The following is a 54,567-nucleotide window of genomic DNA, read 5'->3' as shown; positions in this document are numbered from 1 at the left end:
GGTCTCGCGCCGCGTGCCGTGGCGACCATCGCGATCGTGGCCGTCGGCCTCGGGTTCGCGCTGGGGCGGTTCTGGCTCTTCGCGCCCGACGCGCTGCCGCAGTCGCCCGGTCTCGCCCCGGCCTCGCCGAGCGCCTCCGCGACCGCGACGCCCTCGCCAGACGCCCTGGCCCCCTACGACGGGCCCGTCGCGGCGGTCCGGGCGGTCGCCGCCGAGGGGCGGTGCGTCGAGGGCGGAATCGACGCGGACGCCCAGGCGCTCATCGACGGCGACGACGAGACCATCTGGCGCTGCCGCGGCCGGGGCGTCGACGAGGCGGCCACGTTCACGTTCCCCGGGCCGCGCCCACTGGTCGGGCTCCGGCTGGTCAACGGCAACACGGTGTGGACCGACCGCTACCTGGCGGAGCGGCGCATCGTCGGGATCCGGTGGACGTTCGCCGACGGCTCCTACTTCGACCAGGGGCTGGTCGCCAACGACCGCAACCCGCAGGAGGTGCGCTTCCCGGAGGTGACGACGGACCAGGTGACGTTCCAGATCCTCGAGGCGACCGTGCCGGGGTCCGGAGCGCCGTCGGCCGACGCGGTCTCCATCAGTTCCCTGGAGTTCCTGGGCCCGGCCCGATAGTCAGTCCCAGTCCTTGGTGTCGATGAGGATCGTCACCGGCCCGTCGTTGACCGACGCCACGCGCATGTGTGCGCCGAAGCGCCCCCGCTCGACGTGCGCGCCCAGCGCCTCGAGGTCGCGGCAGAGCTGCTCGACCAGTGGCTCGCCCACATGCCCGGGCGCGGCCCTGCTCCACGACGGGCGGCGCCCCTTCCTCGTCGAGGCGTGCAGCGTGAACTGGCTGACGACCAGCAGCGGGGCCCCGACGTCCGAGGCCGAGAGCTCGCCGTCGAGGATCCGCAGGCCCCAGATCTTGCGGGCCAGCGCGGCGGCGTCGTCGGCCGTGTCGTCGTGTCCTACGCCGGCCAGCACGAGCAGCCCGGGCCGCCCGAGCCGGCCGACCACCTCGCCGTCGACCTCCACCGACGCCTCCGCCACCCTCGTCACCACCACGCGCATGGGCCCATTGTGGCCGGTTCGTATACTGGCCCGCATGGCCGCGGTCCTGGTGTGGGTGCTGATCGTCGCCTCCGCGGCAGTGTGCGTGGGGGTGCTGGTGGCGCTGTGGTCCACCTTGGCGGGCCTGTGGCGACAGCTTCGAGGAGACACGCGTGAACATTGACATCGAGGTGCCCGAGGGCCTGAACCCCGCGCTGACCGCGCTCGGCTGGCTGGTCGGCCGGTGGGAGGGCACCGGCAACGGGACGGACCACGAGGGCAAAGCCTTCGAGTTCGAGCAGCGCATCGAGTTCAGCCACAACGGTGGGGACTACCTCTACTACGCCTCGCAGACCTTCCTGCTGGAGACCGACGGCGCCGGACAGGTGCCGCTCAGCATGGAGACGGGCTTCTGGCGGCCCAAGCCGGACGCGTCGCTCGAGGTCGTGCTGACCAGCGCCGAGGGCTGGACCGAGGTGCTGATCGGCAAGATCCAGGTGACCCGGATCGACCTGCTGAGCGACGCCGTCGTCCGGACGGAGACCGCCGCGGTCGGGCACTCGGCCGGGCAGCGCCTCTACGGCAAGGTCGAGGGCGACCTCATGTACGCCCTGGACCGCGCCACCACCGAGCACGAGCTCCGGCCCCACATGTGGGCCCGCCTCAAGCGGATCTGACGTGGCGGTCGCGGTGGAGTCCGGTGTGGATGCCGGCCTCACCTGGCACTTCGGCAATCCGGTGACCGAGGCACGCGCCCTGGCGGCGGGCGACGGGGTGGTAGCGCTCGGCAACCGTGAGGTCGTCGAGGTCACGGGCCCGGAGCGCCTCACGTGGCTGCACGCGCTGACGACGCAGCACCTCTCCGGCCTGCGGCCGGGGGAGTCCACCACGGCGCTCATCCTGTCCCCGACCGGCCACATCGAGCATGTGTTGCACGGCGTCGACGACGGCACGTCCTTCCTCGCCTGGACCGAGCCGGGGCGGGCCGCGGAGCTGGTCGACTTCCTGGGGCGGATGCGGTTCGCGACGCGGGTCGACGTGCAGATCCGCACCGACCTGACGATGGTCTGGGCCGGCCACCGGGTGGAACTGGACCCGGCCTGGCGCGTGCGGGACTCCGAGCTGGGCGGGCTCGACGTGTTCCTGCCCGCGCAGGCGGAGCTGGCCGACACCGTCGGGACGTGGGCGTTCGAGGCGATGCGCATCGCCGCGGGCGTGCCGCGGATCTTCGTCGACACCGACCACAGGACCATCCCGAACGAGATCGGCCTCGTGGGGACACACCTCGACAAGGGCTGCTACCGCGGACAGGAGACGGTGGCCCGGGTGCACACCCTCGGCCGCCCGCCGCGCCGTCTGGTGCAGCTGCATCTCGACGGCTCGATGTCGGCGCTGCCGGCGCCTGGCGACGCGCTCGAGCTCGACGGCCGGACCGTCGGATTCGTCGGGTCGGCGGCCCGGCACCATGAACTCGGCCCCATCGCGCTGGGCCTGGTGAAGAGGTCGGTCCCCGTGACCGCGCAGCTGCTGGCCGGCGGCATCCCGGCCACCCAGGAGGCCCTCGTGGATCCGGACGTCGGGCTGCACGTGCGCCCGCTGCTCGGCTGACCCGGCCCCCGGGTGGCATCATCTCCCACGTGCACATCGAGGAGGGGCGCAACCACACGGTCGACGTGGTGCGCGTGCTGTCGGTCGCGGTGGTCGTGGTCTTCCACGGCTTCATCTTCCAGGCGTCGCTGACGCCGGAGGGATCGCTCCGCGCCGAGATGTGGGCGCCGCCGATCTGGGTGTGGGGGCTGTCCTGGCTGCTGATGTCCATGCCGGCGTTCTTCGCCTGCGGCGGGTTCGCCAACGCGCTCATCGTCGACAAGATGGTCTCGCGCGGCACCGGCTTCTCGCACTACCTCGCCAATCGCGGCCGCCGGTTGACCGGGGGGCTGACGCTCTTCGTCACGTTCTTCGCCGTCATCGCCACGGCGATCGCCTGGACGGGATACCCCGACGTCGCGGCTGAGCTCAGCCGCACCCTGATGTTCCTGCTGTGGTTCATCTCCGTCTACCTGGTGATCGTCCTGGTGGCCCCCTTCATGGTGCGGCTGCACGACCGCTTCGGGGCGTGGGTCGTGGTCGCGATGCTGCTCGCCATCGTCGTCGTCGACCGGTTCCACCTCGGGTTCGGCCGGCACGACATCGGGCAGCTGAACATGTTCCTCGTGTGGCCGCTGTGCCATCAGGTCGGCATCGGCTACCAGCGCGGCTGGTTCCGGCGGGGCCGGGTCTGGGGCGCGTGGACGGTCCTCTTCGGCTCGGCGGCCGCGATCGGCGCGCTCATCGCGTGGTTCGGCTACCCGGCGTCCGCCGTCGGATTCGCCAACGCGCCGTCGGCCAACCACCTGCCGCCGACGCTGGCCATGGCGCTGCTGGGAGTCGCGCAGGTGGCGGCGATGGGCCTCGTGGAACGCTCCCGGATCTTCGCCCGGCCGGGCGAACGTGCCCAGGCGGTGCTGTCGCGGATCAGCGCGCTCATGATGACGGTGTACCTGTGGCACGTCCCCTGCCTCCTCGTGGGGGGCGGTGGGTTGCTGCTGCTGGCGCGGATGGTGCCGGACGCGGCCCCGGTGCTGCTGTCGCAGCCGGTGGTGCTCCTGGTGGGCATCGTCCTCATCGTCACGCTGGTGCCGCTGATCGGGCTGCTCGAGTACCGGCTCATCCCGCCGCTGGGAACCACTCAGGACCGGTATCTGGCGCTGCTGTCGTTCATGCTCATGATCGCCGGCTCCATGCTGGTGTGGCACCACGGCACCGCGCTGCACTGGCGCTACCCGTTGTCGACGGTGGGCGTCGTCGCGATCTGGGCCGGAGCGTCGACCATGGTCAGGGCGTCCCGGCCCGCCGGCGTCGAGCGGGTGGCCGCCGATCCCCTCAAGCAGGGACGATCCCCGAAGGCGTCGGCCTCCGGGGATCGTGGGGTCGGTCGGGTCAGCTGAGGGCCGCGAGCGCCGCGTCGTAGTCCGGCTCCTCGGACGACTCAGCGACCTGCTCGGTGTAGACCACGCGGCCCTCGGCGTCCACGACGACCACGGCGCGCGAAAGGAGCCCGCGGATAGGGCCATCGGTGTAGGTGACGCCGTAGCGCTGCCCGAAGTCCGAGCGGAAGTCCGAGGCGACGTCGACGTTGTCGATGCCCTCGGCGCCGCAGAACCGCTTCTGCGCGAACGGCAGGTCCTTGGACACGTTGAGCACCGTGACTCCGTCGAGGCCCGCCGCCTTCTGGTTGAAGGCCCGCACGCTGTTGGCGCAGGTCCCGGTGTCCAGGGAGTGGAAGATGTTGAGCACGAGCGTGCGTCCGGCGTAGTCCGCCAGGGTCACGGGGGAGAGGTCCGGGCCCGTGAGCTCGAAGTCCGGGGCGGGCGAGCCCACGGAGGGCAGCTCGCCGACGGTGTGGATGGGGTTGCCTTTGAAGGTGATCTCAGCCATGGAACCGATCTTTGCCGATGGACCCAAATCCCGCCAGGGTCCCGTCGTCCCGTTCGCCGTGGGCGCACCCGCGTTGAGCCTGACACGCGGCGTGCGGGGGTCGGTTGAGCCTGACTCGCGGTTCGTCGGGGCTCGACGAGCCTGCAGCTGGCCTCGACCCCGGAATCCAGCCTGTCAGCGTTGCCATCGGCGTCGAGCCTTGGCGCAGGCTCATTCGGCGGGCCGGTTCCGGCCGCGTTCAACTCCCGTTCACCGCGACGTGGTGAACTTGGCACATGAGTCAGAACCTCCGCGAGTACATCGACCATCTGCGCGCCGAAGGATACGCAGTGGCCGACGTGCACGGCGAGGATCCGTACCTCATCGACCCGATGGGCAACGCCGTCGAGACCTGGCGCGACCGCTACCCGTACGAAGAACTCCTCGACCGCACCGAATACGAGGTGGAGAAACGGCAGCTGCAGATCGAGCTGCTGAAGTTCCAGTACTCGGCCCAGGACCACGGCACCAAGCACGTCATCCTGTTCGAGGGCCGCGACGCCGCCGGCAAGGGCGGCGCCATCAAGCGATTCACCGAGCACCTCAACCCGCGCACCGCCCGCGTGGTGGCGCTCGCCGCGCCGACCGAGCGCGAGCGCGGCCAATGGTACTTCCAGCGCTACGTCCAGCACCTGCCGACGGCGGGGGAGATCGTGCTGTTCGACCGCTCCTGGTACAACCGCGCCGGCGTCGAGCGCGTCATGGGCTTCTGCACCGACGAGGAGTACGAGACGTTCGTGCGTCAGGCGCCGGTGTTCGAGGAGATGCTCATCGAGTCCGGCATCACCGTGACCAAGCTGTGGTTCTCCGTGACGCAGCGCGAGCAGCGGACCCGCTTCGCGATCCGGCAGATCGACCCGGTGCGGCGGTGGAAACTCTCGCCGATGGACCTGGAGTCGCTGGGCCGGTGGGAGGACTACACCGCTGCGAAGACCGCGATGCTCAAGCACACCGACACCGGCAGCGCGCCCTGGTACCGCATCAAGTCCAACGACAAGAAGCGGGCCCGGCTCAACGCCATGCGGCTCTTTCTGGACCTGCACGACTACGACGGCAAGGATCCGGCGGTCATCAAGCCGACGGACCCGCTCATCGTGCAGCGTGGCCGCAAGAAGTGGGCCCGGGCCGACGAAGTGACCGACCGGGCCGCGAACGCGGCGCTGGAGCTCGACGACGAGGGAGACGACGAATGACCGACACCGACCGCAGGCCCAGCGTCCTGTTCGTCTGCGTCAAGAACGGCGGCAAGAGCCAGATGGCAGCGGCGCTGGCCAAGCTGCACTCGCAGGGCGCCGTCGATGTCTACTCCGCCGGAACAAAGCCCGGGTCGGCGCTGAACGAGGAGTCGCGGGCGAGCGTCGAGGAGGTCGGTGCCACGTTCGACGGCGAGTACCCCAAGCCGCTCGACGAGGATCTGCTGCGCTCCGTGGACCGCGTGGTGCTGGTTGGCGGGGAGGCCGAGGTGGCGCCCGTGGAGGGCATGCGCGGCACGATCGAGACGTGGATCACCGACGAGCCGTCGCTGCGCGGCATCGACGGCGGGGAGCGCATGCGACTGGTCCGCGACGACATCGACCGCCGCGTCCGCGCCCTGGTGGCGGAGCTCGTCGGCGCCTGATCAGGGCAGCTCGCCCAGCGCCCTCATGGTGTCGACGAGCGGGCGCAGCTGGTTCGTGCGGATCCGCTGCGAGTTCGCCGAGGGGCTGATGCCCTCGCGCTCCGCCGCCGCGGCGTTGTCGAGGCCCTCCCACAGCCCCCGCAGCGTGCCGACCACGGCGGGCCGCAACCGGGCGATGTGGGCGTCGACCAGCCGCGCCGTCGGATCGGCCAGGGGGTCGGCCGCAGGCCGCTCGTCGCGGATGGCGGTGCGGACCGCCTCGTACCCGGGCCGGGTGGACCGTTCCGCGACCCAGTCGATCGCCTCTCTCGCGAGCCACCACGCCGAGCCGTCCTGGATCCGGCGCGCCGCGTCCACGACGATCACCTCGCCTCCGCCCAGCCCGCAGCGCACGTCCCAGCCGGGGGCGAGGGTGAGCCGCAGTGTGAACGCCGCGCTCAGCGCGTCGCCCAGGGAGCGGTAGACGCCCTGGAGCTCGTCGCCGACGGTGGGGTACAGGGGATCGACGGCGGGGACGGCCGCGTTCGCCGCGTCGGCGGCGGCCAGGATGGCGGCATGGAGGGCCGAGCGGTCGGCGGCCCGGGAAGCGACGACGTCGATCAGCAGGGCAACACGAGGGGCGACGTCCATGTGTAGACAATACCTGAATCTAGAATGAATGTAGCTTAAACCTGAACCGAGTCTGTCAGGGCAGCCGTGTAGCGTGCGGGGCATGGACTGGATGTTGTTCGGCCGGGCCGCGACGGTCGTCGTCGCGGGGGTCCTGGCGACGTTCGGCAATCCCGTGGTCCGGGGCCTGCTGCGGCGCATGGATCGCCCGCCGCGCGTGGACGACGCCGACGTCGCAGTCGCCCGGGCCAACCTGGGGCTGGCGGCCGCGCAGCGGGAGCTCCCGGGGGGCCGGTGGATCGGCATGCTCGAGCGGCTCGCGGTGTACGCCTGCATCGTGACGGGATTCCCGGCGGGCATCGCCATGGTGCTGGCGGTCAAGGGCCTCGGCCGCTACGCGGACCTCGCCACCTCCGACACTCCCCGGACGGGCGAGCTCTTCATCGTGGGCACGTTCGCGAGCCTGCTGTGGGCGGCGCTGTGGTCCGGCGTCGGCTGGCTCGCGGTCTGGTGGTTCTAGGGGGCCGACGCGTCGGCCCGTCACCATTCAGTTGCGCTTGGCGCGGTTGCGTTCCTTCGCGCGGTCGTTGCCGTTGAGCGTGACCTTGCGGATGCGGACGGCAGACGGGGTCACCTCGAGGCACTCGTCGCCGGCGCAGAACTCCAACGCCTGCTCCATGGACATCTGCTTGGCGGGGATCAGCCGCTCGAGCTCGTCGCCGGTGGAGGAGCGCACGTTGGTGAGCTTCTTCTCCTTGGCCGGGTTGACGTCCATGTCCTCGGCGCGCGGGTTCTCGCCGACGATCATGCCCTCGTACACCTCCATGCCGGGCGAGACGAACATCGTGCCGCGCTCCTGCAGGTTGAACAGGGCGTAGGCGGTGACGACGCCCTGCCGGTCCGCGACCAGCGAGCCCGTGGGCCGGGTCCGGAAGTCGCCGGCCCACGGCTCGTAGCCCTCGCCGACGTGGTGCATGATTCCGGTGCCGCGGGTCTCGGTGAGGAATTCGGTGCGGAACCCGATGAGTCCGCGGGCGGGGATGATGAACTCCATGCGCACCCAGCCGGTGCCGTGGTTGACCATCATCTCCATGCGCCCGCGGCGCAGCCCCATGAGCTGGGTCACCACGCCCACGAACTCCTCGGGGATGTCGATGGTGAGGCGCTCGATGGGCTCGTGGACCTTGCCGTCGACGAGCTTGGTCACGACCTGCGGCTTGCCGACCGTCAGCTCGAAGCTCTCGCGCCGCATCATCTCCACCAGGATGGCCAGCTGCAGCTCGCCGCGACCCTGCACCTCCCAGGTGTCCGGCCGCTCCGTGGGGTTGACCCGGATGGACACGTTGCCGACCAGCTCCTGATCGAGGCGGGCCTTGACCAGCCGGGCCGTGAGGTTCTTCCCGGACTGGCCCGCCAGCGGCGAGGTGTTGATGCCGATCGTCATCGAGATCGACGGCTCGTCGACGTGGATGAGCGGCAGCGGCTTCGGGTTCTCCGGGTCCGACAGCGTCTCGCCGATCATGATCTCGGGGATGCCGGCGATGGCGACGATGTCGCCCGGCCCTGCCTTCTCGGCCGGCACCCGGTCCAGGGCCTCGGTCATCAGGAGCTCGGTGAGCTTGACGTTCTGGATGCTGCCGTCGCCCTTGCACCACGCCACCTGCTGCCCACGGCGGAGCTCGCCGGAGACGATGCGGCAGAGCGCCAGACGCCCGAGGTACGGGGAGGCGTCGAGGTTGGTCACGTGCGCCTGCAGGACCTCGCCCTCCTCGTAGACCGGGGCGGGGATGTGCTCCATGAGCGCGTCGAACAGCGGTTCGAGGTTGGGGCTGTCGGGCATGCCGCCGTCGTCGGGCTGCGTCATCGAGGCGCGGCCGGCCTTCGCCGAGGCGTAGACGATGGGGAAGTCGAGGACGTGCGCTGCGTCGTCGTCGATGAGGTCCATGAACAGGTCGTAGGTCTCCTCGACGACCGCGGAGATCCGCGCGTCCGGCCGGTCCACCTTGTTGACCACCACGATGATGGGGAGGTTCTTGGCCAGCGCCTTGCGCAGCACGAACCGGGTCTGGGGGAGGGGGCCTTCGGACGCGTCGATCAGCAGGACCACGCCGTCGACCATCTCGAGGCCGCGCTCCACCTCGCCGCCGAAGTCGGCGTGGCCGGGGGTGTCGATGATGTTGATCGTGACGCCGGTGCCGTCGGGGCGGATGTGCCGGACGCCGGTGTTCTTCGCGAGGATCGTGATGCCCTTCTCGCGCTCGAGGTCCATCGAGTCCATGACACGGTTGTTGACGTCGGACCCCTCGCGGAAGGCGCCGGACTGCCACAGCATGGCGTCGACGAGCGTCGTCTTTCCATGGTCGACGTGGGCGACGATGGCGACGTTTCGCAGGTCTTCGCGTGTGGGCATGGGTGATCTCCCGGGGGATCGACGGTGGAGGGCCGCGGACGAGTCTACGGCCAGCGGGGCGCCTGCCACGATTCCTGGCCAGCTGCAACGAGACTGGAGCGCATCGCGTTGAGGGAGGGTGTGAGCGTGTCCACGTCGTTCGACGCCTGGGTGGTGTCGTCGCAGCCGAAGCTCCTGGCCTACGCGTATCTGCTGTGCGCGGACCGGGAGGAGGCCCGCGACGTCGTCCAGGACGTCTACAGCCGCCTGGTTCGGCGGTACGACCGCCTAGCTGACGACGGCGGGATCGACGCCTACGCGCGGCGGTCCGTCACGAACGAGGTTGCCTCGCGGCGTCGCCGACGCCGTCCGGTGACGGTCCCACTGATCAGCGAGCCCGCTGTCGCGGCGGTGGCCGACCGGGTCCCCGATCGGATGCTGGCCTGGCGTCTGTGTCAGGAGCTGCCCACGGCCCAGCGGGCTGCCGTCGTGCTGCGGTTCTTCGACGACGCCAGCTACGCCGAGATCGGCAGGATCCTCGGCATGCCAGAGGCCACCGCGCGCTCACACGTCCACCGCGCCCTCGCCGCGTTGCGGGAGCGCCTGACCGAGGAGGATTCCCGATGAGTGACCGCGCCGAACAGGCCTTCCGCGACGCCTTCGCCGAGCAGGCGCGGGTGCCGCTGGGCAGGGTGGCGCCCAAGCCGCCGCACCGGCCGCACCGCGCGTGGGCCGTCGCTGCGGCGGTCGCGGCCGTGGCCCTCGCAATCCCCCTGGCGGTCGTGCTCGGCACCCGTCCCGTCCAGGTCGCGACTCCCGCGGTTCCCGCGACCGTCAGCGGGCTGCCTGCGCCGGAGGAGGGCCGGCGGTGGGTGTCGCGGGGCGATGTCGCCGTCCAGGTCCCGGACGAGTGGGGGTGGAGTGACTACGCGTGGTCACCGTGGTGCCTGGGCAAGACTCAGGAGCCTCAGCCCCCCGCTACTCCGTTCGTCTCCACGCCCGCCGGCCCCGTCGCCGCGATCGCCTGCCCCGAGTGGCAGCCCGAGTGGGTCCAGACCTACCTGGACTTCGCCGATCCTGCCGCCGAGCCGCCGAGCCTCACACCGGTGCTGAGCCGAACCGTCGGAACCACCGACGTGCGGGTGGTGCTGCGGGCGGACGCGACCGCCGCCGACGAGGCGGTCGCCCAAGGGATCCTGGACTCGGCGACGGTGTTCGAGCGGGACGCCGCGGGATGCGCCCCGGTCGCGCCCTTCGCCGACCTCGAGGCGCGCCCGGAGGCGTGGGACGTGACCGGCGCAGAGGGCGTCGTGGAGGTGGGGCTGTGCCGGTATCTGGACTACGCGCTCGAGGCCGACCGCCCCAATCTGACGGCGTCGCGGGTCCTCGGTGGTGAGGAGGCCGGGGCGCTCATCGCCGCGGTCGCCGCCGCACCCGAGGGCGTCAGCGGGAACCCCGCCGACTGCCTGTCTGACTACGACCAGCGCTCCGGGCTCGTCCTGAGGGTGCTTGACGCCACGGGGGTCCACGACGTCTACCTCCGCGTCGACGGGTGCCGCAACCTCGGCTTCGACGACGGCACCACCCGCAGGGAACTCACCCGTGACGGGTGCACCCCCGTCTTCGCGGCACCGCCCCTCAGATTCGACGGGGGGCAGCCGGAGGCGGTGTCGGCCTGTTTCGCGGGCGAGTGAGCCTCAGCCGATCCGGAGTTCGCCCATCTCGTCCCAGCCGGCGCCGTCGATGGTGCGGGAGATGATCTTCGGCGTGGCCACCAGGTGGGGGCGCATCGCCTCAAGGCCCTGCGGGAAATGAGCGGAGTTGACGTGGGCCGCGCCGGCGTCGCCGTCGCGGAACGCCTCCACCAGCACATACTCGTTCGGGTCCTCGACGCTGCGCGACCACTCGAACCAGAGGTTGCCCTCCTCAGCGCGGGTGGCCTGCGTGAACGGCGCGACGATGTCCATCCACCGCTCGGCGGACTCGGGCTTGACCTGGTACTTGACGACGATGAAGATCATGGGCCAAGCCTAGCCAGCTGGCTGGGCGAGCACCTGGTACGCGGTCTCCGACGAGTCCCGCAGGAATTGGGCGCAGCGCTCCTGCTCCTCGGCCTCCCCGATCCGGCCCGCCGCGACGCTGAGCGCCCACAGCGCGCGCAGGAAGCCGCGGTTCGGCTCGTGTTCCCACGGGATCTGGCCCGACCCCTTCCAGCCGTTGCGGCGCAGCGTGTCCAGGCCGCGGTGGTAGCCGGTCCGGGCGTACGCGTAGGCAGCGACCGCGCTGCCGAGGTCGTCCTCGGTGAGGCAGGTCTCGGCCAGCAGCGCCCAGCACAGCGACGACGCCGGGTGGTGAGCGACCACGTCCAGGAACCGCTCCTTGCCGTGTTCGGCGATGGCGGCCAACGCCGGGTCCTCCGGCAGGCGCACGACGACGTCGGAGGCCATGAGGTTGGGATGCGTGTCGCTCATGGCGCTCAGCCTAGCGACGCTGGTTCAGAGCTCGCCGAAACCCGCCGAGATGAGCGCCACGAGGGTGTCGACGGCCTCGCGGGCCTGCGGGCCCGTCGCGGTCAGCCGGAGGGTGTCGCCCTTGCGGGCGTTGAGCGTGGCGAGCCCGATGCTGCTGGTGGCCTTCACGGGGCCGGCGTCCCCGTTGCGCAGCTGGATGTCCGCGTCGAAGCGACGGGCCTCGGCCACGAACAGAGCCGCTGGACGCGCGTGCAGCCCCGTCTCGTTGACGAGCACGGCCTCGCCCGACACGTCCCCGTCGCCGCTGGGCGGGGGTTCGGCGGGGGCGTCGCCGCCGGTGGTCATGCCGAGGGCGGCGAGTTTCGGCGACAGCGCCGCCTCGGCCTCCTCCGCGACCTCGGCGAGCGTGGCCCCGCCGACGGCGCGGACCACGGCCGCCGTCAGCCCCTCGACGAAGGGCGCGGCCAGGATCCGTACGGTGCCCTCCGCCAGACCGGCGAACTCGACGCCCATCTCGGCGCTCATCAGCGCCGAGCCCATGTCGACCAGCACCGCGACCCCGGCGCCCCGGTCCACCTCGGTGATGGCCGCGGCGACCGCCGCGGCGTCCGTGCCGAGCCCGCCGTCGGGCATACCGGCCGCGACCGCCACCGGCGGCGGGTCCTCGTGCACCATCTGCATGGCGAGATCGACGGCGGCATCGGCGAGCGCGCGACTGTGCGACACGACGACGATCCCGACGGCCATCAGGCGCCGATCACATCGGCCAGGGCATCGAACAGGTACGTCGACGACGTGGCCCCCGGATCCTGGTGGCCGGCGGATCGCTCGCCCAGGTAGCTGGCGCGCCCCTTCTTCGCGACCATCGGCGTGGTGGCGTCGCGACCGGCGGCTGCCGCCTGCGCGGCCGCCGCGACGGCGTCGTGCAGGTCCGATCCGTCGGCCAGGGCGGCGTCGTACGCGTCCAGTGCCGGCGCGAGCGCGTCGACCATCGTCTTGTCCCCGAGCTCGGTCTTGCCGCGCGCGACGAGCCCCTCGAGCCCGGCGCGCAGCGCCTTGCCGAAGTCCTCCGCGCTGAGCTCGACGACGCTGCCGGTGGCCATGCCCATCTTCATGAGCAGGGTCCCGTACAGCGGCCCTGAGGTGCCGCCGACGGTGCTCACCAGCGTCATGCCCGCCTTCTTCAGCAGGGCGTCGATCGTGGTGGCGTCGTCGACGTGCGTGAGGACCGCCGCGGTGCCGCGGGCCATGTTGGCGCCATGGTCCGCGTCACCGATGGCCGAGTCGAGCTCGGTGAGGTAGGTCTTGTGCTCGTCGACGATGGCGGCATACCGGCGCAGCCAGTCGGCGAGCAGGTCCAGAGTCAGTAGTTGTTCGCTCACAGACCCCACCGTAGACCTGCGGTCTTGACCGGGGCGTCCCAGAGGCGAATCATCTCCTCGTCCGCCTTGACCAGGGTGAGCGAGCAACCGGCCATGTCCAGGCTGGTGATGTAGTTGCCCACCAGGTTGCGGCTGATCTCGACGCCCGCCTCCTTGAGCAGCGCCACGACCTCGCCGTACATGAGGTACAGCTCGATGAGCGGCGTGCCGCCCATGCCGTTGAGCATGGCGATCACCGGCGAGCCGGTGAAGTCGAGGTCCTGCAGGATCGGGTCGACGAGTTGCTTGGCGATCGACTTCGCGTCGCCGATCGGCTCGCGGTGCCGGCCGGGCTCGCCGTGGATGCCGATGCCGATCTCCATCTGGTCCTCGGGCAGGTCGAACGTGGGCTTCCCGGCCGACGGGACGGTGCACGAGGTGAGCGCCATGCCCATGGAGCGGCCGTTGTCGGCCACCTTCTGCGCGAGTACCTTCACCGCGCCGAGGTCCTGGCCCTCCTCCGCGGCCGCGCCGACGATCTTCTCCAGCAGCACCGTGGTGCCGACGCCGCGGCGGCCGGCCGTGTAGAGGGAGTCCTGCACCGCGACATCGTCCGCGACGACGACCGTCTCGACGGGGATGCCCGCGTCGGCGGCCATCTCGGCGGCCATCTCGAAGTTCATGATGTCGCCGGTGTAGTTCTTGACGATGTGGAGGACGCCGGCGCCGGTGTCGACGGTGGTGGTGGCCTCGAGCATCTGGTCCGGCGTGGGGGAGGTGAACACCTGCCCGGCGCACGCGGCGTCGAGCATGCCGATCCCGACGAAGCCGCCGTGCATCGGCTCATGTCCCGAACCACCACCGGAGATGATGGCGACCTTGCCCGCCTCCTTGGGCGTGGCGCGGTAGATGACCCGGTTCGCGTGGTCCACGCGGACGTTGTCGTCCGACGCCTCGACGCCCTTGAGTGCGTCGGCGATCACGTCGTCGGGGGAATTGATGAGCTTCTTCACGGTCCCTGACCTCCTGCGTCGTTGCGGGGATGCATCGATCCTGATTCCCCACAGTGATGCTAGGCAAGAGGACTGACCTTTCGTGCAGATTCCCGCCAGGCCATGCCACCGATGTGCGCGCGGGCGCGCCCCTCGCGTGCCGCCGCGGGCCAGAATGGGGGCATGAGCATCGTCAGCTGCGTCTCGTGTGGTGCCAAGAACCGGGTCCCCACCGCCGCCTCCGGGCTGCCCCGGTGTGCGAAGTGCAAGGCGGACCTGCCCTGGCTCGTCGAGGGCACCGACCGCGACTTCGACGCCGTCGCGGCGGCCAAGGTTCCCGTCGTCGTGGACCTCTGGGCGCCGTGGTGCGGGCCCTGCCACATGGTGGCGCCGGTCCTGGAGAAGCTGTCGCGGGAGCGCGCCGGGCGGCTCAAGGTCGTCAAGGTCAACGTCGACGACAACCGCGAGGTCCAGGCCCGGTTCGGGGCCATGAGCATCCCCACGCTCGTGCTGCTGCGTGACGGGCGGGAGGTGTCGCGGCAGGTGGGCGCCCTCCCGGCGCGGGAGCTGGAACGCTGGGTGGACCAGCACAGCGCCTGAGCGTCCGGCAGCGCCCCGCGGCCCCGCCGGCGACACGAGGGTCCGTTAGACTGCCCCGGTCAGGCCCCCGCGGAGAGCAGGGGCTTCATCCATGTGTGTGGAGGTGGCGAGATGCCGAGCGTTGTCGTGGTCGGTGCTCAATGGGGAGACGAAGGCAAGGGCAAGGCGACGGACCAGCTGGGGGACCGCGTCGACGTCTGCGTGCGCTACTCCGGCGGTAACAACGCCGGCCACACGCTGGTGGTCGGCGGCGAGAAGTTCATCCTCCACCTGCTGCCGTCGGGCATCCTCAACCCCGGCACCACGACGGTGATCGGCAACGGCGTGGTCGTGGACCTCGACGTCCTGGCCGAGGAGCTCCACGTGCTCGCGTCGCGCGGCGTCGACGTGCCGCATCCGCTGATCTCCGCCAACGCCCACATCATCACCGAGTACCACAAGGTCCTCGACAAGGTCACCGAGCGCTTCCTCGGGAAGCGGCGCATCGGCACCACCGGCCGCGGCGTCGGGCCCTGCTACTCGGACAAGGTCAACCGGCTCGGCATCCGGGTCCAGGACATCCTCGACGAGTCGATCCTCCGGCAGAAGGTCGAGGCCGCGCTGGACCAGAAGAACCAACTGCTGGTGAAGGTGTACAACCGGCGCGAGATCATCGCCGAGGAGGTCGTGCAGGCACTGCTCAAGCACGCGGACACCATCCGGCCCCACATCGTCGACTCCGGCCGCTACGTCAACGACGCCCTCGACGCCGGAAAGGTCGTCCTGTTCGAGGGGGCGCAGGCGCACCACCTCGACGTCGACCAGGGCACCTACCCGTACGTGACGTCGTCGAACCCGACGGCGGCCGGCGCGACCACCGGCGGCGGCGTCGGCCCCACGCGCATCGACCGCACCATCGGCATCGCCAAGGCCTACACCACGCGCGTCGGCGAGGGGCCGTTCCCCACCGAGCTGTTCGACGAGGACGGCGAGAAGCTGCGCACCATCGGCGCCGAGTTCGGCGCCACCACGGGCCGCCCCCGCCGCTGCGGATGGTTCGACGCCGTGCTGGTCGAGCAGGCCGTGAAGATCAACGGCTTCACCGACATCTTCCTCACCAAGCTCGACATCCTCAGCGGCTGGGACAAGATCCCCGTGTGCGTGGCCTACGACGTCGACGGCGTCCGGCACGACGTCATGCCCATGACGCAGTCGGAGTTCCACCACGCCAAGCCCGTCTACGAATACCTCGACGGCTGGACCGAGGACATCAGCGGCTGCCGCAGCTTCGACGAGCTGCCCCCGACCTGCCAGGCGTACGTGCGCCGCCTCGAGGAGCTCATCGGGTGCCGGATCAGCGGCATCGGGGTGGGCCCCGGCCGCGAGCAGTCGGTCGCCATCCACGACCTCATCTAGGAGACGCCCGTGAAGATCCTCCTGCTCGGCTCGGGCGGACGCGAGCACGCGCTCGCCCGCTCCCTGGCCGCCGACCCGTCCGTGACCGAGCTGCACGCCGCCCCCGGCAACCCGGGCATCGGGCGCCTCGCGACCCTGCACGCCGTCGACCCGGCGTCGCCCGAGGCCGTCGTCGACGCCGCCCGCGCGCTGGGCGTCGACCTCGTCGTCATCGGGCCCGAGGCACCTCTCGTGGCCGGGGTCGCGGACGCGCTGCGCGCCGCGGGGATCGACACGTTCGGACCGGACCGCGCCGCCGCCGAGCTCGAGGGATCGAAGGCATTCGCCAAGGACGTCATGCTCGCCGCGGGAGTCCCGACGGCGGACGCCCGCGTCTGCACGACGCCGGAGGAGGCCGCGGCCGCGCTCGACGAGTTCGGCGCGCCCTACGTGGTCAAGAACGACGGGCTGGCTGCCGGCAAGGGCGTCGTCGTCACCGAGGACCGCGAGGCGGCCCTCGCGCACGCCGCGGCGTGCGGGCGCGTCGTCATCGAGGACTACCTCGACGGACCCGAGGTGTCGCTGTTCGCGATCTGCGACGGCGAGCGCGCGCTTCCGCTGCTGCCCGCGCAGGACTACAAGCGCGTCGGCGACGGCGACGCCGGCCCCAATACGGGCGGCATGGGCGCGTACAGCCCGCTGGCCTGGGCGGATCCCGGGCTCACCGGGCAGATCATGCGCGAGGTCGTCGAGCCGACGCTGGCCGAGATGAACCGGCGCGGCACGCCCTTCGTCGGGCTGCTCTACGCGGGGCTGGCGCTGACGTCGCGCGGGCTGCGGGTGGTCGAGTTCAACGTCCGCTTCGGTGACCCGGAGACCCAGGCCGTGCTCGCGCTGCTCGAGACCCCGCTGGCGGGCGTGCTCCGCGCGGCGGCGCGCGGCGAGTTGGACACGGTCGACGGTCTCGCCTGGCGCGACGGGGCGGCGGTCGTCGTCGTGTCCGCCGCCGCCGGATACCCCGGGACGCCGGTCACAGGCGGCCGCATCACCCTGCCGGACGACGAGGACGACGCCTACATCCTGCACGCCGGGACCCGCCTCGACGGGGACACGCTCGTCGCGGCGGGCGGCCGCGTGCTCGGCACCGTCGGGCGGGGCGCCGACGTCGAGGAGGCCCGGACCCGCGCCTACGCGCTGGCGGCCCGGATCGACTTCCCCGACGGGTTCCACCGCACCGACATCGGCGTCGCCCACTGACCCCGGTCAGGGCAGCAGCGGCGGCACCGCCTCGCGGGGGTGCTTGAGCCACTCCTCGGGGACGCCCAGGCCCTCGGCCAGTTCGCGGGCCTTGGGTCGCAGCTCGCCGCACAGGTCGTCGACGGTGGCCGTGATCGACTTGCTCCGCTTGGCGTCGAACACCTCGTGCTCGAGGAACCAGGCGCGGTTCGCCTCGACGGTGCTGAGCGCGTAGAGGTCGCACACCTTGACCAGGATGGCCTTGATGTAGTCGTCCTCGCACTCCTCGATGCCCTCGATGAACGCCTCGAGCACCACGCGGTCCACGTGAGCCTTCGCGGCCTCGAGCATGTGCGGCTGACAGGCCATGATGGCCGCCTGCTGCTCGGCGCCCTGCAACTTCCCGGCCGCGCGCATGCGCTTGGCCAGGCCCTCGACCGTGTGCTTCTCGCGGAACTCGAACAGCTGCACGTGCCAGCCGCGCGCCCGGATCCGCTCGGACTCGGGCTTGCGGTCCGCCACCGCCACCAGTCGCTCGATGACGGAGCGCGCCGTCGTGCGCTCCAGGACCGTCTGGCCCAGCATCGCGGCGGTCTTCTGGGCGGTGCCTCGGAGATCCATGTCGCCCCACGTCGACTTGTACTCCAGCAGCAGCGCCTTCGCCACCAGCTGCAGCAACACGGTGTTGTCGCCCTCGAACGTGGCGAAGATGTCGGCGTCCTGCCGGGCCATCGTGATGCCGTTGTCCGACATGTATCCCGCGCCGCCGCACGCCTCGCGGGCCTCCTGCATGGAGTCCAGCGCCCAGCGGGTCAGGAGGGCCTTCATGCCGGCGGCCCGGGTCTCGAGCTCGCGGGAGTCGCGGACGTCGCCGTCGCCGTCGGACACCCGCTGCAGCTGCAGCGCCAGCTCGTTCTGCGCGAAGCCGTACGCATAGGCCCGCGCCACGTGGGGGAGGAGGCGGCGCTGGTGCGTGAGGTAGTCGAGCAGGAGGATCTCCTCGCCCAGGCCGGGGCTGCGGAACTGGCGCCGCCGGTCGCCGTAGCGCACCGCGATACTCAGCGCCTTCCGGGCCGCCGAGGCGGCGCCGCCGCCGACGCAGATCCGGCCCCGGACCAGCGTGCCCAGCATGGTGAAGAACCGCGCGTTCTTGCTCTCGATCGGCGAGTGGTACCGGCCCTCCTCGTCGACGCCGCCGTAGCGGTCGAGCAGCATCTCCCGCGGGACGCGGACGTGGTCGAACCGGATCGTGCCGTTGTCGATGCCGAGCAGGCCACCCTTGTGGCCGTGGTCGCCCGTGGTGACGCCGGGCAGGTCAGCGCCCGCCTCGTCGCGGATCGGCACCAGCACCACGTGCACGCCCTGGTGCTCGCCGTCGACGATGAGCTGGCCGAACACGGCGGCCATCCGGCCGTCGCGGGCGGCGTTGCCGATGTAGGCCTTGGTGGCCGATGGCGTCGGTGAGTGCACCTCGAACTCTCCGGTGTCGGGCAGCCAGGTGATGGTGGTCTCGAGCGACTGGACGTCTGAGCCGTGCCCCAACTCGGTCATCGCGAAGCAGCCGAGCAGCTCGGTGCTGATGGCGCCGGGAAGGAACGTGCGGTGGTGGTAGTCGGTGCCCAGGTTGGTGATGGCGCCGCCGAACAACCCGTGCTGGACGCCGGTCTTGATCGTCAGGGACAGGTCGCCCATCGCGACCATCTCGAAGTTCGCCACGGACGCCGCGACGTTCCCGGTCCCGCCGACCTCCGCGGGGAAGCCCGCGGTGACGAGGTCGCGGTGGGCGAGCCGGACGACGCGGTCCAGGGTCCACTCGCGGGCCTCCTCGACGCTGAGGGCGGTGTCGCGGACGATGTCGTCGGCGGTCACCTCGTCGCGCCAGCGCTGCTTAAGGTCGTGGAACGGTCCGTCCAGGGCTCGGCGGAGGCCTTCACCGGTGGGGGAGAGGGTCATCAGGGTCAACTCCTTCGTTGTGCGTCGAACGCGGGCGTGAACAGTCGGTCGATGTAGTCGACGACCTCGGCGCGGGGTCGTCTGAGGTTGGTGAGGATCCAGCGGTCGGCGACCGCCCAGATGAAGCCGACGGCGCCGTGGCCCCACGTGTTGGCGGGCTCCTCGTCGAGGCCCTCGCGGTGCAGCCAGGCGCGGAACGCGGCCGACACCTCGTTGCCGATGCGGGTGGTGATGGTGAAGACCGGGTCGTCGACGGGGGTCTCGCCGGCCGGCCGGGACGCGACGAACAGGTAGAGGTTGCGGTCCCGTTCGACGACGGCGAGGTAGGCGTCGGCGAGGTTGCGCACCAGCTCGCGCGGCTCGAACGACTCGGCGTCGGCAAGGGGCAGCTTGCGCAGGATGAAGTCGTGCACGGACTCGACGACGGCCTGGTACAGGCCGGCCTTGTCCCCGAAGTGCCGGTACAGCACGGTCTTGGATGTGCCGCTCTGGGCGGCGATCTCGTCCATCCCGATGGCCGGTCCGTGGGCGCGGATCGCGCGGACGGCCTCCTCGACGAGCGCGCGGCGGCGCTGGATGTTGTGTTCCTCCCAGCGGGCTGCGCGGCCGTCGGGCGTCGGGGCGACGCCGGTGTCGATCTTCATGACACCAAGAGTATCGGAAACTTTGCGTACCTGCTACTGTGGGTACCGAATAACCCGACTGGGAGGACTCAACGATGACGTCACGCACAGCTGTGGTGGTGGGCGGCAACCGCACACCCTTCGTCAAGGCCGGCGGCCGCTACGCGGACGCCTCCGCGCAGGACCTGCTCACCGCCGCACTCGACGGGCTCGTCGCCCGCTTCGGCCTGGCCGGACAGGAGGTCGGCGAGGTGGTCGCCGGCGCCGTGCTCAAGCACACGCGGGACTTCAACCTCACCCGCGAGGCGGTCCTCGGGTCGGCGCTGTCTCCGCACACGCCCGCGTGCGACCTGCAACAGGCCTGCGGCACCGGGCTCGAGGCCGTCGTCTACGCCAGCAACAAGATCCGCCTGGGGCAGATGGACGTGGCGATCGCCGGCGGGGTCGACTCGGCCTCCGACGCCCCGCTCGTCGTGACCGAACGGCTCCGCAAGGCCATGCTCGCGCTGTCGCGGGCCCGCAGCCTCCCGGACAAGTTGACGGCGCTGGCCCGGATCCGCCCGGCCGACCTGGCGCCGGTGCCCCCGGCCGTGGTCGAGCCCCGCACCGGGCTGAGCATGGGCGAGTCCCAGGCGCTGACCACCGCGAAGTGGGGCATCACGCGCGAGGAGCAGGACGATCTGGCGCTGGCGTCGCACCGCAACCTCGGAGCCGCGTGGGACGCGGGCTTCTTCGACGATCTCGTGACCCCCTACCTCAAGGTCGCCCGCGACTCCATCCTGCGCGCCGACACCTCGAAGGAGGCGCTCGCCAAGCTCCGCACCGTCTTCGGTAAGGGCGAGGCCGCCACCATGACGGCCGGGAACTCGACGGCGCTGACCGACGGCGCTGCGCTGGTGCTGGTGGCCGAGGAGGAGTACGCGCGCGGCCGGGGCTGGCCGGTGTGGGCGAAGGTCGTCGACGCCCAGGTCGCGGCCTCGGACTACGTGACGGGGCGCGAGGACCTGCTCCTGGCCCCGACGAGGGCGATCCCGGTCCTGCTGGAGCGCAACGGCCTGACGCTGGACGACTTCGACTTCTTCGAGTTCCACGAGGCGTTCGCCTCCACGGTGCTGGCCACGCTGAAGGCGCTGGAGCAGAACGGCGTGGGCACCGTGGACCGCTCGAAGCTCAACGTCAAGGGCTCGTCGCTCGCCGCGGGCCACCCGTTCGCCGCGACCGGCGGACGCATCGTCGCCTCCCTGGCGAAGATGCTGCATGAGCGCGGCCCCGGGTCGCGCGGACTGGTGTCGATCTGCGCTGCCGGCGGCCAGGGTGTCGTCGCGATCCTGGAGGCCTGACATGGACGTGTTGGAGAAGCTGTACGCCACCCCCGCGGGGAAGTTCGTCGCCCGGAAGGCCGGCCTCGCCGATCCGCCGCGGCTCCGGCGGGGGCGGGTCCTGCCCACCGGGCCCGTGGTGCTCGCCGAGCTCGACGGCGGCGGCCTGGGCCGGGCCACGCTCGCGCAACTCGGCATCGAGGCGGCTGAGCCGTTGCTGGACCTGCCCGAGTCGCGAACCAAGGACGAGAAGGGCCGCGACGTGCCGCCGCGGTACTCGACGCGCCCGGGCGCGATCGTCGTCGACGCCACCGGCGTGCGGGAGATCACGCAGCTCGAGGGGATCCGCCGGGCGCTGCGCCCGGTCATGCGCTCGCTGGAGGAGTCGGGGCGCGTGATCGTCCTGGCCACGGACGCGGCCGACGTGGAGGGCCTGGAGGCGAAGGCCGTGGCACAGGCCGTCGACGGCGTCAACCGCACCGTGGGCAAGGAGCTGCGCGGCGGCGCGACGGCGAACCTCGTGTTCGTGCGCCGGGGCACGGAGCCCGCCGACCTGGCGTCCACCATGTCGTTCCTCCTGGAGGGTCGCTCGGCGTTCGTCAGCGGGCAGGCCTGGCGCGTGGGGACCGCGGAGCGTCGGCACAGCGTCACGGCCCGGCCGTTCGACGGCCGTGTCGTGGTGGTGACCGGAGCCGCGCGCGGTATCGGTGCGGCGATCGCGCGCACCTTCGCCAGGGACGGGGCGACGGTGGTCGCCGTCGACATCCCCGCGTCGGGTGACGCGCTGGCGTCGGTCGCCAACGAGGTCGGGGGGTCGGCCCTGCAGCTCGACATCACGTCGGGCGACGCGGGCGCCCGCATGGCGGAGCATGTCGCGCGCGTGCACGGCGAGTCGTCGCGGATCTGGGCGGTGGTGCACAACGCCGGCATTACGCGCGACAAGCTGCTGGCCAACCTCGACGAGAAGCGCTGGGCGTCCGTGCTCGACGTCAACCTCGCGGCCGAGATGCGCATCAACGACTACCTCCTCACTCACGACGTCCCCGGCGGGCTCGCCGAGGAGGCGCGCATCGTCGGCATCGCCTCGACCTCCGGCGTCGCGGGCAACAAGGGCCAGACGAACTACGCAGCGTCCAAGGCCGGCGTCATGGGCCTGGTGTGGGCCATGCGGGAGGAACTCGCCGCCCGGCCGATCACCGTCAACGCGGTGGCTCCCGGATTCATCGAGACCGAGATGACCGCCGCCATCCCGTTCGTGCAGCGAGAGATCTTCCGCCGCTCCAACTCGTTGAACCAGGGCGGCCGCCCGGTGGACGTCGCGGAGACCCTCGCGTATCTGTGCGATCCCGCCTCCGGCGGCGTGAACGGGCAGGTCATCCGCGTGTGCGGCCAGAACCTGGTGGGTGCCTGATGGGCCGCGACGTGGTGGTGCTCCCCACCCTCCCGGAGCCGAAGGGCGTCCTCGCGAAGGCGCTGCGGGGACTGACGAAGAAGCCGGGCGACGTGGCCACGCTGCCGGCGCGCACCCACATGGTGATGGAGCACCGGGTGGCGGTGTCGCGGCTGGCGGCCTACTGTGCCGAGACGGGCTTCGCCCTGCGCGACGAGATGCCCGCCACCTGGCTGCACGTGCTGACCTTCCCGCTCCAGACGGAGGCGATGGCCGCGGACGACTTCCCGTTCCCGCTCGCCGGGCTCGTGCACGTCACCAACGACATGACGCTGCACCGTCCCCTTCGGGTGGACGAGGTCCTGCGCGTGTCGGTCCGGGCCGGGAACCTGCAGCCCCACGCGAAGGGCGCCACGTTCGACATGGTGGGCGAGGTGCACGTCGGCGACGAGCTGGTCTGGCACGGCACATCGGTGTATCTGGCGGGCGGGGCCCGCGTGGCCGGCGATGCGCCGCCTCCCGTGCGCCTGGCCGCGCCGTCGGTGGCGCCGTCGCAGGAGTGGCGGTTGCCCGGCGATCTGGGCCGCCGCTACGCGTCCGTGTCCGGGGACCACAACCCGATCCACCTCAACGCGCTGACGGCCCGGCTGTTCGGGTTCCCGCGGCCGATCATCCACGGGATGTGGACGCATGCGCGGGCGGTCGCGGCGTTGGGTGGTGAGTTGCCCGACGCGTACCGCGTGCGGGTCCAGTTCGCCAAGCCGATCCTGCTGCCCGCGAAGGTGGGCTACGGCGTGGTCCGCGAGGACGGGCAGTGGCGGTTCGCGGTCGTCAACCGGGAGGGCAAGCCGCATCTCGTCGGCGAGTTGAGCGTGGCCCGGCGCGGGGAGCCCTGAGACGAGGAGCCTACGGCTTCCCTGCCTCGCACAATGTGCCGCGCCACCGCAGTGAGGATCCGGGGAGATAGCCGTCTATGGGAGCTATCTCCCCGGATTCTCACTGTTCCGGTAGAGGCGACGGCGGGGCGAGGTGCTTGCCCGTCCGCAGGATGCGCAGCACCTTGGCCTGTGTCTTGCTCCATGTTCTGTGGATCTGGCTGTAGCTCAGCCGCACCGTCGAGTAGCCGAGTTCGCGCGCAGCAAGGTCGCGGCGTCGGTCCTCCCGATGGTCCGTATGGTGGGCGGCGCTGTCGCATTCGATGATCAGCGATTTCCCCACGAGCAGATCCACCGCTCCAACTCCTGCGATCTTCTGCTGGGGGCGGACGTTGAAGCGATGCTGCTGCAGGAACAGCCTCACCCGTGTCTCCGAGCCGGACCCGGCCCTCCCGTCGAAGAACTGCAAGGTGCGCCGTTTGTGGACCGAGGCTTCGCGGATCAGGGCGTGCGCGTCGTCGTCGCTCAGTAGAGCCTTCTGGACCGCCGACTCCAGAACCATCAGCGCCTCCTCGGGAGTGTGATGCCGGATGACCTGGGTGAGGCACTCCGTCAGCGGAAAGAGTGCCGTCCTCGGTAGGCCCAGAGGCGACCGATGCCAGCTCGTCCTCAGGCAGGCGGATCCCCTGCCGATGATGACGTGCGGTTCTGCATGCTGGGGCGTCCAGAGGCCGTGCAGTTGGCACCCGCTCAGGCAGCCGACTCGCCCGCCGCCTGCGAGCGCCTCCAACTCCCACGCGTGTGTCTCCGGGCCCGCGTACCAGCCTCGCGAGACCTTCCGCAGTCTTCCGTCAGCCAAGGCGGCCCTGATTCTGTCCGGGGTGAAGCCGAGCGAGCTGAGATGGCTCGTGGACACTGCCCCCAGGCGCGGTGAGAGTGAGGATCCGGGGAGTTGGCCCTCTATGTGGGCTATCTCCCCGGATTCCAACTGGTTCGATGATGGATCTCGCGTCACCTCGGCATGGTTGGGCAAGGGCAGGTGGATTTTCCGGTATCCACAGGCTGAGTCCTAGGCTGTGGTGCCATGAGCGTCCCCAACGTGCTGGCCAACCGTTACGCATCGCAGCAGCTCCGCGACATCTGGGCCCCGGAGGCCAAGATCGTGTCCGAGCGCCGCCTCTGGCTGGCCGTGCTGCGGGCCCAGCGCGACCTGGGCGTGGACTTCGGCGGAGCGGACCCCGATGCGGTGATCAGCGCCTACGAGGACGTCATCGATCAGGTGGACCTCGATTCGATCAACGCCCGGGAGCGGGTCACCCGCCACGACGTGAAGGCCCGCATCGAGGAGTTCAACGCTCTGGCCGGTCACGAACACATCCACAAGGGCATGACGTCGCGGGATCTGACCGAGAACATCGAGCAGTTGCAGGTGCTGGAGTCGCTGCGAGTGGTCCGGGCCCGCCTGGTCGCGACCCTGGCGCAGCTCGCTCGGCTCGCCACTGAATACGCCGATCAGCCGCTGACGGGACGCTCGCACAATGTCGCGGCGCAGCTGACCACGCTCGGCAAGCGGTTCGCGACGGCGGCCGACGAACTGCTCGTGGGCCTCGGCCGGCTCGACGACCTCATCGCCCGCTACCCGGCTCGGGGCATCAAGGGACCGGTCGGCACCGCGCAGGACATGCTCGACCTCCTCGGTGGGGACGCCGACAAGCTCGCCGAACTCGAACGTCGCATCGCCGACGAGCTCGGCTTCGCCGCTGTCCTGACGTCCACCGGCCAGGTCTACCCGCGCTCCCTCGACTACGACGTCGTCACCGCCCTGGCCCAGATCTCGGCGGCGCCGTCCAACGTGGCCACCACCATCCGGCTCATGGCCGGCCTCGAGCTGGTCACGGAGGGGTTCAAGGAGGGGCAGGTCGGCTCGTCCGCGATGCCGCACAAGATGAACACACGCTCGTGTGAGCGGGTCAACGGCCTGGCCGTCGTGCTGCGCGGCTACGTCTCCATGGTGGGGGAGCTGGCGGGCGACCAGTGGAACGAGGGCGACGTGTCCTGCTCCGTGGTCCGCCGCGTGGCGTTGCCGGACGCGTTCTTCGCCCTCGACGGGCTGTTCGAGACGTTCCTGACCGTACTCGCGGACTTCGGCGCGTTCCCAGCCGTCATCGCGGCCGAACTGGAGCGGTACTTCCCGTTCCTCACCACCACGAAGGTGCTGATGGCCGCGGTGCGCAAGGGCGTCGGTCGCGAGGTCGCGCACGAGGCGATCAAGGAGCATGCGGTGGCCGTCGCGCTCGACCTGCGCCGCGGGGCGCGGGCCAACGACCTGCTCGACCGGCTGGCCGCGGACGCGCGACTCCACCTCTCGCGCGACGAGCTCGACGCGCTCGTCGGCAGCCCGCTCGACCTCGCCGGAACCGCGCAGGCCCAAGTGGCTCGCGTGGCGGGCCGAGTGGCTGAGGTGGTCGCCGCCGACCCGGAGGCTGCGGCATACCGCCCCGGCGCCGTGCTCTGATCGCCTTCCGGAGGTAGTTGTCCACAGATGGCTGATTGGGGGGTGATTGTGACCCCTCGGGTTGGTTGAATGGCGGGCGAGTCGACCGATCGGAGTGCCGATGCGCCACCTGCTCGTCCCTGTTGTCCTTGCTGCGTGCGTTGTTGGTGCGTGCACGCCTGCTGTGGAGGAGCCGACGACGGCGCCTCCGCCCAGCCCGACTGTGGCGGTGTCGGCGTCGCCGAGCCCGACGCCCGAGCCGTCGCCGAGTCCGACGGTCGCGGAGTCGTTTCCCCCGGCGCCCGCGTCGGAGTCGGCGGACCAGGCGGCGGTGAGAGCGGCCTGGATGGAGTACTGGGAGACGTTTGAGACGTACGCCCAACGCCCCGAGCTGACTGACTTCACGCGGCTTCAGAATCTCCTTGAGGGCGAGGAGGCACGCCTGAGTCTGGAGTCCATCCGCAATCTGCGGGAGAGCGGAAAGAAGGCTGCAGGGGGTCTGGCATTCCGATCCGTCGAACTTGAGGTCCAACAGAGTTCCGCTTCGGTGGCGTACTGCTTGGACCGGTCAAATCTCGCGCTTGAGGATCTCAGTACTGGTGAAGTTGAGCTAGGCAGCCTCCCCAATCTGTCTGAGACGGCAACCCTGTCCAAGGGCGATGACGGCAAATGGCGAGTCTCACAGATCCGGAATGTGGAGGCCGAGTGCTGAGGAGGCTGTCAGCGGCGCTGGGCTTAGCCAGCCTCATGCTCATGTCCCACACTCTCGTAGCCGCTGCAGACCCGCAATGTGAGCGGTCGGATGCTTGGGGCACCACTTGCAGCATCGTGGCCGAAGAGCCTGAGGGCTCCCCGGCGACAGGGGGCCACGGTGGGGAAGCGCCCAGCCCTGAATCCGAACGCGAGTGCTTCGTCGGTGACCGTGCTGTGCCATGTCGGACATACGCCGGCTCATGGAGCGAAGTAGTCGATGCGTGGTGCAGGCTTGCAGAACCTCAGCCTCCGCTCGCAGACCCTGTTTGGCGAAGCAACGGTGAAGGTGCCATCTATCTGTGCACAGGACCGAGCGGTGCCGTTCCGGACCCGGGAATGACTTTCCTGTGGTGGTTGCCGGCGGCGCCGGATGCGGTGACGCGGGCGGATGCGGAGGCTGCGGCGCGGCGGGTGTTGGCGTCGTTGGGACTGACTGCCATTGACCTGGGCATTCATCCGCGTGGCGACACCGTCGATCGGATGGGCTACGTCGGCTGGCATACATGGTTGTGGGCGGAGTCGCCGTCGGATCGGCAGTGGGGACCGGTGGAGGCGCGGGCGACGGATTCTGGTATCTCGGTGTCGCTGAGCGCCCGCGTTGCTGAGGTCACGTGGGAGATGGGTAACGGCGACAGTCTGGCCTGTCAGCGGGGGACGGCGTGGTCTGAGTCGCGGACGCAGGGTGGGCGCAATGTGGCGTCGCCGGATTGTGGCTACGTGTATGCGGAGGATGGGCGTTACACGGTGACCGCGACATCTGAGTGGGCCGTCGACTGGACGGCGGCCGGGTACACGGGCACGTTGCCGTTGACGCTCAGCCGGTCTGCGGACGTGATGGTCGGCGAGTTGCAGTCGGTGGCGGTCGGCGGATGACCCGGCGCCGTGATCAGCGCGGGCTCGCGCTCTCGGTGTGGACGGCCGCCGCCATGCCGGGGCTGATCATCACCGTCGGGCTCGGCGTCGACTTCTCGGGCCACGCGGCGGCGGAGCAGGAGGCCCGCGCCGTCGCCGCCCAGGCCGCCCGCGCCGCGACCCATGAAGTCCGCGTCACCGCAGCCGGAGCCGCTCTCGACGTGCCCGCCGCCCGGCGCGCCGCCGTCGCCTTCCTCCGCGACGCCGGCTACGACGGCTCCGCGACCGTCACGGCCGACAGCGCCGTCGTCTCCGCCCACGGCTCCTACCGCACGCTGTTCCTGGGGCTCATCGGCATCGCGGCGATCCCCGTCGAGGTCACGGGGTCGGCGCGGGCGGTCGCGACTGTCGACGGATCCGAGGCCTGACTGTTCGCCCCTGGCGATCAAGGTGCCGATTGGGGAATGACGAGCCACGCCGCCCGGTTGCACGCGGTCAGTAAGGCCCCCGACGAAGGACCACCGATGACCGAAGCCGCAGCCCGCCCCAAGCGCAACCAGGCCACCGGCGCGTGGGCCGACGGCGACACCACGCCGCTGAACCCCAACGAAGTGTTCAAGCAGGCCGACGACGGGCTGAACGTCCGCACCCGCATCGAGGAGATCTACTCCAAGGAGGGCTTCGCGAGCATCCCGGGCGACGACCTCCGGGGCCGGATGCGCTGGTGGGGCCTCTACACCCAGCGCAAGCCGGGGATCGACGGCGGCAAGACCGCCTCCCTGCCCCCCGAGGCCCTCGACGATGAGTTCTTCATGCTCCGCGTCCGCTCCGACGGCGGCGCCCTCAGCAACGAGCAGCTGCGCACCATCGCCGGCATCTCCACCGAGTTCGCCCGCGACACCGCCGACATCTCGGATCGGCAGAACATCCAGCTCCACTGGATCCGCGTCGAGGACGTCCCGGAGATCTGGCGTCGGCTGGAGGCCGTGGGTCTCATGACGACGCAGGCGTGCGGCGACACCCCGCGCGTCATCCTCGGCTCGCCCGTCGCGGGGATCGCCGAGTCGGAGCTCATCGACGGCACCCCCGCCCTGGAGCACATCCGCGACACCTACATCGGCAGCCCCGAGTTCTCCAACCTGCCGCGCAAGTTCAAGACCGCCATCTCCGGCAGCCCGAACCTCGACGTCGCGCACGAGGCCAACGACATCTCCTTCGTCGGCGTCGTCCACCCGGAGCACGGGCCGGGCTTCGACCTGTGGGTGGCCGGCGGCCTCTCCACCAACCCGATGTTCGCCCAGCGCCTGGGCGCCTGGGTGCCGCTGGCCGAGGTCCCGGAGGTGTGGAAGGGCGTCGTGTCGATCTTCCGCGACTACGGCTATCGCCGGTTGCGCAACCGCGCCCGCCTGAAGTTCCTCATGGCGGACTGGGGGCCGGAGAAGTTCCGCGAAGTCCTCGAGACGCGCTACCTGAAGCGCCGCCTGCTCGACGGCCCGGCGCCCGACGCGACGAACGTCCGCCGCGACCACGTCGGCATCCACCCGCAGCGCGACGGCCTCTTCTGGGTGGGCGTCGCGCCCATCGCCGGCCGCGTCTCGGGCACGATCCTCGCCCGGGTCGCCGACCTCGCGGCGACGCACGGGTCCGGGCGCGTCCGCCTCACGCCGCACCAGAAGCTGCTCGTCCTCGATGTGCCTGAGGGCGCCGTCGAGGCCCTCGTCGGTGAACCCGACGCCCTGGGCCTCCAGGCCCGGCCGTCGGAGTTCCGACGCGGCGTGCTGGCCTGCACCGGCATCGAGTACTGCAAGCTGGCGCTCGTCGAGACCAAGGCCCGCGCCCGCACGATCGTCACCGAACTCGAGGCCCGCCTGCCGGACTTCGACGTCCCGTTCACCATCCACGTCAACGGCTGCCCGAACGCGTGCGCCCGCACGCAGGTCGCCGACGTGGGCCTCAAGGGCATGGTCCAGACCGACGCCGACGGCAACCTCGTCGAGCTGTTCCAGGTCCACCTCGGCGGCAGCCTCGGTGCCACCAGCCAGCTCGCCCGCAAGACCCGCGCCCTCAAGGTCGCCGCCCCCGACCTGCCCGACTACATCGAGCGGCTCGCCCGCACGTTCCTCGCGCAGCGCGACGGCGACGAGTCCTTCGCGCAGTGGGCCCACCGCGCCGACGAGGACGACCTCCGATGAGCGCGGTCATCTTCCACTGCCCGTTCTGCGCGGAGGAGGACCTGCGTCCGGTCGAGGAGCCCCGCGGCGCCTGGCACTGCCTGGCCTGTGCCCGGGTGTTCTCCGTCACGCAGCATCGGGTCGCCGCGGAGTACATCCCGGCGCGCATCGAGGAGGAGCGACATGACTGAGCCGCAGCCGCAGCTGCGCGTGCTCGCGGACGAGGCCGCGGCCCGGTTCGCCGCGCTCGAGGCCGACCCCGCACACGCCGGCCACCTGGGCCGCGTCGAGCTCAGCCGCGAGGTCCTCCGCTGGGCCGAGGAGACGTTCGGGCAGGAGCTCACCGTGGCATCGTCGATGGGCGACGAGGTCCTGCTTGAGCTCATCGCCCAGTCGGCGCCGTCGCTCGATGTGTTCTTCCTCGACACCGGCTACCACTTCCCCGAAACACTCGCCACGCGCGACCACTACGCCGAACGCCTCCACCTGCGCACGGTCCTGCCGCTGTTGACGGTCGCGGAGCAGGACGCCGAGTTCGGCCCCCGGCTGCACGACCGCGACCCCGACCGCTGCTGCGCCATGCGCAAGGTGGACCCGCTCAATTTCGCCGTCCAGGGCCGCCGGGCCTGGGTCACGGGCATGCGTCGCGTCGACGCGCCGACCCGGACCGACATCACGCTGGTCGGCTGGGACGAGAAGCGGTCGATGGTCAAGATCAACCCGATCGCCGCGTGGGACGACGAGGACGTGGACCGGTTCGCCTTCGAGGAGGACGTCCACCTCAATCCGCTGCGCGAGCAGGGCTATCCGTCGATCGGCTGCGCGCCCTGCACCCGTCCGGTCGCCCCGGGCGACGACCCCCGAGCCGGCCGCTGGGCCGGGAAGAACAAGACCGAATGCGGGCTCCACACATGACACGTGCCACCGACTACACCCTCGACCACCTCGACCACCTCGAGTCCGAGGCGATCCACATCTTCCGCGAGGTGGAGGGCGAATTCGAGCGTCCCGTCATCCTGTTCAGCGGAGGCAAGGACTCCGTCGTCATGCTGCACCTGGCGCTCAAGGCGTTCGCGCCCGCACCGCTCCCGTTCGCGCTGCTGCATGTCGACACCGGCCACAACTTCCCGGAGGTCCTCACCTACCGCGACGACACGGTGGCGCGCACCGGCGCCCGGCTGTACGTGGCCAAGGTGCAGGACTACATCGACGACGGCCGCCTGCGGGAACGCCCCGACGGCACCCGCAACCCGCTGCAGACCGTCCCGCTGCTCGACGCCATCGAGTCCGGCCGGTTCGACGCCGTGTTCGGCGGGGGGCGCCGCGACGAGGAGAAGGCCCGCGCGAAGGAGCGGGTGTTCTCGCTGCGCGACGCGTTCGGTGCCTGGGACCCGCGCCGCCAGCGCCCCGAGCTGTGGGACCTGTACAACGGCCGGCACGCGCCCGGCGAGCACGTCCGGGTCTTCCCGCTGTCGAACTGGACCGAGCTCGACGTCTGGCGCTACATCGAGCGCGAGCGGATCGAGCTGCCGGCCATCTACTACGCGCACCGCCGCGAGGTCTTCCTCCGCGACGGCATGTGGCTGACGGCGGGCGACTGGGGCGGCCCCCGGCAGGGCGAGACGGTGGAGGAGCGCACGGTGCGCTACCGCACCGTCGGCGACATGAGCTGCACGGGCGCCGTCGAGTCCGAGGCGGCCGACGTCGCCGACGTGATCCTCGAGGTCGCGGCCTCGCGCGTCACCGAACGCGGCGCCACCCGCGCCGACGACCGGCTCTCCGAGGCCGCCATGGAAGACCGCAAGAAGCAGGGGTATTTCTGATGACGCACGACCTCCTCCGCCTCGCCACGGCGGGCTCCGTCGACGACGGAAAGTCCACGCTCGTCGGCCGGCTGCTCTACGACACCAAGTCGGTGCTCGCGGACCAGCTCGACGCCGTCGAGCGGGTGTCGCGGGAACGCGGCCTCGACGGCGCCGACCTCGCCCTGCTGACCGACGGGCTGCGGGCCGAACGCGAGCAGGGCATCACCATCGACGTCGCCTACCGCTACTTCTCGACCGCCACCCGCTCCTACGTGCTGGCCGACACCCCCGGCCACGTGCAGTACACGCGCAACATGGTCACCGGGGCGTCGACGGCCGAACTCGCGCTCATCCTCGTCGACGCCCGGCACGGTGTCGTCGAGCAGACCCGCCGGCACCTGGCCGTCACCGGACTGCTGGGCGTGCGGCACGTCGCGGTGGCCGTGAACAAGATGGACCTCGTGGACTGGGACCGGTCCCGCTACGACGACATCGTGGCCGACGCGCGCGCTCTGGCCGCCCGCTTCGACATCGAGGACGTCGTCGCGGTGCCGCTGTCGGCGCTGCTGGGCGACAACGTCGTCGAGCGCTCCGCGCACACCCCGTGGTACGACGGCCCGACGCTGCTCGAGCACCTCGAGGCCGTGCCCGTCGGTACCGACCCCGCGACGCAGCCGTTCCGGTTCCCCGTGCAGGTCGTGGTCCGGCCGCAGGCGGGGGAGTACCGCGACTACCGCGGCTACGCCGGCCGCATCACCGCCGGGGTCGTCCGCGTCGGCGACGAGGTCGCCGTCCTGCCAGGTGGCCGCACGACCCGCGTGGTCGGCATTGACCTGGGGCGCGGCGACGGCACGGTCACGGAACTCTCCGAAGCCTTCGCGCCGCAGTCCGTGACGCTTCGGCTCGCCGACGACATCGACATCTCCCGCGGCGACCTCCTCGCCGATCCGGGCCGCCCGGGCCACGTCACCCGGTCGGTGGGCGGCACCGTCTGCGTGCTGTCCGAGCGCCCCGTCCGGCCCCGCGACCGGGTCCTGCTGCGGGCCGGCACCCGGACGGTCCGGGCGATGGTCGAGGAGATCATCGACCAGCTCGACATCGACACGGTCGACTACCGCCGCGCGCCGCAGGAACTACGGCTCAACGACATCGGCCGCGTCCGCGTCCGGCTCGCCGACGACCTGCCCATCGACGACTACCACGAGCTGCGCCGCTCGGGCGCGTTCCTCCTGATCGACGACGCCGACGGCGCCACGCTGGCCGCCGGTATGGCCGACGCCCCGGACCGCTACGCCGGCGCCGACATCTGACGCGCCACCCCCCGCCCAGCCGTCCGCGGAGGCGCGGCGCGACGCGGTGACCTCCGAGACAACTAGGTTGGCCCAATGCCTGACATCGTCCTGATCGCCCCCGGCTCGCCTGACCCGCGCCACAGCGACGGCGTGGAGCGGCTCGTCGACGCCGTCCGCGACCGGGTCCGTTCCGGGCGGGGCGTGGGGGCGTGTTACCTCGGGCATCACGGGCCCACCCCGTCGGAGCTGTCCGCGGAACTGGGGCGTGCGGCCGTCGCCATCCCGCTCCTGCTTGACCCCCGGGACCGCCACGCGAGCGCGCTGCCCGGCGCCGCCCGAGAACTGGCCGCGGCGGGTGCGGACGTCCAGCTGAGGCCCACGCTCGGGCCCGATCCCCGCCTGTTCGACGCCTGCGAGGAACTCCTGGCCGCGGCGGGCATCGTGCCGGATCCGGCCACGGCCGTCGTGCTCGTGGGCCCGGCAGGGGGGCGCGACCTCGCGAGCGTGGAGGAGCCCGCCACCGCACACCGCCTCGGCTGGGGGCCATGGGCCCTGGCCGCCGTCGACGGCGCCGAGCCGCTGGAGGCTGTCGTGGCCCACGTCCGCGGCCTCGCGGACCGGGTGGTCGGCGTCTCGTTCGTCGTGTCGGAGGACCGCGACCACGACCGCATGGCGGCCCGCTGCGACGCCCTCGACATCCCGATGGTGGCGGGCGGCCTGTCCCAGACCGGCGCGCTGGCTGATCTCGTCATCGCGCGCGCGGCGCAGGACGCTAGGCTCTCCGCGTGAGTCAGTTCGGCGCCCTGGTCAACCTCCCCCTCCGCCACGCGGGCAAGGTCCGCGAGCTGTACACCGTCGAGGACGAGGGGGTCGAGCGGATCCTCATGGTGGCCACCGACAACATCTCGGCCTTCGACCACGTGCTGGCGACGCCGATCCCCGACAAGGGAGCCATCCTCACGCAGCTCAGCCTCTGGTGGTTCGATCAGCTGGCCGACCTCGTCGACAACCACGTGGTCTCCACCGACGTGCCGGCCGCGGTCGCCGGGCGCGCGACGCTCGTCGAGGCACTCGACATGGTGGAGGTCGAGTGCGTGGCCCGCGGCTACCTCACCGGCTCCGGGTGGACCGAGTACCAGCAGTCGCGGACCGTGTGCGGCGTTCCGCTGCCGGGCGGACTCCGCGACGGCGACAAGCTTCCCGAACCCATCTTCACGCCGGCCATCAAGGCCCCGCTCGGCGAGCACGACGAGAACGTCGACTTCGCCACCATCGCCCGCCTCCACGGCGATCAGCTGGCGGCCGAGCTGCGTGACCTCACGCTGGCGATCTACCGACGCGCCGAGGCCATCGCCGCCGAGCGCGGCATCATCCTCGCCGACACCAAGTTCGAGTTCGGCCGCCGCGCCGACGGGACGCTAGTGCTCGCGGACGAGGTGCTCACCCCCGACTCCTCCCGCTTCTGGGACGCCGCCGCGTGGCGGCCGGGGGAGTCGCTGCCGAGCTTCGACAAGCAGTACGTCCGCGACTGGCTCGCGCACGAATCCGGCTGGGACAAGGCCTCCGACACCCCGCCCCCGCCGCTGCCCGCCGAGGTCGTGGCGGCCACGCGCGAGCGCTACCTCGAGGCGTTCCGCCGCCTCACCGGCCGCGACTTCCAGCCCGCGGTTCCCGCCTGAGGGCTAGTGTCGACGGCATGACCATCCGCATGCTCGCCCTCCTCGACGGCACGCTCGTCGACCCCACCATCCCCATCGTCCGCGCCGACGACCAGGGCGTCGTGCGGGGCGACGGCGTCTTCGACGCGCTGCTCGCGAGCTTCGGCCGCGCGCACCACCTCGACGAGCACCTCGACCGGCTCGCCGCCTCGGCCCGCATCCTGCAACTACCCGACCCCGACGACGCGGGCTACCGTCGCGCCGTCGACGCCATCCTCGGCGCGTGGGACTGGGACGCCGAGCCCGAGGCGGTGCTGCGGCTCATCATGACGCGCGGACCAGAGGGCCTCGATGAGCCGAACGGGTGGGTGATGGCCGCCCCGCTCGACGCCACCACCAAGCGTGAGCGGACCGACGGCGTGCGCGTCCTGGTCCTGGACCGCGGGTTCGAGGGCGCCGACGTCGCCCCGCTGCCCTGGCTGCTGCCGGGCGCGAAGTCGCTGTCCTACGGCATCAACATGGCGGCCAAGCGCTACGCGAAGGCCAACGGTGCCGACGACGTCATCTTCGTCACGCCGTCGGGCTCCCTGCTTGAGGGCCCCACCTCCAGCGTGGTCCTGGACCTGGACGGGGTGCTCGTCACCCCGCCGCTGGACGGCATCCTCCGCTCCATCACCATCGCCGAGCTGCTGGACAAGGCGCCCGCTGCGGGGCTCGACGTTCGGGTGGTCCCGCTGCACCGCGACGACCTCGCCCGCGCCCGAGGCGTGTGGCTGCTGTCGAGCGGGCGCATCGTCGCCCCCGTCACGCACATCGACGGCGCGGACATGCCCGTCTCTCCGCTGGGGGAGGCGCTGACCGACCTACTCACCCCGCGCCCCGAGTGATGCTGGTCCATCCCGCGATCGGCTACCCCGACCTGCCGGACGACGCGGTCGCGCTGCTCGAGGCCGTCGCGGCGGAGGCGCGCGCGCTGCTCGACGGCACGCTGACCGTGGACCGGGACGGGGAGCGGGTGTCGCTGCGGATCACCGAGGTGGAGGCCTACGGCGGCGGGTACGACCCGGCCTCGCACGCCTACCGCGGGCCTTCGGCGCGCAACGCCGCGATGTTCGGCCCGCCCCGCCACGCCTACGTGTACCGGCACATGGGCCTGCACACCTGCTTCAACGTCGTCGTCGCCGTCGACGGCACCCCCACCGGGGTCCTGGTCCGCGCGGGGGAGGTGGTCGAAGGGGTCGAGATCGCCAGGGCCCGGCGCGCGGCCAAGGGCGTCACCCGCCGCGACACCGACCTCGCGTCGGGGCCCGCGCGGCTCACGGTCGCGATGGGGATCACGCTCGCCGACGCCGGCGCCCCGTTGGACGGGTCCACCGCCATCACGGTGCGGCCGCGCAGCGGAGAGGAGCCGATGGTGGCGGTCGGCCCCCGCATCGGGGTGGGGAAGGCGGCGGACTTCCCGCTGCGGTTCTGGATCGACGGAGACCCCACCGTCAGCCGGTGACCCTCAGCGCTGGAACGCGACGATCCGCTCGACGGCCTCGGCGATCGCCGCGCTCCCGGCCGCGAAACTGATCCGCACCGTGCGGTCGCCGAGGCGGGCGTCGAAGTCGCGCCCCGGGGTGACGGCGACGCCGGTGGCCTCCAGCAGCGCCGACGCGTAGGCGGCCGACGTCCCCCACCGGTCGAGCTGGGGGCCCAGATCGGCGTAGTAGTAGAACGCGCCGTCGGCCGGTGCGGCGACACCCCAGCCCAGACGCGTCTCGTTGGCCAACAGCACCTCGCGGGCGGCCGCGAAGTCGGCCACGGCGGCGTCGCACTCGGCGTAGGAGGAGTCGTCGAACGCGCGCAGCGCGGCGTACTGCGCCGGCGCCGGCGGGCAGAGCGCCAGGTTTCCGGCGAGCGCGTCGACGGCGGGCGCCAGATCCTCGGGCATGACGAGCCAGCCCAGCCGCCAGCCCGTCATGCCCCAGTACTTGCTGAACGAGGACACGACGACGGCGCGGTCGCTCTCGTCCAAGGCGGAGGCGCCGCGATCCGCGCCGGGCGGGTAGGTGACGCCGTGGTAGATCTCGTCGCTGACGAGCAGGACCCCCTGCCCGTCGCACCAGGCCACGAGATCACGTAGCTCGTCGCGGCTGACCATGGTGCCGGTGGGGTTGGCGGGGGAGGCGAGCACGAGGCCCGACAGGGGGCGCTCGGCGTGCGCGGCGGCGAGCAGCTCGACGGTGGGCTGGAACCGCACCTCCGGGCCGCAGTCGATGTCGACGACCTCGCAGCCGAGCGAGGTGAGGATGTTGCGGTAGGCGGGGTAGCCGGGGCGGGCCAGCGCCACCCGGTCGCCCGCCTCGAAGGCCGCCAGGAACGCGAGCAGGAACGCGCCCGACGAGCCGGTCGTGACCGCCACCCGCTCCGGGTCGAGCTCCACGCCGTACCAGCGGCGGTAGTGCCCGGAAAGAGCCTCGCGCAGCGGACGGATCCCGAGCGCCGGCGTGTAGCCGAAGGGTCTGCCCTCCGCGTGCAGCCGCGCTGCCTCGGCGTTGACGGCCGACGGCGCCCCGCCCGCGGGTTCCCCGGCGCACAGTGAGATGACGTCGCGGCCGGCCGAGCGCAGCGTGGCCACGCGGTCGAGGACGGTCATGACCTCGAACGGGGGAACGGCGGAGCGCGACGACGGCATGCCGCTCAGGGTAGCCCGGGGCCTCCCCGCGTGTTGTATCAAGGTGTTGACACAAGGGTGAGCCGGGGGATAGCTTTGTGTCACCTACATGATACAAGGAGGGCGCCATGGCCGTCTCAGGACTCTTCTCGCTGGTACTGCTCTCGCTGACCGTCGTGATGGCGCTCGCCGCCGCACTGCTGCTGGGGCGACGGCGGGCCCGATCCCTCGCATTCGACGAGTCGGTCTACCCCGGATTGAGGTCACTGCGTCGTGCGACGATCGGGTGGCGGGTGATCGGGATGGTAGCCGGCGCGGTGGTGGCGGTGGGCGCCGTGTCGTTCGGACACCTGCGGCCCTACGCCTTCGCTGCGCCCCTGCTCGCGGCGACCGCCGTCGTGGCCGCCATCGTCGTGGGCCAGCGCAGCGTCTACAAGGCGGCGCGTGTCCGGGGCAGCGCCGGGATCGAACACCGGCGCCTGAGGGACTATCTCCCTGCTGCCCTGACCAGGTGGGTGGCCTGCCTGCTGGCCCTGCTCCTCACCGCGGTCCTCTTCTCGACGCTGGCAGCCTCGCCAGACGACATGGGCCGTGCCGGGCGTGCCGTGGCGGCCTCGTGGACCCAGGGCGACGGCGCCGCCGAGGGTGTCTTCGGCTCGCTGCGCAGCCCGTACCCGGGCAGCTTCTACACCCTGTGGGTGGGCATCGCGCTGGTGCTGCTGCTGGTGGCGACGGGCATCGGGCTCGGCATGACGGCGCGGCGTCCGCGCAACGGCGCCGATCCGGAACTCGTGCGGGTCGACGACGCGCTGCGCCGGATCACCGCCGAGGGGATCGTCGCCGGGCTCGGCGTAGGCGTCGGCGGCGCGGCGTTCGCCGTGCTGCTCGTCGGGGGCATGGACCTGGTGCAGCTCGCGCCGGTCCCCCTCGTCACGGCAGCCGGGGTGGTGAGCCTCCTCGGCGCCGTCGTCGCGCTCGTGGGTCTGATCGGCGCCGGCGTGATCCTCCTCGTGCCGCGCGACGGCGGTGCCCGGTGACCGTCTCGCTGCGCGTGGACTCCGCCGATCCCACGCCACCGTATGAGCAGCTGCGGCGACAACTCGCCGGGCTCATCCGCACCGGCACCCTGGCCTCGGGGACGAGGCTGCCGACGGTCAGGCAGCTGGCCCAGGACCTCGGCCTGGCTCCAGGGACCGTGATGCGGACGTACCGGGAGCTCGAGGCAGATGGGCTCGTGGCGAGCCGACGGGTCCAGGGCACTGTGGTGACCGGGACGGTCGGGGCCGTGGACCAGAGGTTGGCGGTGCTTGCAGCGAGCTTCGTCGAGGAGGCGGGGCGCCTCGGCGCCGGGCCCGCCGAGATCCGCGCCGCCGTCGACGTGGCGCTGTCGCGGGGCTGACGCTGTCCGGCGTCGTCGCGCGCGGACGTCCGCAAGGACGCCGTGGGCTAGAATCCGGGCCATGCCACGCGTCGTCGTCAACGTCATGCCGAAGCCCGAGATCCTCGACCCGCAGGGGAAGGCCGTCACCGGCGCCCTCAAGCGGCTCGGCTTCGACGGGCTCACCGTCCGTCAGGGCAAGCGGTTCGAGATCGAGGTCGACGGCGAGGTCACGCCCGAGGTGCTGGCGGAGATCGGGGATGCGGCCGAGAAGCTGCTCGCCAACACCGTCATCGAGTCCTTCGACGTGGTGGCCGACTGATGGCCCGCATCGGCGTCGTCACGTTCCCGGGGTCGCTCGACGACCATGACGCGTTGCGCGCCGTCCGGCTGACAGGCGCCGAGGCCGTGCCGCTGTGGCACGGGTCTGACTCCGTGCAGGGCGTCGACGCCATCATCCTGCCCGGCGGATTCTCGTATGGCGACTACCTGCGCTGCGGCGCGATCGCCCGGTTCAGCCCGGTCATGGACACCATCATCGACGCCGCCAACGCGGGCATGCCGGTGCTCGGGATCTGCAACGGCTTCCAGCTGCTGTGCGAGGCGCACCTGCTCGAGGGGGCGATGATCCGCAACGTCGGGCAGCACTTCATCTGCCGCGACGAGCGGCTGCGGGTCGAGACCATCGACACCACGTGGACGTGCGCCTTCGAGAAGGGCCAGGAGATCACCATCGCCCTGAAGAACGGCGAGGGCAACTACCAGGCCTCGCCTGAGACGCTGCGCAAGCTCGAGGACAACGACCAGGTGGTCTTCCGGTACCTGGACAACCCGAACGGTTCGGCCAACGACATCGCTGGGATCACCAACGAGCGCGGCAACGTCGTCGGCCTGATGCCGCACCCGGAGCACAACGTCGAGGAGTTGACGAGCCCGACGCTCGACGGCCGCCTGTTCTTCGAGTCGGTGCTGCAGTTCCTGTCCGCGCGCGTCTGACTGGCGCTAGCCGCCCACCGAGGCCGCGCTTGCCTGTTCGCTGAGGTCGCGCCAATCCGTTCGCTGAGGTCGCGCCCGGTGCGCAGCACCCGGGCGAGTCTCGAAGCCGACGCCGCAGGCGTCGATCCCCCAACCACCCCGTTCGCTGAGGTCGCGGCCGGTGTGCAGCACCCGGGCGAGTCTCGAAGCCGACGCCACCTCGTTCGCTGAGGTCGCGCCCGGTGCGGAGCACCTGGGCGAGTCTCGAAGCCGACGCCGCAGGCGTCGATCACCCTCACCCGGCGTCCGTCGACCGACGTCGCCGAGCCGACAGACCCGGCAGGTCGTCGAACCGACCCTCGACCAACGCACGCCGCTTCGCCCGACCCCAACCGCTGAGCTTCCGCTCCATCTGCCAGGCTTCGCCGATGTTGTCGAACTCCTGCGCCCAGACCAGCCGGACGGGCTGCCTCAGCGCGGTGTAGCGGCTGCCCCTCCCGATGCCGTGCTCCCAGGCGCGCTGATCCAGGTCCCGGGTCGAGCCGACGTAGTACGAGCCGTCTCCGCATTCCAACATGTATGTCCAAGCCATGTCGGCATGATGGTTGGCGGGGCCGGCGCTGTGCCGCGGAATGTGTCGCCTGTGGAGAGTGGGGGGCTTGGGGGGATCGACGCCTGCGGCGTCGGCTTCGAGACGCGCCCGGGCGGCTCCGCCGTCGGGCGCGACCTCAGCGAACGGGTCCGCGAGGGGGCGGGACGGTGGGGCGGCAATGCGCAGTGATGCCCAACTCGAGGGTCACCAAACTGGCGTCCCGCCTGGACCTACCCGACCCAGGGCCGCCCCACCGGCACGCACCCGGACCTGCTCACGCCACCGCCGGAACGAGTGTGGGGAGACGGGAGCCGAGGGTCGGGCGGCCTCGATCTACCCGGCCCCAACTCCTCGGTCAGCTGAACGGGGCACCCGGCCACAAGGGCCGCCCGAGCGTCGGGTCACGGCTTCCCACACCATCAGGGGATGGGGTCAAGGGATCGACGCCTGCGGCGTCGGCTTCGAGACTCGCCCGGGTGCTCCGCACCGGGCGCGACCTCAGCGAACGAGAGGGCGCGACCTCAGCGAACGAGGCGGGCGCGACCTCAGCGAACGGGGTCAAGGGATCGACGCCTACGGCGTCGGCTTCGAGACTCGCCCGGGTGCTGCGCACCGGGCGCGACCTCAGCGAACGGTGCAGGCGCGACCTCAGCGAACGGGGAACGCTTGGCACAGGTGCGAGGATGGGGCCCATGTCGTCTGCCAACCTCAGTCACGCCGAAACTTCCGAGCGTGCCCGCCTCGTCACCGTCCACGCGTACCGCGTCGACGTCGACATCCGTGACGCGGCGAACCCCGACGTCGACACCTTCCCGGTCACGTCGTCGATCGACCTCACCTCGCTCGCGACGGAGACCTGGCTCGACTTCCTCGGCGAGGTCGACGCGGTCGAGGTCGACGGCACGGCGCAGCCCGTGGAGCACGACGGCGCCCGGATCGCGCTGAGCAGCCTCCCCACCGGCCGGCCCTGCACCGTCACGGTCCGCGCCCGCGGCCGGTACTCGCGCACCGGCGAGGGCCTCCACCGCTTCGTCGACCCGGCCGACGGCGAGACCTACCTCTACACGCAGTACGAACCCGCCGACGCCCGCCGCGTGTTTCCGAACCTGGAGCAGCCGGACATCCGGGCGCCGTTCACGTTCTCGCTCACGGGGCCGGCCGGCTGGTGGCTCGGGTCCAACCAGCCCGCGGCGTCGCGGGAGGAGGTGGCCGACGGCGTCGTGCGCGTCGGCTTCGAGCCCACCCGGACGCTGTCGACCTACATCACCTGCCTGGTGGCAGGGCCGTACCACCGGGTGACCGACACCTGGGGCGACATGGAACTCGGCCTGATGTGCCGCCAAAGCCTGGCCCGCTACCTCGACGCCGATGAACTCTTCCGGCTCACCAAGGCGGGCCTGGACTGGCTGACCGCCAACTTCGGCGAGTACCCGTGGGGAGCGAAGTACGACCAGATCTTCGTGCCCGAGTACAACCTGGGCGCCATGGAGAACCCCGGGCTGGTCACGTTCACCGAGCACTACCTGTTCCGCTCGCCCGCGACACCCGCGCAGCTGCAGGGCCGCGCCAACACGCTGGTGCACGAGATGAGCCACATGTGGTTCGGCGATCTGGTGACCTGCCGCTGGTGGGGCGATCTGTGGCTCAAGGAGAGCTTCGCGGAGTTCATGGGCAGCCACGTCTCCGTCGAGGCGTGCGGGTTCGCCGACGGCTGGGTCAACTTCGCCACGTCGCGCAAAGTGGGGGCCTACCTCGCGGACGCCATGCCGACGACGCACCCGATCGTCGCCGACATCCCGGACCTCGAGGCCGCGAAGACCAACTTCGACCGGATCACCTACTCCAAGGGGTCCGCGGCGCTCACGCAGCTCGTGCACTACGTGGGCCTGGACGCATTCCTCGCCGGGTGCCGCCGCTACTTCCGCACGCACGCCTTCGGCGCGGCCAGCCTCGCCGACTTCATCGCCGCGCTCGACCACGAGACCGACCGGGACCTCAGCGGCTGGATCGCGGCGTGGCTGGAGACGTCGGGCCACGACCGGCTGAGCGCCCACGTCGACGCGCACGCCGGCCGCCTCGCCGGGCTGCGGGTGCGCCGCGACACCCCGGCGGGTGACTCGGCCGACCGCCCGCACGCCACCACCGTCGGCCTCTATGCCCTGACGGACGGCAGCCTGACCCTGCTACGGCGGCTCGACGTCGTCATCGCGGGCCAGGAGACCGCGGTGGAGGTGCCGTCCGGGCTCCCCGCACCGGACGTCGTGCTCGTCAACGACCAGGATCAGACCTTCGCGCGCGTCGAGCTGGACGCCCGCAGCCGCGAGGTCCTGCTCTACCACGTCGCCGACCTGGAGCCGCTGGCCAGGGCCGTCGCCTGGACCGCGCTCTGGTCGGATGTCCGCGCCGGGCTGATTGCCCCGGCCGCGTTCGTAGCGGCGGTCCTCCGCGCCGGCGAGACGCAGTCCGGCGTACTGGCGACGCTGCTGGACCGCGCCTTCACCGCCCTGGACCGGTACAGCGACGACCCGCCCGTCGCGGCGCTCTGGCGGGAGGGGGGCCGCGGGGCCGCCCTCGACGCCGAACCGGGTTCGGCCGAGCAGCAGCTGTGGGCCAAGGCGTACCTGCGCGCCGCGGCCCTGGCCCCCGAGGACGTGCGCTGGGTGCTGGACGGCGGGATCCCGGGGCTGGAGGTGTCGGTCGACCTCACCTGGTTGGCCTGGCAGTCGCTGGCGACGCAGGGCGCGGCGAGCGACGCCGAACTGGCCGCGGCTCTGGCCGCCGACGACACCGCGACGGGTCGTATGGCGCACCTGCGCGCGGTGATGTCCCGCCCAGACCCGACGCTCAAGGAGGACGCCTGGCGGCGCGCACACACTGTCGGCGGCGAGACGAACGAGGCGGTCGACGCCCTCCTCGCCGGCTTCCGCGCCCCAGGTCAGGACGCACTGCGCGCCCCGTTCACGGACCGCTACCTCGCCGGGCTGCTGGCGGTGTGGCGGGAGCACCCCATCGAGATCGCCATGCGGCTGGTGCGCGGCGGGTTCCCCGCCGACGGCGCGGAGGCGGGACGGCGGTGGCTGAGCGAGCACCCGGACGCGCCGGCCACGCTGCGCCGCCTGGTCCGCGAGGAGATCTTCGAGGCAGACGTCGCGGCGCGGGTGCGGTCCGCGAACGCCGTCGAGTTACCCGCAGCGGAGCGCGCGACGGTAGATTGACCCCGTGGCAGACACCGTTGAGCACGCAGCCCAGACGCCGGATGTCGAGCAGCCGTACGCGGCGCTGGGCGTGAAGGACGACGAGTACGCGCGGATCCGCGAGATCCTGGGCCGCCGGCCCACCAGCGCCGAACTCGCGATGTACTCGGTCATGTGGTCCGAGCACTGCTCGTACAAGTCGTCGAAGGTGCACCTGCGCAAGTTCGGCGAACTGAGCCAGGACACCCCGCGCGGCCCGCTGCTGGCCGGCATCGGCGACAACGCCGGCGTCGTCGACATCGGGCAGGGCTATGCCGTGACCTTCAAGGCGGAGTCGCACAACCATCCGTCGTTCGTCGAGCCGTACCAGGGCGCCGCGACCGGCGTCGGCGGCATCGTCCGCGACATCCTCGCCATGGGCGCCCGCCCGATCGGCGTGATGGACTCACTGCGCTTCGGGCCCCTCGACGAGTCCGACACCCGCCGCGTCCTGCCCGGCGTCGTCGCCGGCGTCGGGGGCTATGGCAACTGCCTCGGCCTGCCCAACATCGGAGGCGAGGTCCAGTTCCACGAGAGCTACCTCGGCAACCCCCTGGTCAACGCCCTGTGCGTCGGCGTGCTGCGCCACGAGGACCTGCACTTCGCCAAGGCGACCGGCGTCGGCAACCAGGTCATCATGTTCGGCGCGGCCACGGGCGGCGACGGCATCGGCGGCGCCTCGATCCTCGCCTCCGAGACGTTCGACGAGGACGGCCCGGCCAAGCGCCCGAGCGTGCAGGTCGGCGACCCGTTCATGGAGAAGCTCCTCATCGAGTGCACCCTGGAGCTGTTCCAGGCGGGCATCATCAACGGCATCCAGGACTTCGGCGCCGCCGGCATCTCCTGCGCGACCTCCGAGCTGGCCTCGGCGGGCGACGGCGGCATGTTCGTCAACCTGGACCTCGTGCCGCTCCGCGACCCCAACCTCGCCCCTGAGGAGATCCTCATGAGCGAGTCGCAGGAGCGGATGATGGCGGTGGTCGAACCCGCCAACGTCGACCGCTTCATGGAGATCTGCGCCAAGTGGGACGTCCAGGCCACGGTCGTCGGTGAGGTCATCGAGGGCGACCGGCTCATCATCCAGTGGCACGGCGAGACCATCGTCGACGTCGACCCCAAGACGGTCGCCCACGAGGGCCCCGTCTACGAGCGCCCGTACCACCGGCCGGCGTGGCTCGACGCCGTCAACGCCGACCGCGCCGAGGACCTGCCGCACGACAACTCGCCCGAGGCGCTCACGTCCGCGATCCTCACGATCCTGGGCCACGGCAACATCGCCGACAAGACGTGGGTGACGGAGCAGTACGACCGCTACGTGCGCGGCAACTCCGTCCTCGCGCAGCCCGAGGACTCGGGAATGCTGCGCATCGACGAGGAGACCGGCCTCGGCATCGCGCTGGCTCTCGACGCCAACTCGCGGTTTTCCTACCTCAACCCGTACCTCGGCGCCCAGCTGTCCCTGGCCGAGTCCTACCGCAACGTCGCCGTCACGGGCGCCGAGCCCGTGGCGATCACGGACTGCCTGAACTTCGGCTCCCCGGAGGACCCCGAGGTGATGTGGCAGTTCGCCGAGGCCGTGCTCGGGCTCGTCGACGGCTGTCGTGAGCTGGGTGTCCCCGTGACCGGCGGCAACGTGTCGCTGTACAACCAGACGGCGACCGCCCCGATCCTGCCGACCCCCACCGTCGGCGTGCTGGGCGTGATCGACAACGTGGCCACGCGGCTGCGGTCCGGCTTCGCGCACCCCGGCGACGCGATCCTCCTGCTGGGCGAGACCCGCGAGGAGCTGTCCGGCTCCATCTGGGCGTCGGCGCTGCACGACCACCTGGGCGGCATGCCCCCGGCCGTGTCGCTGGAGGCCGAGAAGGCGCTGGCCGCGGTCATGGGGGAGGCGTCGCGCCGCGGCCTGCTGTCGTCGGCACACGACGTCAGCGAAGGCGGCCTGGCCGTCGCGCTGGCGGAGTCGGCGTTCCGCGCCGGCCTGGGCTTCGCCGTCACTGTCCCGGAGGGCGACCCCACCGTCGCCCTGTTCTCCGAGTCGGCGGCCCGCGCCGTGGTGTCGCTGTCGGGTGCCGACGTCGAGGCGTTCGAGGCGCTGTGCGCCGAGAAGGGCGTCCCCGTGACACGGCTGGGCGAGGTGACCGGCGAGCCGGAGCTCGAGTTCGTGGGGCTGCTGACCCTCGGCCTGGAGGAGGCGCTGTCGGCCTGGAAGGCGCCGATCCCGGCCGCGATGGCCTGACGGCTCGGGCCCCGCGCCGGGGCATCGGGGAGTCTCGGTAGGGTGGGGAACATGAGCCTCACCGACCGCGTCACCGATGTCCTGCCCTCAGTCCTCACCGACCTCAAGCGACTCATCGCGATCCCCTCGGTGTCGTCCCTCCCGGACCACCACGATCACGTCCTGGCCGCCGCCGACGGCGTCGCGGACCTGCTGCGCGACCTCGGCTGCCCGGACGTGCGGCTCCTCGACGCCGGCGGCAAGCCGGCCGTCTACGGACACTTCCCGGCCCCCTACGGCGCCCCGACGGTCCTGCTCTACGCGCACTACGACGTCCAGCCGACGGGCGACGACGCTGCCTGGACCTCGGCGCCGTTCTCCGCGATGGAGCGCGACGGGCGCCTGTACGCCCGCGGCTCGGCCGACGACAAGGGCGGTATCGGGGTCCACCTCGCCGCGCTGCGGGCCTTCGACGGCCGGCCGCCCGTCGGAGTCAAGGTCTTCATCGAGGGCGAGGAGGAGATCGGCTCGCCCAGCATGTCCGGGCTGCTGGATCAGCACGCCGCCGACCTCGCCGCCGACGTGTTCGTCATCGCCGACGCCGTGAACTGGAACGTCGGCGAGCCCTCCTTCACCACGACCCTGCGCGGCATGGTCGACGCGACCGTCACCGTCTCCACGCTGCGGACGGGGCTGCACTCCGGCCAGTTCGGCGGCGTGGTGCCGGACGCGCTGACCGCGCTGTGCCGGCTGCTGGCCACGCTCCACGACGAGCGCGGCAACGTCGCCGTCGCCGGTCTCACCAGCGACCCGGACCCCGTCGTCGACTACGACGAGGACCGCCTGCGCGACGAGACCGGCCTCCTCGACGGCGTGCAGTGGATCGGCGACGGACCGGCCACCGCCCGCATGTGGACCCGGCCCGCCGCCTCGGTGCTGGCCATCGACGCCACCCCCGTTCAGGACGCGTCCAACACGCTCATCCCCACGGCGCGGGCGAAGGTGAGCCTCCGGCTCGCGCCCGGCCAGGACGCCGACGCCGCCGAAGCCGCCCTCCGCGACCACCTGCTGGCCAACGCCCCGTGGGGCGCGCGGGTGGAGGTCGAGGCCGGCCAGAACGGCGCGGGCAGCGTCATCTCCCTCGACGACGACCGTGCCCGCGCCGCCCTCGACGCGTTCGCCGAGGCGTTCGGCGTCGCGCCTGTGGAGATCGGCGTCGGCGGCTCCATCCCCATCGTCGCCGAGTTCGCCGACCGCAACCCCGGCGCCCTGGTGCTCGTCACGGCCGTGACGGACCCGACGTCGCACATGCACGGGGTCGATGAGTCGCTGGACCTCGGCGACTTCGCCAAGGCGGCGCTCGCCGAGGCCCTGTTCCTCCAGCGCCTGGCGTGACCGCGCCGCGTGCCGATGAGGCCGCCCGCTCGGTGTTGACCCTGTTCGGCGCCCGCGCGCTCGGCCTGCCCGGCACGCACCTGGCCCGCACCTCCCGTCCGGGCCGGGTGCACCGCGACTGGCATTACTGGTGGCAGGCGCACCTGCTCGACTGCATGGTCGACGCCCACGGCCGTGGGTCTCCCGTCGTCAGCGAGCGCCTCATCCGGCGGCACCTGCGCGGCATCCGGTTGCGGAACTGGGGCCGCCTCCGCAACGGGTTCTACGACGACATGGCCTGGTTGGCGCTGGCGGCGCACCGCGCCGGCCGCCCTGCTCGCGGGCTCGAACGGGCGCTACGCGGCGCCATCACCGACGACTGGGGCGGTGGGGCCTTCTGGAGCACCGACCGGGACTTCAAGAACACCGCCGCCACCGCGCCGATCGCCCTCTACCTCGCCCGGACGGGGGACCGGGTCGCGGCGGGCCGGCTCCTCGACTGGCTGCTGGCCCACCTCGCGGACCCCGACACCGGGCTGCTGCGCGACGGGCTCCGCCGCGTCGACGGCCGCCCCACCCTCGTGCCGCACGTGTTCACCTACAACCAGGGCCCTGTGCTGGCGGTGATGCTGGAACTCGGCCGGGTCGACGACGCAACCCGCCTGCTGGGCGCCGTCGGCACCCGCCTCACACACCCGGGCACCGCGGTCCTGCGCACCCACGGCGGCGGCGACGGGGGACTGTTCACCGGCATCCTCGTCCGCTACCTGGCGCTCGCGGCCCGCGATCCGCGAATCCCCGCCGACGCCCGCGCCGCGGCCGCCGACCTCGTCGGCGCCACCGCCGAGGCCCTGTGGTCGGGCCGCGAGGTCCGCGGCTGGCGGCACCGGCCGGTCACCGTCTTCCCGCAGGACACCACGCCCGCCGGGGCAGGACCCGTCGCGGACACCGTCGAACTCGCCGCACAGCTGCAGGCATGGCTGGCGCTGGAAGCCGCGGCGGTGCTCCGCCGGTCCGCCTAGCCGACGGTCTCCACCCAGAACCGGCCCTCGAGCCAGTGGGCGGCGATAGCCGCGGGCAGCCAGGGCAGGACGTCGGCCGGCAGGTCGCGCGGCTCGAACCAGCCGAGCTCCGACGTGGCCTCCCCGGGCGCGAGCCGGCCGTGCCAGACGTCGGTGTCGAAGAAGAAGTTGAACCCTTGCACCCGCCCGTCCGCGTACGGCACGTCGAAGCGCTGCACGCCCACGTGCCGCAGCGCCGTGGGGTCCAGGCGGGCGCCGACCTCCTCGGAGGCCTCGCGCGCCGCCGCCACCGCGATCGTCTCGCCCGGCTCGACGTGACCGCCGGGCAGGTTCCACAGACCGTCGCCCCGCCCCGTCCCGTCGCGGCGCGCCAACAGCACCCGCCCGGCCTGATCGCGCAGGGCGACCCATGCGATCAGCTCGAATTCCATACCCTCATCTAACCGCGCCGGTAGCGTGGCGGAGGAAGCGACGGGAAGGGACGGCCAGTGCGGATCGAGCGCGACTCGTTGGGAGAGATGGAGCTCCCGGATGAGGCTTACTGGGGCATCAACACGGCCCGCGCCGTGAACAACTTCCGGATCAGTCGCCGCGAGATCAGCGTCTACCCAGACCTGATCGTCGCCTACGCGCAGGTCAAGCAGGCCGCCGCCCGCGCCAACCGCGACATCGGCGCCCTCGACGGCGAGCGCGCTGAGCTCATCGACCGGGCCGCGCAGGACATCATCGACGGGCACCTGCACGACCAGTTCGTCGTCGGGGTCATCCAGGGCGGCGCCGGCACCTCGACCAACATGAACGTCAACGAGGTGATCGCGAACCGCGCGCTCGAGCTCGCCGGCCGCCCCTTCGGCGACTACGCGTTCCTCTCACCCAACGACCACGTCAACCGGTCGCAGTCCACCAACGACACGTATCCCAGCGCGGTGAAGCTCAGCCTCATCGCCGCCCTCACGAAGCTGGCCGACGAGATGCGGCTGCTGCGCCACTCGTTCGCGACCAAGGGCCGCGAGTTCCGTGAGGTGCTGAAGGTCGGCCGCACCCAGCTGCAGGACGCGGTGCCGATGACGCTCGGCCAGGAGTTCCGCGGTTTCTCCACCACGCTGGGGGAGGACATCGACCGCCTCGAGGACGTGCGCCCCCTGTTGATGGAGCTCAACCTCGGCGCGACCGCCATCGGCACCGGCATCACCGCGTCGCCCGAGTACGGCCCTGCCGTGATCCGCCATCTGCGCGAGATCACGGGTCTGCCCGACCTCATGCAGGCGGGCGACCTCATCGAGGCCACCAGCGACACCGGCGTGTTCATGTCGACGTCGTCGGTGATGAAGCGCGCGGCCATGAAGCTGTCGAAGATCTGCAACGATCTGCGGCTGCTCAGCTCGGGCCCGCAGGCGGGGTTCGCCGAGATCGTCCTGCCCCCGGTTCAGGCCGGCAGCTCGATCATGCCCGGCAAGGTGAACCCGGTCATCCCCGAGGCGGTCAACCAGGTCGCCTTCGTCATCGCCGGGGCCGACGTCACGGTCGCGATGGCGTCCGAGGCGGGCCAGCTGCAGCTCAACGCCTTCGAGCCCGTCATGGCGCACGTCCTGTTGCAGAACTCGACCTGGCTGCGACGGGCCGTGCGGACGCTGCGCATCAACTGCGTCGACGGGATCACGGCCAACGTCGACCGGACGCGGGCGCAGGTGAACCAATCCGTCGGCGTGGTCACCGCGCTGCTGCCGGTGCTGGGCTACGCGACGGCGACGCGGATCGCGAAGGAGGCGCTGCGCACCGGCCGCCCGGTCCGGGACCTCGTGCTCAAGGACGGCCGGATCAGCGCTGAGGCCCTCGACGAGCTCCTCTCACCCGTGGCGCTGTCGGGGCTGCAGGACACCGGTCCGCTGCCGCCCATGACGCCCGAGCTCATCCTGCGGATGGAGCGGGAGCTCGACGCGGCCGACCTGCGCGACGACTCCTGACCCCGGCTCAGTCCTCCGACGGGAACACGTGCCCGAACGACTCGGGCGCCGGCTGCGTGAACCGCGCCTCGCGCTTGCCCAGGAACGCGAGCGCGCCCTCGCGGCCGTCCCCGTGCGCGGCGTGGCGCAGGGCCAGCGACTCCGCCAGGTGCGCCCCGAGCACGTCGTCGCTGGCGAGGTGCCGCCAGACGAGCTGCCGCGTGAGCGCGACGGCGTGCGCGGAGCGACCGAGCGTCATCCGGTCCGCGACGGCGCGGGCGGCGGCGAGCAGATCGGCGGGGGAGTGGACCGAGTCGACCAGGCCGATCTCGAGGGCCCGCTCGGCCGGGATGATGTCGCCGCTGTAGAGCAGGTCCAGGGCCCGCGAGGGACCGACGATACGCGGCAGGAACCACGTCGAGCAGGCCTCCGGCGTGATCCCCAGCCGCGCGAACACGAACCCCATGCGGGCGTCGGTGGAGGCCAGCCGGGCGTCCATCGGCAGCGTCATCGTCGACCCGATGCCGACACCGGGGCCGTTGATGGCCGCGATGACGGGTTTGCGGCATTCGAGGATCGCCAGGGTGAGCTTGCCGCCCGGTTCCCGGGCTCCCTCGGTGACCTCCGGCTCCGCCCAGCGCTCCCGGAGCTCCGCCGGGGTGAGGTCCATCCGCGGGTCGAAGCCGAAGACGTTGTCGCTGTCCGACAGTTCCATCCCGGCGCAGAACGCCCGCCCGGACCCGGTGACGATGATGGCTCGCACCGCGTCGTCGGCGTCGGCCTCGCGCAGCGCAGCGACGAATTCGCGCCCCATGTCGAGGGTGAAGGCGTTGAGCCGGTCCGGGCGGTTGAGGGTGAGGGTCGCGACGCCGTCGTCGCGGGTCAGCAGCACGCTGCTCATGGCTCTCCTTGTAGTCGGGTGAGGGTGGCGCGGTACTCGGTGTCGAGCCGGTCGACCAGTTCGGCGACCGTGGGCACGTCGGTGATGCCGGCGACGCCGTGTCCGGCCGACCACACGTCGCGCCAGGCCTTGACGTCCTCGGTCCCCGCCGGCGGCCCGGCGGGGTCGATGCCCGCCGCCTCCAGGCTGGCGGCCAGGAAGTTCGCCGGGATGCCGCTCACGGCCGGGGTGTACACGACCTCCGAGGCCCCGGCGGCCACGACCATGGCCCGGTAGGCGTCGGGGGCCAGGGACTCGTGGGTGGCGAGGAATCGGGTGCCGAGGTAGGCGAGGTCGGCGCCGAGCGCGCGGGCGGCCACGACGTCGGCCCCGGTGTTCATCGCGCCGGCGAGCAGGATCGTGCCGTCGAACCACGGCCGCACCGAGGCGACGAGCGCGAACGGATTGACGGTGCCCGCGTGCCCTCCTGCGCCGGCCGCCACGAGGACGAGGCCGTCCACCCCCGCCGCGGCGGCCTTGCGCGCGTGGCGCAGGGTGGTGATGTCGTGGAACACGACGCCCCCGTAGCTGTGGACGGCCGCGACCACCTCGGGGACGGCGCCCAGCGACGTGATGACCAGCGGGACCTTGTGCTCGACGACGACCGCCAGGTCCGACTCCAGCCGTGTGTTCGTCGCGTGCACGATGAGGTTGACGCCGTACGGGGCGTCGGTGGGGCCCAGCCCGGATTCGACGGCGGTCAACCACTCGTCCAGGTCCGCGCTGCTGCGCCGGTTGAGCGCGGGGAACGTGCCCACGACGCCGGCGCGGCAGCAGGCGACGACGAGGTCCGGCCCTGACACCAGGAACATGGGCGCGGCGACCACCGGCACCCGCAGCCGCTCTGACCATCCGGCCGGCAACACCATCGACGCCTCCTCGACCTCGGCTCGAGCCCAGTCTGGCAGAGCCCGCTGTCCAGTCTCGCGCTCCGGCCGGTTCTGCGGCACAATCTGTCGGGTGCGCGCACCGATGCTGACTCTGGCGATGGTCGCCGTCGTCACGGCCTGCGCGCCGGCCCAGGGCGGCGGGTCCGACGAGCCGGTGGAGTTCGCGGAGATGGCGGCGGCCGCCGAGTCGGGACCCGCAGTGGGGATGGGGGACCGCGTCTTCGCGCACCTCGGCCAGTTCCAGGCGATCGCGGACCTCAACGGCGGGACGCGGGCCAGCGGATCCGCGGGGCATGCCGCGGCGCTCGACTACGTCGAGTCGGTGCTGCGGGACGCCGGCTACGAGACCGTGCGGGTGACGCTCGACGCCGAGCATCCCTCAGCCGGCGCGGCGGACGTCACGGTGCTCAGCGGCCCCCCTTCCGATCCGGGTGAGGTCATCGCGATGGTCGGCTCCCCGGTGGCCGGTTCGCTGACCGCTCCGCTGCTGGCCACCACCGACCCCACCGGCTGCACCGCGTCCGACTACGCGCAGGCCGACAGCTCCATCGTCCTGGTGCAGCGGGGCCGCTGCTCGTTCGCGGACAAGGCTCATCTGGCCGAGCGGGCCGGGGCGCTGGCTGTGCTCGTGCAGAACGACGCGGGCGAAGGCCCCCTCCGGGGCGACCTCGCGGGCCGCGCCGACGTGGTGCCGGCGTTGGGTCTCACGCACGAGGCGGGCGACGCCCTCCGCGCCGGGCTGCGGGGCGGTGAGGTCGTGGTCCGGGTCACCGTCGATCCCGGGCACGAGACGGTGCCGGTCACCAATCTCCTGGCCCAGCGCCCTGACGGCGCGGCGGACCCGGTGCTGGTCGGGGCGCATCTGGACTCCGTCGCCGAGAGCCCCGGCATCAACGACAACGCCTCCGGGGTGTCGGTGGCGTTGGCGGTGGCGGAGGAACTGGCCGCGCGCGGCGCGCCGGGAGCCCGGTTCGCGTTCTGGGACGGCACGGAGCAGGGAGTGCTCGGCTCGACCGCCTACGTGCAGGCGCTCGACCAGGCGGCGAAAGAGTCTCTCGCCGCCTACCTCAACCTCGACACAATCGCCTCACCCTTCGGTGACATCGGGATCCACGGCACGGGAGCCCCTGCCGAGGCACTCCTCGACGCCGTCGGGCCCTCCGCCCGGCTCATCGACGTCGCGGCTGAATCCGACGACGCCCCGTTCACCGCAGCCGGGATCCCGGCAGCAGGGGTGCACAGCGGGTCCATGCTTCCGCTCGGCCTGTCGGGGGAGATCTTCGACATGTCCGCGGCCGTCGCGCCGGACCCCTGCTACCACCGCGCCTGCGACACCTTGTCGGCCGTCGACACGGCCACGGTGCGGGCGAGGCTGGGGGCCATCGCCGACGCGACCGTGGCGGCCGTCGCTGACCTCAGCTCGCGCTAGGCGTCGAGGTCCTGCTCGATCATCGCGGCGATGCGCTCGACGGCGTCCGCGTTGTCCGACTCGACGGTGACCTGCGCGCCCTTCTCGGCGCCGAGCGTCATGATCAGCAGCGAGGAGGCCGCGTCGACCTCCGCGCCGTCCATCGAGATGGTGATGTCGTCGTCGTATTCGCCGGCGGCCGCCGCGATGAGGGCCGCGGGGCGGGCGTGGAGACCCACCACCGATCCGACGGTCACAGTCCTGCTAGGCAACGTGACTCCTTTGCGTATCTCAGGTCCCGGCACCGTCGCCCACGGACTCGCGGCCAAGCATAGCCGGGGCGGAACCCCTTCCCAGCAGCGGGTCGGGGTCCCGGCGGGCGGGCGTCACTCGGCGGTGAGCCACACCGTCGCGTCGGTCGGCAGCACGCGCCCCGGCAGCGCGTGGCTGCTGAGCAGCACGCGGTAGCCCTCCGGCAGGTCGACGGGGGCGCCCAGGATGTTGGTGAGGACGCGGACCGGCCCGTTGTCGAAGGCGACGACCGAGGCGCCGGCGTCTATCCACTCCACTTCGCCGCGGCCGAGGCCGAGGCTGCGGCGCAGCGCCAGCGCGTCGCGGTACATCGACCAGGTGGACCCGGCGACGTCTACCTGCCGGTCGGCGGCCGCGTCACGGTACGAGTCCGGCTGCGGCAGCCAGGTGCGTCCAGTCGGGGAGAATCCGAGCCCGGGGGCGTCGGCCGTCCACGGCATCGGGACGCGGCAGCCGTCGCGGCCCGGCTTGGTGAAGTCGGAGCGGAACCAGGCGGGATCCTGGCGGACGTCGTCGGGGAGCGTCGTGTGGTCCGGCAGCCCCAGTTCCTCACCCTGGTACAGGTAGGCCGATCCCGGCAGCGCCAGCATCATGAGCGTCGCCGCGCGGGCACGGCGCAGGCCCACGACGTTGTCCGGCTGCTCGTCGGCGGCGCCGAGGCCCTCGTGGCTGGAGCCCGGCTCCCGGAGGCCGAGGCGGCTGACGTGCCGCAGCACGTCGTGGTTGCTCAGCACCCAGGTCGTCGGGGCCCCGACCGCCTCGTCGGCGGCCATCGTCGCGGTGATCACCTCGCGGTACGACGCGGCGTCCCACGGGGAGTCGAGGAACTGGAAGTTGAAGGCGGTGTGCATCTCGTCCGGACGCAGGTAGAGCGCGAGGCGCGCGGGGTCGGCCACCCAGGCCTCGGCCACGAGCGAGCGGTCGCCGTCGTAGGAGTCGAGGACGCGCCGCCAGCGACGGTAGACGTCGTGCACGCCGTCCTGGTCCCACATGGGCCCGGACTGGCCGTCGAGCAGGGACTGCTCATCGCCGTCGTCCGGCAGGCCCTCGGCCTTGACGAGGCCGTGGGCGACGTCGACCCGGAAGCCGTCGACGCCTCGGTCCAGCCAGAACCGCAGGACCCCGTCGAACGCCGCGCGCACGCGCTCGGTCGACCAGTCGAGGTCCGGCTGCTTGACGTCGAACAGGTGGAGGTACCACTGCTCGGGCGTGCCGTCGGGCGCCGTCA

At 71.8% G+C, this 54,567-nt stretch carries 57 protein-coding genes and 2 pseudogenes (2 of these 59 cut by a window edge); 39 read left to right on the top strand and 20 right to left on the bottom strand.

Annotated elements, in window-relative coordinates; genetic code table 11:
• Window positions 1-627: the 3' portion of an NADase-type glycan-binding domain-containing protein gene (locus tag BCR15_RS13490; RefSeq protein WP_068752728.1), read on the top strand. It extends 132 nt beyond the left edge of the window; the window shows 627 of its 759 coding nt (coding positions 133-759); the start codon falls outside the window, past its left edge; it ends in the stop codon at window positions 625-627.
• Here the strand turns inward: BCR15_RS13490 and dtd are convergent, their stop codons facing one another.
• Window positions 628-1,065 carry a D-aminoacyl-tRNA deacylase gene (gene dtd, locus BCR15_RS13485; protein ID WP_068752727.1) on the bottom strand — a complete coding sequence of 146 codons (438 nt, stop codon included), beginning with the start codon at window positions 1,063-1,065 and terminating at the stop codon, window positions 628-630.
• A gap of 34 nt (window positions 1,066-1,099) precedes the next feature.
• On the opposite strand from dtd, the gene BCR15_RS15390 reads away from it, so the two are divergent.
• The 4 genes from BCR15_RS15390 to BCR15_RS13470 are packed head-to-tail and all read left to right on the top strand — an operon-like array spanning window position 1,100 to window position 4,031.
• A complete protein-coding gene (locus BCR15_RS15390) occupies window positions 1,100-1,228 on the top strand; it encodes a hypothetical protein (RefSeq protein ID WP_256094668.1) in 129 nt (42 codons plus the stop codon).
• Complete coding sequence (locus BCR15_RS13480; RefSeq protein WP_083196625.1) at window positions 1,218-1,721, top strand: heme-binding beta-barrel domain-containing protein; 504 nt, start codon at window positions 1,218-1,220, stop codon at window positions 1,719-1,721. The genes BCR15_RS15390 and BCR15_RS13480 overlap by 11 nt, the downstream gene beginning before the upstream one ends.
• Before the next feature lies 1 nt (window position 1,722).
• The gene (gene ygfZ / locus BCR15_RS13475; protein WP_068752726.1) at window positions 1,723-2,652 is read left to right on the top strand and encodes a CAF17-like 4Fe-4S cluster assembly/insertion protein YgfZ; all 930 of its coding nucleotides are present in this window, start codon (window positions 1,723-1,725) and stop codon (window positions 2,650-2,652) included.
• A 29-nt stretch (window positions 2,653-2,681) separates the two neighbouring features.
• On the top strand, window positions 2,682-4,031 hold the full coding sequence (locus tag BCR15_RS13470; protein ID WP_068752725.1) for an acyltransferase family protein: 1,350 nt from the start codon (window positions 2,682-2,684) through the stop codon (window positions 4,029-4,031).
• Here BCR15_RS13470 and tpx read toward each other — a convergent pair.
• On the bottom strand, window positions 4,024-4,521 hold the full coding sequence (tpx, locus tag BCR15_RS13465; RefSeq protein WP_068752724.1) for a thiol peroxidase: 498 nt from the start codon (window positions 4,519-4,521) through the stop codon (window positions 4,024-4,026). The two genes, BCR15_RS13470 and tpx, sit on opposite strands and share 8 nt — an antisense overlap.
• Before the next feature lie 275 nt (window positions 4,522-4,796).
• On the opposite strand from tpx, the gene ppk2 reads away from it, so the two are divergent.
• Window positions 4,797-5,753 carry a polyphosphate kinase 2 gene (ppk2, locus tag BCR15_RS13460; RefSeq protein WP_083196623.1) on the top strand — a complete coding sequence of 319 codons (957 nt, stop codon included), beginning with the start codon at window positions 4,797-4,799 and terminating at the stop codon, window positions 5,751-5,753.
• The gene (locus BCR15_RS13455; RefSeq protein WP_068752723.1) at window positions 5,750-6,178 is read left to right on the top strand and encodes an arsenate-mycothiol transferase ArsC; all 429 of its coding nucleotides are present in this window, start codon (window positions 5,750-5,752) and stop codon (window positions 6,176-6,178) included. The genes ppk2 and BCR15_RS13455 overlap by 4 nt, the downstream gene beginning before the upstream one ends.
• Here BCR15_RS13455 and BCR15_RS13450 read toward each other — a convergent pair whose 3' ends face one another.
• The gene (locus BCR15_RS13450) at window positions 6,179-6,808 is read right to left on the bottom strand and encodes a SatD family protein (protein WP_068752722.1); all 630 of its coding nucleotides are present in this window, start codon (window positions 6,806-6,808) and stop codon (window positions 6,179-6,181) included.
• Between the two features lie 82 nt (window positions 6,809-6,890).
• Here BCR15_RS13450 and BCR15_RS13445 point away from each other — a divergent pair, with 82 nt between their 5' ends.
• Window positions 6,891-7,307, top strand: a complete 417-nt coding sequence (locus BCR15_RS13445) for a hypothetical protein (protein ID WP_068752721.1) — start codon at window positions 6,891-6,893, stop codon at window positions 7,305-7,307.
• Window positions 7,308-7,334: 27 nt separating this feature from the next.
• Here the strand turns inward: BCR15_RS13445 and typA are convergent, their stop codons facing one another.
• Window positions 7,335-9,197 carry a translational GTPase TypA gene (gene typA, locus BCR15_RS13440; RefSeq protein ID WP_068752720.1) on the bottom strand — a complete coding sequence of 621 codons (1,863 nt, stop codon included), beginning with the start codon at window positions 9,195-9,197 and terminating at the stop codon, window positions 7,335-7,337.
• 126 nt (window positions 9,198-9,323) lie between these two features.
• Between typA and BCR15_RS13435 the strand changes: the two genes are divergently transcribed.
• Window positions 9,324-9,803, top strand: coding sequence for an RNA polymerase sigma factor (locus BCR15_RS13435; protein WP_176715254.1), 480 nt, complete (start codon window positions 9,324-9,326; stop codon window positions 9,801-9,803).
• The gene (locus BCR15_RS13430) at window positions 9,800-10,870 is read left to right on the top strand and encodes a hypothetical protein (protein WP_068752719.1); all 1,071 of its coding nucleotides are present in this window, start codon (window positions 9,800-9,802) and stop codon (window positions 10,868-10,870) included. Before BCR15_RS13435 ends, BCR15_RS13430 begins: the two co-directional genes overlap by 4 nt.
• 3 nt (window positions 10,871-10,873) lie before the next feature.
• On the opposite strand, the gene BCR15_RS13425 is transcribed toward BCR15_RS13430, so the two are convergent.
• From BCR15_RS13425 to dhaK, 6 genes and pseudogenes are all read right to left on the bottom strand, one after another.
• Window positions 10,874-11,197, bottom strand: a complete 324-nt coding sequence (locus tag BCR15_RS13425) for a putative quinol monooxygenase (RefSeq protein WP_068752718.1) — start codon at window positions 11,195-11,197, stop codon at window positions 10,874-10,876.
• A 9-nt stretch (window positions 11,198-11,206) separates the two neighbouring features.
• Window positions 11,207-11,647, bottom strand: a complete 441-nt coding sequence (locus tag BCR15_RS13420; protein WP_256094666.1) for a DUF3151 domain-containing protein — start codon at window positions 11,645-11,647, stop codon at window positions 11,207-11,209.
• Between the two features lie 24 nt (window positions 11,648-11,671).
• Window positions 11,672-11,992, bottom strand: coding sequence for an HPr family phosphocarrier protein (locus tag BCR15_RS15155; RefSeq protein WP_197971818.1), 321 nt, complete (start codon window positions 11,990-11,992; stop codon window positions 11,672-11,674).
• Window positions 11,993-11,995: 3 nt separating this feature from the next.
• Window positions 11,996-12,394: pseudogene (gene dhaM, locus BCR15_RS15150) on the bottom strand (dihydroxyacetone kinase phosphoryl donor subunit DhaM); the annotation flags it as partial.
• Complete coding sequence (gene dhaL, locus BCR15_RS13410) at window positions 12,394-13,029, bottom strand: dihydroxyacetone kinase subunit DhaL (protein WP_068752716.1); 636 nt, start codon at window positions 13,027-13,029, stop codon at window positions 12,394-12,396. The pseudogene dhaM and the gene dhaL, both read right to left, overlap by 1 nt.
• Window positions 13,026-14,021, bottom strand: coding sequence for a dihydroxyacetone kinase subunit DhaK (gene dhaK / locus BCR15_RS13405; RefSeq protein WP_068752715.1), 996 nt, complete (start codon window positions 14,019-14,021; stop codon window positions 13,026-13,028). Before dhaK ends, dhaL begins: the two co-directional genes overlap by 4 nt.
• Window positions 14,022-14,183: 162 nt before the next feature.
• On the opposite strand from dhaK, the gene trxA reads away from it, so the two are divergent.
• The 3 genes from trxA (at window position 14,184) to purD (ending at window position 17,231) form a co-directional block, all read left to right on the top strand.
• Window positions 14,184-14,600 carry a thioredoxin gene (gene trxA, locus BCR15_RS13400; RefSeq protein WP_068752714.1) on the top strand — a complete coding sequence of 139 codons (417 nt, stop codon included), beginning with the start codon at window positions 14,184-14,186 and terminating at the stop codon, window positions 14,598-14,600.
• A 111-nt stretch (window positions 14,601-14,711) separates the two neighbouring features.
• Window positions 14,712-15,995 (top strand): adenylosuccinate synthase, encoded by a 1,284-nt coding sequence (locus BCR15_RS13395; protein ID WP_068752713.1) that lies wholly within the window; start codon window positions 14,712-14,714, stop codon window positions 15,993-15,995.
• A 9-nt stretch (window positions 15,996-16,004) separates the two neighbouring features.
• The gene (gene purD / locus BCR15_RS13390; RefSeq protein ID WP_068752712.1) at window positions 16,005-17,231 is read left to right on the top strand and encodes a phosphoribosylamine--glycine ligase; all 1,227 of its coding nucleotides are present in this window, start codon (window positions 16,005-16,007) and stop codon (window positions 17,229-17,231) included.
• A gap of 6 nt (window positions 17,232-17,237) precedes the next feature.
• On the opposite strand, the gene BCR15_RS13385 is transcribed toward purD, so the two are convergent.
• Both BCR15_RS13385 and BCR15_RS13380 read right to left on the bottom strand, forming a co-directional pair.
• Entirely contained in the window at window positions 17,238-19,163 is a 1,926-nt protein-coding gene (locus tag BCR15_RS13385; protein WP_068752711.1) for an acyl-CoA dehydrogenase family protein, read from the bottom strand.
• Between the two features lie 5 nt (window positions 19,164-19,168).
• Window positions 19,169-19,807 (bottom strand): TetR/AcrR family transcriptional regulator, encoded by a 639-nt coding sequence (locus tag BCR15_RS13380; protein ID WP_068752710.1) that lies wholly within the window; start codon window positions 19,805-19,807, stop codon window positions 19,169-19,171.
• A gap of 74 nt (window positions 19,808-19,881) precedes the next feature.
• Between BCR15_RS13380 and BCR15_RS13375 the strand changes: the two genes are divergently transcribed.
• The 3 genes from BCR15_RS13375 to BCR15_RS13365 are packed head-to-tail and all read left to right on the top strand — an operon-like array spanning window position 19,882 to window position 23,391.
• Window positions 19,882-21,126, top strand: a complete 1,245-nt coding sequence (locus BCR15_RS13375; protein ID WP_068752709.1) for an acetyl-CoA C-acetyltransferase — start codon at window positions 19,882-19,884, stop codon at window positions 21,124-21,126.
• 1 nt (window position 21,127) lies between these two features.
• Window positions 21,128-22,516: a 3-oxoacyl-ACP reductase gene (locus BCR15_RS13370; RefSeq protein WP_068752708.1), complete on the top strand. Its 1,389-nt coding sequence runs from the start codon at window positions 21,128-21,130 to the stop codon at window positions 22,514-22,516.
• The gene (locus tag BCR15_RS13365; RefSeq protein WP_068752707.1) at window positions 22,516-23,391 is read left to right on the top strand and encodes a MaoC family dehydratase; all 876 of its coding nucleotides are present in this window, start codon (window positions 22,516-22,518) and stop codon (window positions 23,389-23,391) included. The genes BCR15_RS13370 and BCR15_RS13365 overlap by 1 nt, the downstream gene beginning before the upstream one ends.
• Before the next feature lie 100 nt (window positions 23,392-23,491).
• Here the strand turns inward: BCR15_RS13365 and BCR15_RS14765 are convergent, their stop codons facing one another.
• A complete protein-coding gene (locus BCR15_RS14765) occupies window positions 23,492-23,932 on the bottom strand; it encodes an endonuclease domain-containing protein (RefSeq protein ID WP_141680144.1) in 441 nt (146 codons plus the stop codon).
• Between the two features lie 522 nt (window positions 23,933-24,454).
• Between BCR15_RS14765 and purB the strand changes: the two genes are divergently transcribed.
• The 13 genes and pseudogenes from purB (at window position 24,455) to BCR15_RS13300 (ending at window position 35,899) form a co-directional block, all read left to right on the top strand.
• The gene (gene purB, locus BCR15_RS13355; protein WP_068752706.1) at window positions 24,455-25,885 is read left to right on the top strand and encodes an adenylosuccinate lyase; all 1,431 of its coding nucleotides are present in this window, start codon (window positions 24,455-24,457) and stop codon (window positions 25,883-25,885) included.
• A gap of 100 nt (window positions 25,886-25,985) precedes the next feature.
• Window positions 25,986-26,576 (top strand): hypothetical protein, encoded by a 591-nt coding sequence (locus tag BCR15_RS13350; protein ID WP_141680143.1) that lies wholly within the window; start codon window positions 25,986-25,988, stop codon window positions 26,574-26,576.
• 377 nt (window positions 26,577-26,953) lie between these two features.
• Window positions 26,954-27,490, top strand: coding sequence for a hypothetical protein (locus tag BCR15_RS13345; protein ID WP_068752704.1), 537 nt, complete (start codon window positions 26,954-26,956; stop codon window positions 27,488-27,490).
• On the top strand, window positions 27,487-27,897 hold the full coding sequence (locus BCR15_RS13340; protein ID WP_068752703.1) for a hypothetical protein: 411 nt from the start codon (window positions 27,487-27,489) through the stop codon (window positions 27,895-27,897). Before BCR15_RS13345 ends, BCR15_RS13340 begins: the two co-directional genes overlap by 4 nt.
• Before the next feature lie 96 nt (window positions 27,898-27,993).
• Entirely contained in the window at window positions 27,994-29,661 is a 1,668-nt protein-coding gene (locus tag BCR15_RS13335; RefSeq protein ID WP_068752702.1) for a nitrite/sulfite reductase, read from the top strand.
• Window positions 29,658-29,831, top strand: a complete 174-nt coding sequence (locus BCR15_RS15005; protein ID WP_176715253.1) for a hypothetical protein — start codon at window positions 29,658-29,660, stop codon at window positions 29,829-29,831. The genes BCR15_RS13335 and BCR15_RS15005 overlap by 4 nt, the downstream gene beginning before the upstream one ends.
• A complete protein-coding gene (locus BCR15_RS13330; protein WP_068752701.1) occupies window positions 29,824-30,555 on the top strand; it encodes a phosphoadenylyl-sulfate reductase in 732 nt (243 codons plus the stop codon). Before BCR15_RS15005 ends, BCR15_RS13330 begins: the two co-directional genes overlap by 8 nt.
• Window positions 30,552-31,463, top strand: coding sequence for a sulfate adenylyltransferase subunit CysD (gene cysD, locus BCR15_RS13325; protein WP_176715252.1), 912 nt, complete (start codon window positions 30,552-30,554; stop codon window positions 31,461-31,463). The genes BCR15_RS13330 and cysD overlap by 4 nt, the downstream gene beginning before the upstream one ends.
• Window positions 31,463-32,755, top strand: a complete 1,293-nt coding sequence (locus BCR15_RS13320) for a sulfate adenylyltransferase subunit 1 (RefSeq protein WP_068752699.1) — start codon at window positions 31,463-31,465, stop codon at window positions 32,753-32,755. The genes cysD and BCR15_RS13320 overlap by 1 nt, the downstream gene beginning before the upstream one ends.
• A gap of 75 nt (window positions 32,756-32,830) precedes the next feature.
• The gene (locus BCR15_RS13315) at window positions 32,831-33,526 is read left to right on the top strand and encodes a sirohydrochlorin chelatase (RefSeq protein WP_068752698.1); all 696 of its coding nucleotides are present in this window, start codon (window positions 32,831-32,833) and stop codon (window positions 33,524-33,526) included.
• A gap of 14 nt (window positions 33,527-33,540) precedes the next feature.
• A pseudogene (locus BCR15_RS13310) lies at window positions 33,541-34,386 on the top strand (phosphoribosylaminoimidazolesuccinocarboxamide synthase); the annotation flags it as partial.
• A 47-nt stretch (window positions 34,387-34,433) separates the two neighbouring features.
• Complete coding sequence (locus tag BCR15_RS13305; protein WP_068752696.1) at window positions 34,434-35,282, top strand: aminotransferase class IV; 849 nt, start codon at window positions 34,434-34,436, stop codon at window positions 35,280-35,282.
• Entirely contained in the window at window positions 35,282-35,899 is a 618-nt protein-coding gene (locus tag BCR15_RS13300) for a DNA-3-methyladenine glycosylase (RefSeq protein ID WP_068752695.1), read from the top strand. The genes BCR15_RS13305 and BCR15_RS13300 overlap by 1 nt, the downstream gene beginning before the upstream one ends.
• A 3-nt stretch (window positions 35,900-35,902) precedes the next feature.
• Here the strand turns inward: BCR15_RS13300 and BCR15_RS13295 are convergent, their stop codons facing one another.
• A complete protein-coding gene (locus BCR15_RS13295) occupies window positions 35,903-37,075 on the bottom strand; it encodes a pyridoxal phosphate-dependent aminotransferase (RefSeq protein ID WP_068752694.1) in 1,173 nt (390 codons plus the stop codon).
• Window positions 37,076-37,182: 107 nt separating this feature from the next.
• Between BCR15_RS13295 and BCR15_RS13290 the strand changes: the two genes are divergently transcribed.
• The 4 genes from BCR15_RS13290 (at window position 37,183) to purQ (ending at window position 39,428) form a co-directional block, all read left to right on the top strand.
• Window positions 37,183-38,091, top strand: coding sequence for a hypothetical protein (locus tag BCR15_RS13290; protein WP_068752693.1), 909 nt, complete (start codon window positions 37,183-37,185; stop codon window positions 38,089-38,091).
• Window positions 38,088-38,453, top strand: a complete 366-nt coding sequence (locus BCR15_RS15385) for a GntR family transcriptional regulator (RefSeq protein ID WP_068752692.1) — start codon at window positions 38,088-38,090, stop codon at window positions 38,451-38,453. The genes BCR15_RS13290 and BCR15_RS15385 overlap by 4 nt, the downstream gene beginning before the upstream one ends.
• Before the next feature lie 61 nt (window positions 38,454-38,514).
• Window positions 38,515-38,754: a phosphoribosylformylglycinamidine synthase subunit PurS gene (gene purS / locus BCR15_RS13280; RefSeq protein WP_068752691.1), complete on the top strand. Its 240-nt coding sequence runs from the start codon at window positions 38,515-38,517 to the stop codon at window positions 38,752-38,754.
• Window positions 38,754-39,428: a phosphoribosylformylglycinamidine synthase subunit PurQ gene (purQ, locus tag BCR15_RS13275; RefSeq protein ID WP_068752690.1), complete on the top strand. Its 675-nt coding sequence runs from the start codon at window positions 38,754-38,756 to the stop codon at window positions 39,426-39,428. Before purS ends, purQ begins: the two co-directional genes overlap by 1 nt.
• A gap of 274 nt (window positions 39,429-39,702) precedes the next feature.
• Here the strand turns inward: purQ and BCR15_RS13270 are convergent, their stop codons facing one another.
• Entirely contained in the window at window positions 39,703-39,999 is a 297-nt protein-coding gene (locus BCR15_RS13270) for a GIY-YIG nuclease family protein (RefSeq protein ID WP_068752689.1), read from the bottom strand.
• 692 nt (window positions 40,000-40,691) lie between these two features.
• Between BCR15_RS13270 and pepN the strand changes: the two genes are divergently transcribed.
• Genes pepN through BCR15_RS13250 form a run of 4 tightly spaced genes read left to right on the top strand, consistent with a single transcriptional unit; the run spans window position 40,692 to window position 47,846 of the window.
• Entirely contained in the window at window positions 40,692-43,214 is a 2,523-nt protein-coding gene (pepN, locus tag BCR15_RS13265) for an aminopeptidase N (RefSeq protein WP_068752688.1), read from the top strand.
• Window positions 43,215-43,218: 4 nt separating this feature from the next.
• Window positions 43,219-45,471: a phosphoribosylformylglycinamidine synthase subunit PurL gene (gene purL / locus BCR15_RS13260; protein ID WP_068752687.1), complete on the top strand. Its 2,253-nt coding sequence runs from the start codon at window positions 43,219-43,221 to the stop codon at window positions 45,469-45,471.
• A gap of 51 nt (window positions 45,472-45,522) precedes the next feature.
• Window positions 45,523-46,845: a dipeptidase gene (locus tag BCR15_RS13255; protein WP_068752686.1), complete on the top strand. Its 1,323-nt coding sequence runs from the start codon at window positions 45,523-45,525 to the stop codon at window positions 46,843-46,845.
• Window positions 46,842-47,846 (top strand): glycoside hydrolase family 76 protein, encoded by a 1,005-nt coding sequence (locus BCR15_RS13250; protein ID WP_068752685.1) that lies wholly within the window; start codon window positions 46,842-46,844, stop codon window positions 47,844-47,846. The genes BCR15_RS13255 and BCR15_RS13250 overlap by 4 nt, the downstream gene beginning before the upstream one ends.
• Here BCR15_RS13250 and BCR15_RS13245 read toward each other — a convergent pair.
• A complete protein-coding gene (locus tag BCR15_RS13245; RefSeq protein ID WP_068752684.1) occupies window positions 47,843-48,277 on the bottom strand; it encodes an NUDIX domain-containing protein in 435 nt (144 codons plus the stop codon). The genes BCR15_RS13250 and BCR15_RS13245 overlap by 4 nt on opposite strands.
• A 57-nt stretch (window positions 48,278-48,334) precedes the next feature.
• Here BCR15_RS13245 and BCR15_RS13240 point away from each other — a divergent pair, with 57 nt between their 5' ends.
• Window positions 48,335-49,810: an aspartate ammonia-lyase gene (locus tag BCR15_RS13240; protein ID WP_256094661.1), complete on the top strand. Its 1,476-nt coding sequence runs from the start codon at window positions 48,335-48,337 to the stop codon at window positions 49,808-49,810.
• 7 nt (window positions 49,811-49,817) lie between these two features.
• On the opposite strand, the gene BCR15_RS13235 is transcribed toward BCR15_RS13240, so the two are convergent.
• Window positions 49,818-50,690, bottom strand: a complete 873-nt coding sequence (locus BCR15_RS13235; RefSeq protein WP_068752683.1) for an enoyl-CoA hydratase-related protein — start codon at window positions 50,688-50,690, stop codon at window positions 49,818-49,820.
• Window positions 50,687-51,598, bottom strand: a complete 912-nt coding sequence (locus BCR15_RS13230) for an NAD(P)H-dependent flavin oxidoreductase (RefSeq protein WP_068752682.1) — start codon at window positions 51,596-51,598, stop codon at window positions 50,687-50,689. Before BCR15_RS13230 ends, BCR15_RS13235 begins: the two co-directional genes overlap by 4 nt.
• A 91-nt stretch (window positions 51,599-51,689) precedes the next feature.
• On the opposite strand from BCR15_RS13230, the gene BCR15_RS13225 reads away from it, so the two are divergent.
• Window positions 51,690-53,048: a M28 family peptidase gene (locus BCR15_RS13225; RefSeq protein WP_141680142.1), complete on the top strand. Its 1,359-nt coding sequence runs from the start codon at window positions 51,690-51,692 to the stop codon at window positions 53,046-53,048.
• Here BCR15_RS13225 and BCR15_RS13220 read toward each other — a convergent pair.
• Together BCR15_RS13220 and BCR15_RS13215 are read right to left on the bottom strand one after the other, a co-directional pair.
• Window positions 53,045-53,299 carry an HPr family phosphocarrier protein gene (locus tag BCR15_RS13220; protein ID WP_068752680.1) on the bottom strand — a complete coding sequence of 85 codons (255 nt, stop codon included), beginning with the start codon at window positions 53,297-53,299 and terminating at the stop codon, window positions 53,045-53,047. The genes BCR15_RS13225 and BCR15_RS13220 overlap by 4 nt on opposite strands.
• A gap of 114 nt (window positions 53,300-53,413) precedes the next feature.
• Window positions 53,414-54,567: the 3' portion of a glycoside hydrolase family 13 protein gene (locus BCR15_RS13215; RefSeq protein WP_068752679.1), read on the bottom strand. The gene runs 466 nt beyond the window's last position; only the last 1,154 of its 1,620 coding nucleotides appear in the window; its start codon lies beyond the right edge, outside the window — the gene reads right to left on this strand; the stop codon is at window positions 53,414-53,416.

This window comes from Tessaracoccus lapidicaptus, from assembly GCF_001693815.1.
In the GTDB taxonomy this organism is placed as follows: domain Bacteria; phylum Actinomycetota; class Actinomycetes; order Propionibacteriales; family Propionibacteriaceae; genus Arachnia; species Arachnia lapidicapta.
This window is presented reverse-complemented; position numbering and strand designations above follow the sequence as displayed.

Bases quoted from the DNA above. Each gene is read 5' to 3' on its own strand.
- dtd (WP_068752727.1), bottom strand. From the start codon at position 1,065: ATGCGCGTGGTGGTGACGAGGGTGGCGGAGGCGTCGGTGGAGGTCGAC.
- BCR15_RS15390 (WP_256094668.1), top strand. From the start codon at position 1,100: ATGGCCGCGGTCCTGGTGTGGGTGCTGATCGTCGCCTCCGCGGCAGTG.
- tpx (WP_068752724.1), bottom strand. From the start codon at position 4,521: ATGGCTGAGATCACCTTCAAAGGCAACCCCATCCACACCGTCGGCGAG.
- ppk2 (WP_083196623.1), top strand. From the start codon at position 4,797: ATGAGTCAGAACCTCCGCGAGTACATCGACCATCTGCGCGCCGAAGGA.
- BCR15_RS13455 (WP_068752723.1), top strand. From the start codon at position 5,750: ATGACCGACACCGACCGCAGGCCCAGCGTCCTGTTCGTCTGCGTCAAG.
- BCR15_RS13450 (WP_068752722.1), bottom strand. From the start codon at position 6,808: ATGGACGTCGCCCCTCGTGTTGCCCTGCTGATCGACGTCGTCGCTTCC.
- BCR15_RS13445 (WP_068752721.1), top strand. From the start codon at position 6,891: ATGGACTGGATGTTGTTCGGCCGGGCCGCGACGGTCGTCGTCGCGGGG.
- typA (WP_068752720.1), bottom strand. From the start codon at position 9,197: ATGCCCACACGCGAAGACCTGCGAAACGTCGCCATCGTCGCCCACGTC.
- BCR15_RS13430 (WP_068752719.1), top strand. From the start codon at position 9,800: ATGAGTGACCGCGCCGAACAGGCCTTCCGCGACGCCTTCGCCGAGCAG.
- BCR15_RS13425 (WP_068752718.1), bottom strand. From the start codon at position 11,197: ATGATCTTCATCGTCGTCAAGTACCAGGTCAAGCCCGAGTCCGCCGAG.
- BCR15_RS13420 (WP_256094666.1), bottom strand. From the start codon at position 11,647: ATGAGCGACACGCATCCCAACCTCATGGCCTCCGACGTCGTCGTGCGC.
- BCR15_RS15155 (WP_197971818.1), bottom strand. From the start codon at position 11,992: ATGACCACCGGCGGCGACGCCCCCGCCGAACCCCCGCCCAGCGGCGAC.
- trxA (WP_068752714.1), top strand. From the start codon at position 14,184: ATGAGCATCGTCAGCTGCGTCTCGTGTGGTGCCAAGAACCGGGTCCCC.
- BCR15_RS13395 (WP_068752713.1), top strand. From the start codon at position 14,712: ATGCCGAGCGTTGTCGTGGTCGGTGCTCAATGGGGAGACGAAGGCAAG.
- BCR15_RS13385 (WP_068752711.1), bottom strand. From the start codon at position 19,163: ATGACCCTCTCCCCCACCGGTGAAGGCCTCCGCCGAGCCCTGGACGGA.
- BCR15_RS13380 (WP_068752710.1), bottom strand. From the start codon at position 19,807: ATGAAGATCGACACCGGCGTCGCCCCGACGCCCGACGGCCGCGCAGCC.
- BCR15_RS13375 (WP_068752709.1), top strand. From the start codon at position 19,882: ATGACGTCACGCACAGCTGTGGTGGTGGGCGGCAACCGCACACCCTTC.
- BCR15_RS13370 (WP_068752708.1), top strand. From the start codon at position 21,128: ATGGACGTGTTGGAGAAGCTGTACGCCACCCCCGCGGGGAAGTTCGTC.
- BCR15_RS13365 (WP_068752707.1), top strand. From the start codon at position 22,516: ATGGGCCGCGACGTGGTGGTGCTCCCCACCCTCCCGGAGCCGAAGGGC.
- BCR15_RS14765 (WP_141680144.1), bottom strand. From the start codon at position 23,932: ATGGTTCTGGAGTCGGCGGTCCAGAAGGCTCTACTGAGCGACGACGAC.
- purB (WP_068752706.1), top strand. From the start codon at position 24,455: ATGAGCGTCCCCAACGTGCTGGCCAACCGTTACGCATCGCAGCAGCTC.
- BCR15_RS13350 (WP_141680143.1), top strand. From the start codon at position 25,986: ATGCGCCACCTGCTCGTCCCTGTTGTCCTTGCTGCGTGCGTTGTTGGT.
- BCR15_RS13345 (WP_068752704.1), top strand. From the start codon at position 26,954: ATGACTTTCCTGTGGTGGTTGCCGGCGGCGCCGGATGCGGTGACGCGG.
- BCR15_RS13340 (WP_068752703.1), top strand. From the start codon at position 27,487: ATGACCCGGCGCCGTGATCAGCGCGGGCTCGCGCTCTCGGTGTGGACG.
- BCR15_RS13335 (WP_068752702.1), top strand. From the start codon at position 27,994: ATGACCGAAGCCGCAGCCCGCCCCAAGCGCAACCAGGCCACCGGCGCG.
- BCR15_RS15005 (WP_176715253.1), top strand. From the start codon at position 29,658: ATGAGCGCGGTCATCTTCCACTGCCCGTTCTGCGCGGAGGAGGACCTG.
- BCR15_RS13330 (WP_068752701.1), top strand. From the start codon at position 29,824: ATGACTGAGCCGCAGCCGCAGCTGCGCGTGCTCGCGGACGAGGCCGCG.
- cysD (WP_176715252.1), top strand. From the start codon at position 30,552: ATGACACGTGCCACCGACTACACCCTCGACCACCTCGACCACCTCGAG.
- BCR15_RS13320 (WP_068752699.1), top strand. From the start codon at position 31,463: ATGACGCACGACCTCCTCCGCCTCGCCACGGCGGGCTCCGTCGACGAC.
- BCR15_RS13315 (WP_068752698.1), top strand. From the start codon at position 32,831: ATGCCTGACATCGTCCTGATCGCCCCCGGCTCGCCTGACCCGCGCCAC.
- BCR15_RS13305 (WP_068752696.1), top strand. From the start codon at position 34,434: ATGACCATCCGCATGCTCGCCCTCCTCGACGGCACGCTCGTCGACCCC.
- BCR15_RS13300 (WP_068752695.1), top strand. From the start codon at position 35,282: ATGCTGGTCCATCCCGCGATCGGCTACCCCGACCTGCCGGACGACGCG.
- BCR15_RS13295 (WP_068752694.1), bottom strand. From the start codon at position 37,075: ATGCCGTCGTCGCGCTCCGCCGTTCCCCCGTTCGAGGTCATGACCGTC.
- BCR15_RS13290 (WP_068752693.1), top strand. From the start codon at position 37,183: ATGGCCGTCTCAGGACTCTTCTCGCTGGTACTGCTCTCGCTGACCGTC.
- purS (WP_068752691.1), top strand. From the start codon at position 38,515: ATGCCACGCGTCGTCGTCAACGTCATGCCGAAGCCCGAGATCCTCGAC.
- purQ (WP_068752690.1), top strand. From the start codon at position 38,754: ATGGCCCGCATCGGCGTCGTCACGTTCCCGGGGTCGCTCGACGACCAT.
- BCR15_RS13270 (WP_068752689.1), bottom strand. From the start codon at position 39,999: ATGGCTTGGACATACATGTTGGAATGCGGAGACGGCTCGTACTACGTC.
- pepN (WP_068752688.1), top strand. From the start codon at position 40,692: ATGTCGTCTGCCAACCTCAGTCACGCCGAAACTTCCGAGCGTGCCCGC.
- BCR15_RS13255 (WP_068752686.1), top strand. From the start codon at position 45,523: ATGAGCCTCACCGACCGCGTCACCGATGTCCTGCCCTCAGTCCTCACC.
- BCR15_RS13245 (WP_068752684.1), bottom strand. From the start codon at position 48,277: ATGGAATTCGAGCTGATCGCATGGGTCGCCCTGCGCGATCAGGCCGGG.
- BCR15_RS13235 (WP_068752683.1), bottom strand. From the start codon at position 50,690: ATGAGCAGCGTGCTGCTGACCCGCGACGACGGCGTCGCGACCCTCACC.
- BCR15_RS13230 (WP_068752682.1), bottom strand. From the start codon at position 51,598: ATGGTGTTGCCGGCCGGATGGTCAGAGCGGCTGCGGGTGCCGGTGGTC.